Consider the following 56,047-nt stretch of genomic DNA (forward strand, 5'->3'; position numbering starts at 1 on the left):
GGACATACGGATAATATGCCAATAAAAAATTCTGAATTCCAATCAAACTGGCATTTAAGCGTCATGAGAGCGGTAAACTTTATGGGACTCCTGGTTGAAAACCCTAAGCTTGACGCAAAAGTGTTCAGTGCCAAGGGCTATGGTGAGTATAAACCGGTGGCTTCCAACAAAACTGCGGAAGGCCGAAGCAAAAACCGGCGCGTTGAAGTTCTCATCTTGCCGAGAGGCGCTGCGGAAACAAATGAACAATAGAAAAAAAGGAAGCCTTATGATAGATCAGGCTTCCTTTTTTTACTTATTATGAAACTGTTTTGCGTTTAATCCTACTCTTTTTAACATCTCTGTACACATCTCTACCTCTTCTTCGCTTAATACGCTGATCATTTCATCAATTTCCGCAGCGTGATCAGGAAAAATATCATTCAAAAGACCGGTGCCTTTTTCAGTGATTTGTGCAAATGTCACTCGTCTGTCTGTAGGAGACGCTTTCCGAATGAGAAGTTCTTTTTGCTCCAGCTTATCTACAACGTATGTGATGCTCCCGCTAGCCAAGAGAATTTTATCCCCTATCTGCTGCAGCGGCTGATCGCCTTTATGGTACAACAGCTCAAGCACAGCAAATTCAGTCGGATTCAGTCCATGATTATGAATATGCTTATTCATATGATCGTTAATAGACCGATACGCGCGCGACAGCACGATAAATAACTTCAGTGATTTTTCTGTCATGTCTCAATCATCCTTTTAGAAACCGTTACAGAGAAACATTAATAAACAAAGACGGAAATGTCAATAAAAATCTTTCCAATATTTCTCTTCTTTTTTATCATGTAAGCCGCCCAACATCTTTTTCTAATTTTTTTGGTTATTTTTTCTTATTAAAGAAGAAGAAACAATGATATAATACCTCTAATCAGGTGTAAGTTGGAGCGATGCAAATTGAAAATACTAAAAGGCGCCTGCGGGAGAATCAAACTTTATTTGATACTGGTCGTGATTCCGGCACTCGTCATCAGCTTTTTCGTATATGAAAAAGAAAAAGATACAATAGCTATACAACATAAGCAAGAAGCAAGTGTTATGCTGAACCTTCACCGCAACAAAATTAATTATTTAATCGGAGAAACAAAGGCGAGAATGACCTCCTTGTCCATCGCCATCGACAGACCGGTTGATATAAAAAAAATGCAGTCGATTTTGGAAAAAGCCTTTGATTCAGAGCCGAGATTTTCCGGTCTCTATCTTCTTAATACCAAAGGAGACGTCACTGCAAGTTCAACAGAATTAAAAACAAAAGTAAACCTGGCAGACAGATCTTTTTTTACAAAAGCGAAGGAAACCAAAAAGACAGTCATTTCAGATAGTTATTCGAGCAGAATTACAGGCCAGCCAATTTTTACAATTTGTGTCCCTGTTTTGGACTCAAAACGAAATGTGACAGATTATCTTGTCGCAGCGATTCAAATTGATTATTTGAAAAATATCATTAACTTGCTGAGCCCTGATGTTTATATTGAAGTAGTGAACCAAGATGGGAAAATGATATTTACGAGCGGACAAGCCTCTCATGCAAAAGATCAGAAACCAGTCAGCGGATTTCTGGATGATATCAGCTGGAATATGAAAGTATATCCGAAGCCGGTCACAATAGAAGAACTGACGAAAAGCCTTGTTCTGCCACTATCATGTACTATTGTTTTGCTGAATATCCTTTTTATTCTCGTGCTGTATTATTTGCTGAAACGCCAGACTCAGCTGGAGCGCTCAGAAAATGAGGCGCAAAAATTAGAGCTGATCGGGACGCTCGCTGCCAGCACAGCTCATGAAATCCGCAATCCGCTCACCGGCATAAGCGGCTTTATTCAGCTGCTGCAAAAGAAATATAAAGGTGAAGAAGATCAGCTGTACTTCTCCATTATTGAACAAGAGATAAAGCGCATTAACCAAATTGTGAGTGAGTTTCTCGTTCTCGGAAAACCGACAGCTGAAAAATGGGAGCTGAACTCGCTTCAGGATATTATCGGTGAAATTATGCCGATTATCTATTCTGAGGGCAACCTATACAATGTTGAAGTCGAATTACAGTATTTAACCGGGCAGCCCTTACTTGTTAAATGTACAAAAGATCATATTAAACAAGTGATTTTAAATGTAGCAAAAAATGGCCTCGAATCAATGCCTGAGGGAGGAAAACTGACGATCACCTTGGGTGCTTCGGATCAAAAGGCCATTATCAAAGTTGTGGATAACGGTGAAGGGATTTCTCAGGAAATGCTGGATCATATCTTCCTTCCCTTTGTTACTTCTAAAGAAAAAGGAACCGGTCTCGGCCTTGTCGTATGTAAACGGATCGTGCTGATGTACGGAGGCTCCATTCATATCGAAAGTGAAGTGCGAAGAGGTACAGAGGTGACGATCATCCTCCCTGTATCCGCTTCATAGCCCCCCTGACTGTGTCAGGAGGGCTTTTTATCTTCGTGACCGGGCATTGCCACTTGACTTGCTCGCCGTTCTGCCAGAAAAGAGTATTTTAATGAAGCGCAGCAGCATTTTCAGAAGCAAAAAAAACATAAAGAATACCAAAAAACCCTTTAAACCCTCAGTAGCATCTAAAAACTCCATATTCCCTCTCCCCGTCACTTTTTGCTGAATTTCAATCGCGAATACGATGACAATGATGACTGTAACGGTATAGATAAAGGACAATGCTGTCATGCTCCATTTAGAAAGCCAAGTAAACACAGCGTGAGTGACGCCGAAAAAGAAAATGCCAAAAATGCCAATCACCCAAAAGTGCATTTCTTTGTCGGTTAAATGAATGCCGAACATTCCGCATAATGAAATAAAAGCATCATGAAATTGATTGATCATTTCAGTAATGATAATCGCCAGTTCTTTCATCAGTTCCCTCTTTCATATGAATTTTTCCAGAAAAAAAGAGCGCTTCTGAAAAGCTCTCTCTTTATATATGCATCTGATAGCGCCGCTATTTATTTGCATCATATGCAGGCATGACATCTCTGCGGGGCCACAAGCCTAATTTCTTTACAAGGCCTTGAATCCCTTGAGAATGTTCGTTTTCTAGCATAAGCTGCTGATATTCATTCATTAAACAGTCCAGCTCCTGACTGTGCCTGATCGTGTCATGGCCCGTAAATCCCTGTTTTCTAGCGGCATCTATCATTAACTTTCTTTTTTCATCAATAGACACCAACAATCTTTCTTGTTCAGAAGAACCGCCCATTCACTTCACCCCTCGCCGCTAAGAAATAGGAAACAAGTTTGATTGGGTTATTGTGCATTATTACAGATTATACTTTATTTGTAAACATATTTTCATTAAATAAGTTAAATTTTCAGGTATAATAGATTTATTGATAGGATTAGAAGAACAATACCCAGAGGAAGAATATCTTAAACACGCCGCTAGGCAGGAGGTATGCCACATGAAGAAAAAGAAAGCATTGATGCTCGGAGCGGCAGGCGGAAAAGCGATTTTAAAAAGGAAAAACCGAAAAAAATGTATCCAGCATATTGCTGTTTTTTTTCAAATGCTTCGTGATTGGAGAAACGGCGACTACCCCCATTCACAGGTTAAAACGCTTTTACTACTAACTGCTGCCATCTTGTATATCGTCATGCCGCTCGATATCATTCCAGACGTTATCTTCGGTCTTGGGATCATAGACGATGCAGCTGTTTTAGGTTTGATTTGGACACTGATTAAAAAAGAAATGTCACGATATGAAAAATGGCGTTTGCAATGAAAAAGCCCCGTTCGATTTGAAAGGGGCTTTCAGATTGTTGACAACATCCTAAAACGGTTTGAGTTTTAGGATGTTGTCCTCTTTTCCTGCTTATTGATTCACGCTGTCCTTTTCATAAATCGGAACCCAGCCTTCGGTTGTCACAAAGATTCTCACCGCGACAACTTTTCGGTCCTCCTGAAGCGTGAAGTAATGGCGGATATTTTCAGGCACTGAGATTAAATCTCCGGGGTTTAAACGGACATCAAAAAACGTGCCGTCTTTGCCTTGAATGACAAAAATCCCATGGCCGCTTACGATAAAACGAACCTCATCGTCTGTGTGGTGATGCTCTCTTTTAAAGTTCTCAAGCAGTTCATCAAGTTTCGGATTGCTGTCTGACAATGAAATAACATCCTGTGCTTTGTAGCCGCGGCGGTTTGAAATATCTTTAATTTCAGTTTCAAAGGCATCAAGGATTTGCTGTTTTTCTTCTTCTGTCAGATCATATTTCTCTGAAAGCTGTTCTGGGAGCTTACTGATATCCCATTGCTCATAGATGACCTCTTGACTGTCCAGAAAGCTTGCTACTTCCTCTTGATTTTCAATCGTTGTATTTGCCTCATCATGAATACGAATTGTTGCCATTTCAGTTCCTCCTTTTATTTAACCAGCTGATGCTGAATTGTGTTCAATTTCAAATGGTAGCTGAACAAAAATTCATATGCTTCAAGCACTCTTTTTGCTTCAAAAGCTGTTCGGCCCCAAGCTGTAATACCGTGATTTCGGATTAGAACAGCTCCTGAATCTTCTGAAACCTCTTCCGCAAACAGTGCCGCGAGCGTCGGAATATGAGCTGGATTTTCAATGATCGGAATGGTCACTTCTGCATTCTCTTCCCACAGTCCGAGCGCTTTTATGATTTCCTGGCCTCTGAATGTGATTTTCTTTTGGTCTCCGTATAGCTCTGAGATGACATTATTGTTTATCGTATGGACGTGCAGGCAGCATCCGGCATTTGTTTTATTGTACAAATGTGTATGCAAAAGCGTTTCCGCTGACGGTTTCAGAGAATGCCCGCTTTCGGCAGGCTCTCCGTTTTGATCCACCAGCAGAAAATCTTCATCCGTCTCTTTGCGTTTATCTTTTCCGCTTGCGGTTACGAGAAAGGTTAAAGGCTCATCAGAAACCTTAATAGACAGATTGCCGCTAGTCGCCGGAAACCAGTCTCTTTCGGCCAATTCCCGTTTTACTTCAGCGAGCTCTCGCCAGCGTTCTTGTTTTGCAGCCATTCCTGTACCTCCGTTACGTTCTCAATATCTTTTCTAATCTCATAAAAATCTTGATACGGGAGATGATTCAGATTCCGCTCCCGGCATTCGTTTAATAAATAATCCCTTGCAAAACAAAGGTTAGACAGCTTTGCCGCCTCCACATCTGTAACCGAATCACCGATCATGATGAGATATTGGTCCGGTTCAGAAAGTTCATGTATCACAGACGGTTTGCAGCACCCGCATTGATTGCTGCATGATCCCTTGCAAGAATGAGGCCAGTCAATATGAATATAGTCGCTGTCAAATGAAGCATGGTTGCAATAAATACGTTCTTTCTCCACAATGCCTTCAAGCAAAGGATACACAAAAAAGTCCATTCCTCCGCTTACGACATAAAACGGAAGCTCGTGTTCATTGATAAACGTTACAAATTCCCGAAAGCCTTCCCTGATTTTTGCATCTTCCAATACAAATCTTGTAATCTCTTCTTTTAAACTGCTAGGCAGAAGGCCGAACATCCGCCCGACACCTTCCTTGATCGACAGCGTTTTGGAAAGTACTCCGTCTTTTAATGCCGTCCACTCCGGGGGAGCGAATGTTTTCATGATGCTTATAATGTTGTCGTTCCTCGTGATGGTTCCGTCAAAATCACAAATGATTAAAGGTTTTCGAGTCGTCATACGGCTTCAACCTTTCCCCATTTATCAAGCGCAAGCTTTAGGTCCTTGCATTGTTCGGCTTTTTCATCAATCGGCTGGGCTTCTAAGACCGCATCAATAATGGCTCTGAACGCTTTGCCCCCGCCTTGGGCACCGTTCGGATGTCCGTGTACGCCTCCACCGGCGTTAATAATATGATCTATACCGAAATCCCGCATTAAAAGCGGAACCATACCGGGATGAATGCCTGCTGACGGAACGGCAAATGTTTGGTTAAAGGCATCCTCTCTTACACATTCTTCATGAATCGCCAGCGCATGTTTTTTCGGAAGCGCAACCGAGCCGTACGGCGACGGAAAGAGACTGAAGTCAGCACCGCAATACCGGTTTAATTTTCCGAGCAAAAGAGCGTGAGAAAAGCCATAAAACGGAGAAGACGTGAACGCCCCGCTGACCGCTGGATGCGCCATAATCGGGATGGCAATTTCGGGATCTTCCGCAAGGCTTTGCATGACGTCCAAGCCGTAAGCGAAAACATTAAACAAAAGCGCATCCGCTCCCAATTCGGCGGCGCGTCTCGCTTTATCTTTCAGATCAGCCGTACGTCCAGTCAAATTGACCGCGTACAGCGTTTTATGCCCGGTTTGTTCATACGTTTCTTTCAATATTTGCTTTCCCTCTGTAATTCTTGTTTCAAAAGGCGCCGGACCTGTCTCAAAGAAAATTTCATCGTCCTTGATCAAATCAACTCCGCCAAGCGCCTGCTGTCTGAGCTGTTCTTTAATATCACGCAGGTCCCTTCCGATAACCCCTTTAAATATACTCATTAACAGCGGTCTCTCAAATTCTCCCAGCAGCTTCCGGATGCCGTATACGCCAAACTTCGGTCCCGGCAGCGTGCGCTTAAATGCTTCAGAGAAGTGAAGATCCAGTAATTTAATTTTTCCATCCAGCGACAGCTTGCCAAACACTGTTGTCAGCAAAGCCGGAATATCCTGAGAGAAATTGATGTCAGGATAGGCAATTGTGATCACCGCTTGTTTTCCTGATGCAGGAGTTCCCTCTCTTTCCTCGACCTGTATCACCCGCCCCTTGTGCTTTTGCATTTGCTCCTGTTTCACCAAGGGCAAATCCGTCCAAGAGCCAACTGTCAATCCTGTTGCGATTTGTTCTGCTTTTTTCTCTGTATCGGCTCCCGGTTCGGTCAGGAGATATGTTGCCAATAACTCACTCATGCCAGAGCTCCTTTCATTTTCATCCATATAAAAAAACCTCTTCAAACAGCAATCGCGTCTAAAGAGGTTTCGTTTCTCGTCCGAATCTTATCTCTCAGCCGCCAGCTGCAAGAATTAGCACCGTGCTTTACAAGTCGGTTGCCGGGCTTCATCGGGCTCGTCCCTCTGCCTGCTCTTGATAAGAAAATATAGATTTTATAAATTATTTCGAATTATCCCATCGTTATCAGGTCTTGTCAATGCTTTTTTGGGTAAACAGGTTCAGTTTCCCAATTCGATAAGCGGCTTCCTTCAGTCTTTCTTCACTTGTCAGCAGCCCGACTCGGACGTAGCCCTCGCCATATTCACCGAAGCCGTTTCCGGCTGCAACCGCCACATTCGCTTTTTCCAGCAAAAGGTTTGAGAACTGCTCGGAAGTATAGCCTTCAGGCACAGGCAGCCATGCAAAAAATGAACCTGCCGGAGCAGTCACATCCCAGCCGATTTTCCGGCATGACGCGATCCAAACGTTTCGCCTGCTTTCATATCGGGCATTTTGCTCCGCCACACACGTCTGATCAGCTAACAGTGCCGCCGCTGCAGCCTCCTGAGTCGCTCTGAAAAGACTGACAAACATGTGGTCTTGATACAGATTGATCGCTTCAATGACCGAAGCGTTTCCAACGGCAAAGCCGACCCGCCACCCTGCCATATTGTACGTTTTTGACAGCGTGTAAATTTCAATGCCAATATCCTTGGCACCTTCAGTCTGCAAAAAACTTAAAGGCTTTCCGCCGTCAAATCCTACAGCGCCGTAAGCAAAATCGTGAACGACACAGACCCCGTTTTCTTTCGCAAAACTCACGGTTTCTTCAAAGAAGTCAGGGGTAGCAACAGCTCCGGTCGGATTATTCGGATAATTCAAATACATTAATTTCGCCTGTTCCCTCACTTCAGCGGTGATGCTGCTGTAATCAGGAAGAAACGCTCTGCCCTCTACGAGCGGCATCATTTCCATCTTCGCTTTCGCGAGTGCCACACCTGACCAGTAATCAGGATAGCCCGGATCCGGAACTAAAATCGTATCTCCGGGATTCAGCAAGCATTGCGGGAGCTCAACCAGACCGGCTTTCCCGCCGAATAATACAGCGACTTCAGTTTCCGGGTCAAGATCAATGCCGTATTCTCTTTTATAAAATGCTGCCGCTGCTGATTTCAGACTGTATGAGCCGCGAAAAGACGAGTATTTATGATTTTCAGGATCAGCAACAGCCCGTTTCATTTCCTCGACGATATGTTCCGGAGTCGGCTGATCCGGATTTCCCTGTCCGAGATTGATGACGTCGTGTCCTTCTGCGAGCTTTCGGTTCACTTGCTGCACCAAAGAAGCGAAGAATTGTTGAGGCAGCTCCTTCAATACATCAGATTGTTCAAATTTCATCTATTCTCACCTTCTAAAAAAATCTTGAAATGATAGTCCATCATCATATATGGTTAAATAAAAAAAGTAAAGAAAAATGTGGAGTGATAAAAAGATGAAATGGACGATATCTTGTCTTCAATTTGATATTTCATACGGAAAACCTTCAGAAAATATAAAAAAGGCTGAATTCTTCATCGAAAAAGAAAGCAAACATGCTGATGTTCTTGTTCTTCCTGAACTATGGACAACCGGATATGACCTGGCCAACCTTGATGAGCTCGCTGATGAAGACGGACGTTCTGCTCAGAGCTGGCTGAAGAATACGGCAAAAAAACATGGCGTTCATATTATCGCCGGATCGGTTGCTGTCAGAAAGGATTCTGATGTTTATAATACAATGTACATCGCGGATAAGGAAGGACAAATCATTAAAGAGTACAGGAAAGCCCATCTTTTTCAGCTGATGGACGAGCATGTGTATTTATCAGCCGGCTCCGAAGACGGATACTTTGAGCTTGATGGCGTCAAAAGCTCAGGATTGATCTGTTACGATATCCGTTTTCCGGAGTGGATCAGAAAACATACGACAAAAGGTGCCAACGTGTTGTTTATTTCTGCGGAATGGCCTCTTCCCCGCCTTGATCATTGGAAAAGCCTGCTTATTGCGCGGGCCATTGAAAATCAATGCTTTATCGCTGCCTGCAATTGCACCGGTTCAAATCCAAATAATGAATTTGCCGGGCATAGCCTGATTATTGATCCGTGGGGGCGCGTCCTAGCTGAAGGCGGCCGGGAAGAAGGCGTTGTCCGAGCGGAAATCGACCTACAGGAAAGCGTTAAGGTGCGGGAAAACATTCCTGTTTTCGATGATATCAGAAAAGATTTATATTAAAAAATAGATTGACAACTTACTAAAACACCTGTTACTATGTTCATCAACTGATAAATTAGAATTGTTCAACAAATCAATATATTCTCTTATCGAGAGTTGGGCGAGGGATTTGGCCTTTTGACCCCAACAGCAACCGACCGTAATTCCATTGTGAAATGGGGCGCATCTTTTTCGCGCCGAGACGCTCGTCTCATAAGGCACGGTGCTAATTCCTTCAGATCTGATCTGAGAGATAAGAGAGGCGGACATATATGTTAAGCCTCCTTCTCTCTGAGAAGGAGGCTTTTTTACGGCCATTCAGCTGAAAACATATCAAGAGATTACATAATTGGAGGTTATGACAATGGCAGTCACAAAAACACCTTTATACGAAACGTTAAATGAAAGCTCCGCTGTGGCACTTGCGGTGAAGCTTGGCTTATTTCCAAGCAAAAGCACGCTGACATGCCAGGAGATCGGAGACGGCAACTTAAATTACGTTTTTCATATTTATGATCAAAAACATGACAGAGCTTTGGTGATTAAACAGGCGGTTCCTTATGCAAAAGTTGTCGGAGAAAGCTGGCCGCTGACAATCGATCGAGCCAGAATCGAAAGCAGCGCTCTCATCCGCCAAGGAGAGCATGTCCCTCATCTGGTTCCAAGAGTGTTTTATTCCGATACAGAAATGGCAGTTACTGTCATGGAGGATCTTTCTCACTTAAAAATCGCAAGAAAAGGACTCATTGAGGGCGAAAACTATCCGCGCCTTTCACAGCACATCGGTGAATTTTTAGGAAAGACCCTTTTCTATTCTTCAGATTACGCGCTTGAACCTAAGGTGAAAAAACAGCTTGTTAAGCAGTTTACAAACCCGGAGCTGTGCGACATTACGGAAAGACTTGTTTTTACAGATCCTTTTTTTGACCATGACACAAATGATTTTGAAGAAGAGCTTCGTCCTTTTGTCGAAAAGCTCTGGAATAATGACAACGTCAAAATCGAAGCCGCTAAACTGAAAAAGTGTTTTTTAACATCAGCAGAAACGCTGATTCACGGTGATTTGCACACAGGAAGCATTTTCGCCAGCGAACTTGAAACAAAGGTGATTGATCCTGAATTTGCTTTTTACGGACCGATCGGATTTGATATAGGCCAATTTATCTCCAACTTATTTTTGAACGCACTCGGCCGTGACGGTGATGACAGAAAGCCATTATATCACCATGTCGAGCAGGTCTGGGAAGCATTTCAAGAGACATTCACTGAAGCCTGGGAGAGGGACAGTCTGGATGTTTACGCCAACATCGACGGTTACCTTACTGACACCCTCAGTCATATTTTTGAAGAGGCGATCGGATTCGCAGGCTGCGAGCTGATACGCCGCGCGATTGGCCTTGCCCATGTTGCTGATCTGGAAACGATCGTGCCGTTTGATAAACGAATCGGCAGAAAACGTCTGGCGCTCGAAACCGGCACAGCCTTTATCGAAAAGCGTTCGGAATTCAAAACGATCACAGATGTTATTGAATTATTTAAGTTACTTGTAAAGGAATGATCTATTTATGCCCCATTCATTTGCTGTTCCGCGTTCTGTTGAATGGAAAGAAACAGCCATTACCATTTTAAATCAGCAAAAGCTTCCTGATGTGACGGAATATGTGGAGCTGACGACGAAAGAGGATGTATTTAACGCCATTGTCACGCTCAAAGTAAGAGGCGCTCCCGCCATCGGCATTACGGCTGCCTTTGGACTTGCGCTTGCTGCAAAAGACATTGAAACAGGTGATGTCACGGAATTCCGCCGCAGACTGTGTGACATCAAACAGTATTTAAACAGCTCACGGCCTACCGCCATTAATTTATCTTGGGCGCTTGAGAGACTAAGCCATTCGATCCAAAACGCCATCTCCGTAAATGAAGCAAAAACAAACCTTGTCCATGAAGCGATTCAAATTCAGGTCGAGGATGAGGAAACGTGCCGGATGATCGGTCAAAACGCCCTGCAGCTTTTCAAAAAAGGAGACCGGATTATGACGATCTGCAATGCCGGTTCTATCGCGACAAGCCGCTATGGAACGGCACTCGCTCCATTTTACTTGGCCAAACAAAAGGATTTGGGACTGCATATTTACGCTTGTGAAACAAGGCCCGTCCTTCAAGGTTCACGACTTACTGCGTGGGAGCTGATGCAGGGGGGCATTGATGTCACTTTGATCACAGACAGCATGGCCGCCCACACGATGAAGGAAAAACAAATTTCCGCCGTCATCGTCGGAGCCGATCGAATTGCAAAGAACGGTGATACGGCAAATAAAATTGGAACATACGGTCTCGCGATTTTAGCAAACGCCTTTGATATACCGTTTTTTGTCGCTGCACCATTATCTACATTTGATACGAAAGTGAAAAGCGGCGCTGATATTCCGATAGAGGAACGGGATCCTGAGGAAGTGAGGCAAATTTCCGGAGTGCGGACCGCTCCATCTGATGTGCCTGTCTTTAACCCCGCTTTTGACATTACACCGCATCATCTCATTTCGGGAATCATCACAGAAAAAGGGATTATGAGCGATAACTATGAAGAAGAAATTGAACTTCTGTTTCAAGGAGAAAAGGTTCACTAAAAAACCGCTGGGCTTTGCTCATTATGGGCCAAGTCAACGGTTTTTTTGTTTGTTTTGATTGATATGAATGATTTCATCTTTTTGAGCGCTTGATAAGATATGCAGTTTCACAAACAGTTCGGCAAAAGCGGCAATTTTTTCAGAGCGGCTCAGCTTCAATGGCTTTGTCCTCCTTTTTCATCAGACCAACTTTTTTAACCTAATAAAATGATATGTCGGGCCGCAAAAAAAGGGAACGTGCCATACGTTTTATTTTTCTTTGTAGGAAATTTGCTCGATGTTCAGCAAAAATGCTTTGATATCGGTTTTGCTCCCGGCGTATCCTGTTAACGCGCTGTTTTTGCCGATCACTCTGTGGCATGGGACAAAAATCGGCAGGTCGTTTCGTTTATTAGCCTGTCCGACGGCGCGCACCGCTTTCGGACTGCCGACCGCAGCGGCAATGTCAGCATAGCTTCTCGATTCTCCGTATGGTATCATCGCCAGCGCCTCCCATACTTTTTGCTGAAAAGGAGTGCCCTTTTGGCTCAGCGGCAGTGAGAATGTCTTCCTTTCGCCGGCAAAATATTCATGAAGCTGTTTTTTCGCTTCCGCCAAACAAGGCGTTTCCTTGCGCTCTATATGCTGAACGGTTTCTTTCCAATCGATCCAATCTTCCTGACTGAGAAATAGGCGGGTGATATGGCCATCCGCCTCGGCAATCATAAATTCCCCGAGCGGCGTTTCCGCTGTCGTATAGTAGTTCACTCTTCAATCCCTCTTTCTTGAGCATTCTGTCTGATGGGAAGCGTAAGGTGGAAAACCGTGCCCTTCCCTTCTTCACTTTCTACCATGATCTCGCCTTGATGTTCTTCAATAATTTTATAGCTTACCATAAGCCCAAGTCCAGTTCCCCGTTCCTTTGTCGTATAAAACGGTTCACCAAGGCGTTTTAATTTATCTTCTGTCATTCCGACTCCCTCGTCTTTTAAGGAGATGAGAACATGATCTTGATCCAATGTCCTTATCGTCACAAAAATGTTTCCACCGTCGGGCATCACTTCGATGGCATTTTTTAATATATTGATAAATACTTGTTTCAGCTGATTCGGTTCACAGTAGATTGGAGGAATGTCGTCAATTAAATCAAGATGCATTTGCACGTTGCTGAGATTGGCTTGCGCGTTCAGAAGGTCTATGGTGTCTCTCATAATTTGGGTGATATGTTTTTCTTCATACATAATGGCCTGGGGCTTGGCTAAAATCAAGAATTCGGTGATGATGGATTCGATGCGCTTTAGTTCTGAGGTGATCACGTTGAAGTAAAGGGTGTAGTCTTCCTCCACACTTCCTTTCAGGAGCTGAATAAAGCCTTTAAGTGCTGTCATCGGATTTCTGATTTCATGAGCGATGCCGGCAGCGAGTTCGCCGACAACATGAAGGGTATCCGACTTGCGCAGGCGTTCCTCCAGCTCTTTTCGCTCCGTTACGTCTTTAAAGATAGCCAGGTTCATATTTTGAATGATATTTCGTTTAAATGAGAATTCCAGTTTTCTATTGTCGCTGCTGCTCAGCAAAAACGGAATTTCGTTGTCCATTTCATCAAAATTAATCTGCCTTGCCGGTGATGCAAGATTTTCTATTTCATACGAAGAAATAATATCTAACAGACTATGCTTTTTTATCTCTTCATAAGACAGGCCTAAAATATGGCTTGCTAACGGGTTGGCGTCGATGATCCTGTATTGATTGTCGAACAATACATTGCCGTCCATTGAGCCGTTGAACACTTTTCTGAATTTAAGCTCGCTTTCCCGAAGCTCCTTTTCCATCCGCTTTCTGTCGCTGACATTTCTTAAAATCGTCAAATGCTGGTTTTCAAGTATGGTCCGCTTTGAAGTAAATTCGAGTTCTTTGAACTGCCCGTTCCCCATTTGAAACAGCATCTCTTCTCTGATCTCTCCGTATTTTGCGTATTTCCTCTTCGTTATGCTGTATTTCCGTTGCGAGTCAACGAGAAAATCACACAGCTTTCGTTTCAACAGCAAGCTCATCGGCAGCTCAAAGATTTTACAGGCGGACTGATTCGCCTTCACGATTCTTCCGTCATTTGACCAGATGATAATGGCGTCCATCGCATTTTCAAATATTTCTCTGAAGCGCTCCTCGCTTTTAAAGAGCTGCAGCTCCATAGACCGCTTCTCTGTAATGTCCCTCATAATGGACATATAAAAACCGCTGATGATGTTTGATGTAATCGTGAATTCAAATAGCTTTTGGACTCCTGAACGAAGCTTGACGGGCAGCTCCCCCTTCGCTTTCCCCTTGCGGTTGAGCGTCTTCCAAATATTATCGAAATCTTTACGTGAGCCGCTGTCTATGAATTTGTACAACGATAAATGAGACAGCTCATTTTGATTGATTTCAAAACTTTTACAGAAGGACAAATTCGCATCAATAAAACCGCCATCTTTATCAAACAGAACGATTCCGTCAACAGCTCTGTCAAACAAGTCCTTAAAAAGCTGTTCATTCATAGAGAATTCCCGCTCTAGAATCTTCTTGGAGGATATGTCTCTCATGACAACAAAAAAGAAATCCTCGCCAATCCCTCTTTTGGCCAGAAACTCTATGTATTTAGTCGCTCCGCCATCAAGCCTGACCGGCACCTCCTTCCATAGGAAACCTTTCTTAAAAAACTTCTTTACAGCAAGATTCAGTTCATCCTTTGGGATAGAAAACAAAAAATCCAAAACGGAGCGAGTCTTCAAATCCTCCGAATCAACTTGAAGCATCCTTTCTGTGGCTTCATTCGCCTGAACGATTCTCAATTCATTATCACATATAAAAATAGCATCGAGCGTATTGTTGACAATCACTTGATGCTGATCTAACTCCTTTTTCAGCCGTGCATTTTCTTCTTTGATTCGCTTCAGTTCTTCCCGCAGCTCTGATTTTGTCTGGACATCAAGAGTTCCCATGCGTGTACACTCCTTCTTCAAAACCTATCCCTCAATATTTCTACAAAATGCAGGAACTTCCTTCATTTGCCCTATAAATTTCAGAAAATTTCAGCGCGGTTACATAACGAAGACATTTTCTACGATCCTTACCTCCACTTTACATCGACCTAACAATCAGCTGTTTTTCAATTCATTTTTCTTCTTTTATTTTAAAATATAAACCACCAGGGAATAATCTCTTAATGACTGATTAAAGAGAAGGTGATGCTGCTTTGAGTAAATCGCGGGACAGTTATTTTGATAATGCTAAATTCTTATTGATATTCCTTGTTGTATTCGGCCATATTCTTCGTTCTTTTATTCATGATAACAACTTTATGCTCTACCTTTACAAGTTCATTTACACATTCCACATGCCTGCCTTTATTCTTGTTTCCGGTTATTTTGCGAAAGGCTTTAAACGCGCAGGATATGTGAAAAAGCTGGCGGTCAAGCTGATTATTCCGTATTTGATTTTCCAAATCATCTATTCCGTCTTTTATTACATGATGCAAGACGAAAGCATGGCAAATGTGAATCCGATTGATCCGCAATGGTCGTTATGGTTTCTCGTAAGCTTATTTTTTTGGAACCTGCTGCTTTATCCTTTTTCAAAGCTTTCAAAGCTGTGGGCGCTGTTTGTCAGCTGCGGTATTGCCGTGCTGATCGGTTATCTAGACTTTGTCAGCAGCACGCTGAGCTTGTCACGGACATTTGTATTCTTACCGATGTTCCTTGTCGGGTTTTATCTGAATAAACACCATTTTGATTTATTGAGATCAAAACGGGGCAAACAAATTGCACTCGGGGTGCTTGCCGCCGTATTCGTCATCTGCTGGGGCATCGACTTTGACTATTCTTTTCTATTCGGCTCTAAACCGTATTCTTCATTTGGAGACGTTACCTTGGCAAGCGGGCTTTCCCGAATCGGCTGGTATGTACTCGCCTTTGCGGCAACCTTCAGCTTTTTAGCGCTCGTTCCGCAAAAACGGTTTTTCTTTACGAAATGGGGAACCCGGACATTTTACGTGTATTTGCTCCACGGGTTTATTATTAAAACGCTGAGACAGGTCGGGCTTGAGGATGGGCTTACTGACTATCAAAACTTAGTGATTCTCTTACTCTTAACAGCAGCCCTGACATCAGTACTCTCAAGCAATTTTGTTAAGACAGTTGCTCAGCCCTTCATTGAGCTGAGAATGACCAGCTTATCGCAATTTGTCAGAGGAACCGGCAAAAATGCTTATTTAAAATAGAAAAGCACCTCTTAAGCGGACGCCGCCTAAGAGGTCTTTTTTATTTTCGTTTGTTCTCTTTTTTCTTTTCAGGCTTTGTGATTTCTAGCGTTTCGATGATCTTCCCGGCATTGTAATCCCCTAATTCACTTGAGAATTCTTCCTCCAGCACCTTCTTATTCATTGGCTTTTTATGATTTTGCATCTCTCTGCTATGGCGGTTTTTCTTCAAAATCACATGCCTCCTTGCCGGCCCTGTTTGGAATTGCGGTTGGCACCCCTAAAATTCGAGTTGTCATGATACTGTGTCTTATATGAATTTGGGTCCATGCTCTCGGTAGGTGTATTGTTATTTTTAATGGCCTCATCCACTTCGGCTTTGCGCTTCATACGAATCCTCCTCGCCTGTTTTTCAGACATTTGATTTCGCTAAAGATGCAGGAGCGTTAAACCGCACCTGTAGATGTTAGGTTCTCCAACTCAAACGGCGGCACACATCTTTTTTTTGGCAATCAAAAAACACCGCAAAACACGCGGTGTTTTTCTATCCAATAATCACTCTTTCCTTCGGATAATGATAATTCGCTTCAATTTCCTTCCTTCCGATCAGATACAGGAAGGTCAGGATGCCGATTCGCCCGATAAACATGACAATCATAATGACGCATTTTCCAACGCTGCTTAAATCAGCAGTAATTCCAAGTGACAGACCGGTTGTACCGAATGCCGAGCAGACTTCAAACAAAATCTCAAGCAGGGAATGCTCTTCAGTAATCGTAAGAATGAGTGTCGCGCCAAAAACGAGCAGAATCGCCATCATTGTGACAACAAGCGACTTCATGAGATCAGCAGGATGCAGCTCCCGTTTGAATACCTTTACGGATTTATTGCCGCGGGCAAAATGAAACAGCGCCAGAAGGTTCAGGGCGAAAGTCGTTGTCCGTATGCCTCCCCCTACTGAACTTGGCGACGCACCGATAAACATTAGCGCACTCATAAATAGCAGGGTCGGGTCAGACAGCTGGCTTATATCAATCGTGGCAAGCCCTCCGCTCCTTGTTGTGGTTGATTGAAATAGAGAAAGGAATAAAATATCATGCCACGATTGACCTGCAAACAAATGATTTGCTTCAAGAACATAAATCCCTATCGAACCAAACAAAACAAGTGCGCCAAACATTGTTGTTGTAATTTTTGTAAATAAACTAAACGGATATCTCCGGTTTTTGGAAAACAAAAAATCTTTCACTTCCACTAGAACAGGGAAACCGATGGCTCCGAAAATAATCAATAACAGTGTAATAAATTGCACAAAATAATCATGCCGATATGGTATCAGAGAGCTGCCTGTTATATCAAAACCGGCATTTGTGGTTGCACTGACACTCGCAAAAAAACCATGCAAGTAAGCATCTTGAATGGAATCGTAGTAGGTTAAAAAATATGTCCCAAGGATGATGGCGCCAAAGAGCTCAATCCATAATATGAGAAAGAGAATCTGTTTCATGAGATTGACGATCCCAGAAAATTGTGATTGATTTTGATCGACCATCATTAATTTCCGTTCTTTTAACCCTATTCTTTTGCCCATTAGCAGCCAAACAGAAGTGCCTAATGTCATAATGCCAATACCGCCAAACTGCAGAACAAACGCAAGAATAACAATTCCTGTTGTACTAAATGTATCAGCGGTATTCACAACAGAAAGCCCGGTTACGCTCACGGCGCTGACTGCTGTAAACAGAGCATCGATAAAAGACCATTCTGCTCCTTGTTTATGGGCCACTGGGAGACTCAATAAAATAACTGCAACCGTCACCGCAAGAAAATAATACACCGCGATCAGCTGGGCCGGTGACAATGCCTGTATCAATTTTCCAAACTTTAATTTCATGTAAAATCCTTCTGCCTCTCTTTTTAAGTACGGTAATTATTCTAAAGATATTGGAAACATTTTTAAAGGCTTTTACGCAACATTTTCTTAACTTGCTTATTTTTTTATGATTTTAGTCAAAGGATAAATAAAAAACCTCTGAGAGATTCTCTCAGAGGAATAATGTGTTTGTATTATTTAGCTTCTAACCGTCTGATTCGCTCATCTAAATCAGGGTGAGTAGAGAAAAGCGAAGAGCGCTTCTTGCCATTAATCTTTAATGTTTGGACAGCTGTCTGATCTTCTTCCATAATGCGGGAAGAGTAGCTCTTAAGTGTTCGTAGCGCATGGATCATCTTATCCTTGCCGGCAAGATCGGCTCCTCCCCTGTCAGCGTGGAATTCACGATGGCGCGAGTACGCAAACACAACCAGGCTGCCGAGAATGGAAAAGACAATTTGAAAGACAATCACTGCAATAAAATGAACGATCGGCGCAAGGTCTTCCTTGACAAAACGGCTCGCAATCCATGCTGCGATACGCGATAAAAAGACGACAAAGGTATTGACGATTCCTTGTAAAAGCGTCATCGTTACCATATCACCATTAGCGATATGCGCGACCTCGTGGGCAAGCACACCTTCAACCGCGGCATCATCCATTTGTTCCAGCAGCCCTGACGACACTGCCACAAGAGAACGGCGTTTTGACGGTCCAGTCGCAAACGCGTTCACTTCAGGCGAACGGTAAATTCCGACCTCAGGCATTTTCGTTAAACCGGCAGAACGGCTTAGTCGGTGAACACGATCAATCAATTGCTGTTCCTCGTAACTGAGCGTTTGTTTTTTCGGACTCAGCACTTTGACGCCCATCATGGTCTTTGCCATCCATCTGGACATCGCAAGAGACGTAAAGGAACCGACAAAACCAACGACTAAACTGAACACAAGGAGCGCAATTGGATCGATACCTCCATCAGCGGTAAAGTACGTCCCGACTCCGGTAACCGAGCTTAAAACAGATAAAACGATCCCGATTGTTGTAAGCACCAAGATATTTGTTAAAATAAACAAAAAAATTCTTTTCGCCATAATAACCTCCGTTATTTTAAGTTCAAAAGAACTTGTATATTTAAATTATAAAACATCTGTTTGAAAATGCAAGGAATTAGACGTATGATGTTAATGTATTCCTGACGCTTCCATTTGAATTCATACATAGACTTTATATTCGCGTCAAATTGTTTTGAAGAGGTGAACAATGAACATTTTCAAACTCACTCGAACCGATATGGTGCGGCTGCTCTATTCTCTAAAAGGACAAGGAGAAATAAGCCCGCTCGACATTGTCGTCCAATCAGCGAACATGTCAGCAGATAAAGCTGCCAATCATCTTGAAATTCCTGAATTTCTTACAAGATATGAACGAAAAAAACAAAAAAAAGAATACGGTCTCTCTACAAACGAAATCGTAGAACTCGGCAACCTATGCGAGCTGACTTCGTTAAAGTCAACCGCAATCCAAAACTGGGTAAAGCGTGATTTCAAAGATCTGATCGGACATCCTGAGCTGGGCAAAAAATATTCGGTTGAACAGGCAGTCATACTTTTAATTGTACGTGATTTAAAATCCATTTATGACTTTGAACATATACGGGCTATTTTAAGAGTGGCGTTTAACACCATCTCAGACAGAACTGATGATGTCATCAGTCCGATTTCTTACTATGAAAGCTGCGCATATGTGCTTGATGCCGTTCATCACCAGGACACACCTTCTATGAAGGAATCAAATCTGCAGGAGATCGTCGAACAGGAAACAGATCGTCTCCGCTATCGTTTTGAAGAATTGAATGACAGCCAATGGCTTAAAATCAGACAGATTATTGCCATAACAGTTCTCTCCATTTTGACATTCCATATTCAGGCAACCGCACATAAAATGACAGCTGACATTCTATAGACTGCGGCGCCCCCGGCTTAAAAACCGGGGGTTTTCTTATTCTCCACAACAATTGCCAGCATAAATAAACCCCGTACATTTCAAACTAACTACGCGTTAAGAATTCTTTATAGAAAAAGGAGATGAAAAAGATGGCGAGCAGAAATAAACTCGTTGTTCCAGGGGCGGAGCAGGCACTAGACCAATTTAAACTCGAAGTGGCTCAAGAATTCGGTGTAAACCTTGGTTCTGATACAGTCGCACGCGCTAACGGCTCTGTAGGCGGGGAAATGACAAAACGGCTGGTACAGCAGGCACAATCACAGTTAAATGGCACAACTAAATAAATTCAGGTCTTTATTCGCCGGGGTCACTCGGCGAATCTTCAGTTTGAGCTGAATTATTTTCACTGCTGTAACCGTTTGGATTACGGCGGTCAGAAGCATTATCCCCGTTTGACGAAGAACGATTCTTGCCTTGTTCACCGTTATTCTTGTCCCTGTGGTATTGACTTTGATCCTTTCCAGCGCTGTTTCCTTCATTTCCTTTATCTTGAGGATCTTGTATTGGGGTTTGCTGATCCCCATCTTTTTCAGCGTTTTCATCTGATTCCTTTACATTTTTATCTTTGTCACCATCGTTAGTTTGGTCATCCGTTGTATCTTTTTTCTGTTCTCCGGAATCCGTATCACCCAGCTGTTCATTATTTCCTTGCTGGCTGTCCTGGCCGTCAGGTTGATCTTTTTTTTCATCCTCATTTTCGGCACTGTTTTGATTCTCTTCCCCGGATGGTTTGCTGGGGTCCTCTTTTGCATCTTTATTGTGATTCTTTTCGTTTGATTTGATGTAGCTGCCTGTTGAAACGCCTTCCTTCTTCGCTTTTTCCCTTGTTTGCATATCTGACTCAAGAGATTCCATGCGGTATGTCGTTTTATATTTTTCCGTCACATCATTCAGCTGTTTTTTCACAGCTTTTTTATATGTATTGTCTTCCGTATTTTCATAAACAGTGGAAATCAATATTTCTTTCGATTCCTTTACATATCCATGTTCACTGCAGTCGGTAATAATATTATCAATCACCTTTTTAAAATCAGTCTTCTCCCAATTATCTATATCATTGACGACCTTCTTTCCCTCATCGTTTAGAGGCGTCAGTTCAATCACTTCGTAATCGCTGTTTAACGCCATTTCAAAGCTTGGATTGATATCAATTGTCATATACGCATAGGCCTTATTATTTGAAAAAACGGGGAGAACTATAAAAATAAAAAGCATAATAGCAGTCATCGCAAAGATCCCCATTTTGAAAGGGCGCAGTTTTAAAAAATCAAAAAAGCTGGCCCTTCTGCCCACGCGTGTTTCACTCGGAAGCATGATTTCTTCTCCGATTTCATAGCTGCGGCGATCATTTTTAGCTTTTAAAAATTGTCCGTCAGGGGTCAGCAACGTGACGAATTTTCTATTCTTCTCTACTATAATCCCTCTTCTCATGAGTGCAGCACCCCTTTAAGATAATCTTTTAAATAAATATAATCACCCGTAATGATAATACACATCGCAATAATATATTTTCTGTTTCTCTCAATCGTTTTTCGGCTTACAGAGACCAGCTGTTCCAGCTGTTTCACCGGAAGCTGTTTCTTTGTATACAGGATAGCGGCCAATTCTTCATGTTCAACAAGGGTAATCGCCACCTTTATGGCGTTTTGCCTTGCGTCCGCATGTTTTGGAGAGTTTTCAAGCAGCTCTTTAAACGATAAACCATAATCTTTTAGCTGCTTTTGAAAATAGAGGATTTCCTCCCGCCTCTGCTCCTGTTCAATCTGACGGCGGTATTCATCAATGGAAAGCTCGGCTTCGATCAGGCTTTGTGATGACTCCTGATCGTCTCCTTCCTGTAAATCGATATTGATATTCTGTGCGCTTCTTGCTTCTTTTCTGATGTAATCAATGACTTTTCTTTTTATAATAAGCTCAGCAAATGCGAGCAGCGAATTTCCTTTTTCAGATGAGTATTTTTCAATAGCTTCATTAAATGCGATGAGTCCGATGCTGAACTCATCGTCTTTTTCATCTATATATCGTTTACAAACGGATGAAACCGTCTTTGCGATAAATGGCTTATATTGCTGTATTAATTCATTCTGCAGATCTTTATTGCCTTTTTGTATACTTTCAACCGTTTTTTCAAGCGTTTGCTTCTTTTTTCCCAATTTAAACAAAAGGCTAAGCACTGGTTTCACCTCAGTTCCTCCCTATAACTACTCATTAATGATAGCTAATTTGATAGGGATTCGCAAAGGAGAAAAAGAAATATTGATTTCCAATGTCTCAATTATGACAAACCATTCTGACGTACTATACATGATTTCGTGCCTTTCTAGAGAATTAAGGGGGTTTTATCAGTGTTTTTTGTAACAAAGCTGTTATAAAAATGTTATTTTATTTCGTCTATGAAAACGTTTTAAACATGAAAAGACTCTGCTTTTTAAGCAGAGTCTCAGATTACGCCCTTTCCCGGCTGCTGTTATTTTGTTCGTTTTGTGTGCCCTCCGGCTGTTTTTTACCTGACATGAACCAGCCGGAAACCGCGATTGCCGCTAAGACACCCCAGAATATCAGCTTCCATGTTCCAGAATGGATAAAATGCTCAGAAACAATCGCTATGTCGTGATGGGCAAGTGTATATAAAGCAAGCTTCACTCCGACCCAGCCGACAATCACAAAGGCTGCTGTTTCTAGGCTTGGACGTTCCTTTAATAACTTAACAAACATTGAAGCCGCAAACCGCATGATCACCAGGCCGATGATACCTCCGGCCAAAATGACGGCAAATTGCCCTCCGTCAAGTCCGCCGATCTGCGGAAGCGGTGTTGCAGGAAGCGTAACCGCCAGCGCTACTGCCGCTAATATGGAATCAACCGCAAACGCGATATCTGCCAATTCAACTTTTAAAACAGTCGGCCAAAAACCGCTTTGCTTCGTCTCTTTATGCGTGTCTTCTTTTTTAAACACATATCTTTTCAATAAGTGGCTTATTGAGATATACAGCAAGTAGATCGCGCCAATTGCTTGAACCTGCCATACGTTGACCAAAAAAGAAATGGCGAATAAAGAGCCAAATCGCAGAACAAAAGCCCCTGCCAACCCATAAAATAAAGCCTTTTTTCTTTTTTCCTCCGGCAAATGTTTTACCATTACCGCCATCACTAACGCGTTATCGGCGGCTAAAATACCTTCCAGCCCGATCAAAACGAGAAGAACCCAACCATACTCCAATAATAATGCTGCATCCATAAATGATACCCTCCCAAAAAAGTTGTTTTCTTTCTCTTCATCCGATCTTATGGCGGCCGGACCATGCAAAAAAGACCTTTGCCGTCATAAGGCAAAGGTCTTGCTAGACATGAATTCAGGCATGCCAACAAAGCCGATGGATCTCACAATCCATGGAATGACGACTTTGTTTCCGGAAAACAAATCCGGACGCTACTCCCCTTTGGGATTTCAAGAAATATAATATTATACGTCAATGATATGTGCAGCGAGATCATTTGTCAACGCTTATTTTTTAAAAATGCAGATAAATGTTCTGAGTGCGTGCGTTTTTTCCTCTTTTTGATCAGCAAGAAGACCACGAACAGCGCCAAAATCGCTATCCCGATCGGAAGCATATATTGATCGAGAATAGTGCCGACTTCCTTCCAATTTTCACCGAGCTTCACACCGAGATACACATATACAAATGTAATGGGCAGCATGGCGATGAACGTATAAATCGAAAACACCCAAACGTTCATTTTTGCAATTCCGCACGGTATGGAGATCAATGTGCGGATGCCTGGCAAGAAACGGCCGCTGAAAGCCACAAATCCCCCATGCTTTTCAAAAAATTCATCCGACTTATCGAGAGCTTCAGGCTTAATGAAGAGGTACCTCCCGAAACGTTCAAGAAACGGCCTCCCTCCGTATCGGCCTATCCAATACAGCGTGAGCGGGCCGGCAACTCCCCCAAGCGATCCCGCCAAAACAGCGCCGGCAAGCGTCATATCACCTTTAGATACCCAATAACCCGCAAGCGGCAGGACGATTTCAGCAGGAATAAACTCAATACAGAGCGCTAGAAATATTCCAAAATAAGATAGGCTTTTAAATGCTTCTATCCAAGACATAATCAGTTCTTCGATATCCATCACTTCCCTTTTTTCATCTTTATGTATCATGCATTTTGTTTTTTTTCAGAAAACGTCAACATGATTTTAACACATATTTCACGGTCAGCTGAACTAAAAATAGATCTCTTGCAATTTCTATGGTCGCAAAGGCTGAAATTCTGCGGTTAAGCAGCCGATAATAATGAGAGTCAACAAGACTGGAACACACGGGGGGAATCTCCATTTGGAAATACACGTATCGTATAATATAACACTCATATGTTTATCAATTCTAATTGCCTGTGCCGCAGCGTATATTTCCCTTGAACTGTCAAGGAAAGTCACCATTCATACAGGCTTAAAAAGTAAGATTTGGCTGATCTGCGGCTCACTTATTATGGGATTCGGGATTTGGTCAATGCATTTTGTCGGGATGATGGCCGTCGATATCAAGATGCCGATGCAATATGAATTCATGCCTTTAATGGCGTCGATTGGCGCAGCTGTTTCCGGATCATTTGTGTCCCTCTATTTTGTCAGCCGGCACATTCTTACATATTACAGACTGCTTAGCGGGTCAGTTGTGCTTGGCGCGTCTATTGCATCTATGCATTATATCGGAATGTCTGCCATTTCCCGGGTAATGATTATGTACGAACCGCTTCTTTTTACAGCATCCATTCTCATTGCGATTGCGGCATCTTTCATCTCATTAAAAATATTCTTTGACTTGGCCATGAAAAAACATTCTGATCACCTTATGTTCTATAAAGTCATCAGTTCGATTGTAATGGGAATTGGCATTTCAGGCATGCACTATACAGGGTTGCTTGCGGCAACTTTCCGTTTGGATACGGACCCGCCCGGAAGCCATATGGAAATCCATACATTTAATTGGTCGATTTTTGTTGCGTTAATTATTTTCTGCATTCAAACGCTATTATTATTCAGTTCCCATGCCGATCGAAAGTTTATTAAACAGAGCGAACGCATAAAGGATAACGAACAGAGGTTTCAGTCTTTAATCGTCCATAATATTGATGCGATCTTTATTTTGTCATTGGAAGGAAAGATTATATCTTCCAATCATGCTGGTGAGGACATGATCAGCAAATTTGGCTTTAGTATGCACGATTGGAGAAATTACACATCACAGAAGCTTGAACGCCTTTTTGAGCAGGTCAAAAAAGATAAACAAGCCATCAACAGCGATAGCGAACTGATCACTGAAAAAGGCCAGTTTCACTTAAATATTACGCTCATACCCGTTGAAGTCAATCAAGAGCTGGACAGCATTTATGTCATTTGCAAAGATATGACAAAGCAGTACAGGGCAGAAAAAGAAATCCATCGAATGGCTCATTATGATTCGCTTACAGATTTACCTAACAGACGGCATGCCATTTCGCACTTAACAGAGGTGCTGAATCGCGAGCATACCTTGAATTATAACACCGTTGTTTTCTTTCTGGACTTAAACCGTTTTAAAGTGATTAACGATGCATTAGGACATAATGTCGGAGATCAGCTGCTTCAGATGACAGCTAAACGTCTATCGTCTGTTGTGCCTGATAATGGGTTTATCGCTCGTCTTGGCGGTGATGAATTTATTATTATCTTGACTAACGCCAATACCGGAACAGGCGAAGCGGATATTTTAGCAAGAAAAATTATCCAAAAATTCAAAAAACCATTTAAAATTCAAGATCAAACGCTTATTACATCTGTCAGTATTGGGATTGCGATATCACCAAAAGATGGGACGGACGGTCTTGAATTGATGAAAAAAGCCGATATGGCAATGTATGCCGCTAAAGAGCGAAACAAAAGCAAATACAGATTCTATTCTTTTGCAATCGGTAACAAAGAAACAGTCAAGCTTAACCAAGAGATGGAGCTCAGAGAGGCAATAGAAAACGATCGATTTATCTTGTATTATCAGCCGCAATTTAGTGCAAAAAATCAAAAAATGACGGGTGCAGAAGCGCTGATACGGCTTGTCACACCTGACGGGCAGCTGCGTCCGCCCGGAGAATTCATCAGTGTTGCTGAAGAAACGGGTCTCATTATTGATATCGGAAAGTGGATTATAGATGAAGCATGCAAGCAGGCATGGGCTTGGTATGACAAAGGTTTTGATCTTTCTGTCGCCATTAATATTTCCGCCAGACAGTTTCAATCCGAAGAACTGATTCCCCTAATCAAGGAGGCGCTTGTTAAATACCAGCTTCCTCCTCGGCTTCTGGAAGTGGAAGTAACAGAAAGCATGACAATGGAAAATCTCGATCACTCCAAGAAGGTATTGTCGTCTTTAACGGAATTAGGAATCAGAATCAGCATTGACGATTTCGGAACGGGACACAGCTCCCTTAGCTATTTAAAGGACTTTCCGATTCACAGGCTGAAAATCGACAAATCGTTTATCGACGATATTCAGACACACCCAAAATCAGAGCAAATTACCGGGGCCATTATTGCCATGGGCCACCAGCTGTCTTTGCAGGTGATTGCTGAAGGCGTGGAAAATTCAGCCCAAAAACAGCTTCTTTACGAAAAAGGCTGTGACCATTTACAGGGCTTCTTTTTCAGCAGGCCTATACCGCCGGAACAACTTGAACAACTCATTCTTGAACAGCCGCCGCATTAACAGCGACGGCTGTTTTTTTACCCATAAGTTACTACACATGAAACGTTCTCCTCCTCTTCACACTAAAAGAAAAAAGGGGTTTATTGATATGCATACAATGTGGAAGGGATCGATCAGTTTCGGATTAGTAAACATCCCAATCAAGCTATATGCGGCCACAGAAGATAAAGACATTAAACTGCGCAGCCTCCATAAAGAGGATCACGCGCCTATCAAATACGAAAAAATTTGCACGAATTGCGAAAAAACACTCGGTCCTGATGAAATTGTGAAAGGATATGAATATGTAAAAGGAAAATATGTAGTGCTCACGGATGAAGATCTAAAAAGCTTAAAGCAGGAGCATGAGGAAAAAGCGGTTGAGATTGTTGATTTTGTTCAGCTTCAGGACATTGACCCGATTTATTTTAACCGCTCCTACTTTGTCGGACCCGGAGATAACGGCACGAAAGCCTATACTCTTCTGCGTGAAGCGCTGCGCTCAACCGGAAAGATCGGCATCGCCAATATGACAATCAGGTCGAAGCAGCAGCTAGCCATTCTCCGCGTTTATGAAAATTGTATCGTGATGGAGTCTATCCATTATCCGGATGAGGTCAGAAGCGCTGTCCATGTCCCGGGTGTACCGGATCAATCGAATGTAAACGATAAGGAACTGCAAACGGCAATCACATTAATAGATGAGCTGACAGCTGAGTTTGAGCCGGAGAAATATGAGGACACGTACCGGCACGCATTGCTGCAAAGAGTTAATGATAAGCTCGAGAATAAGGAAACAGCCGTCACACCTGATAAAGTGCCTCCTCGTGAAGATGTCATTGATCTGGTCAGCGCCCTGCAAGCAAGCATCGACAGAACAAGAAAGCCGAACCGGGAAAAACCGGCAGCCGAACCAGCACAAGCCGCTGAACCGAAAGGAGCCGGAGATAAAAAACGAAAAACGACTAGAAAAAAAGCCTCCGGCACGTCATAGCCCATGACGTTCACCATGCAGCCCGTCCTTACTTCTTCACCGCCAATCGGAGCAGAATGGCGCTACGAAGTAAAATATGACGGGTACCGCTGTATCCTCCGCATCCATTTGGCAGGTGTGACCTTAACTAGCAGAAATGGCTTGGAGCTTACCAGCACCTTCCCTGAAATCACACAATTCGCCAAAACCGCCTTTCAGCACATAGAAAAAGATCTTCCGCTGACACTTGATGGTGAGATTGTATGTTTGGTGAACCCTTGTCGTTCAGATTTTGAGCACATTCAAGTGCGGGGGCGTTTGAAAAGACCAGATAAAATCCAGGAATCGGCCAACGCGCGGCCGTGCTGCTTTCTCGCCTTTGATTTGTTAGAGCGACGCGGAGAAGATGTATCGTCACTTTCGTACCTGGATCGAAAAAAATTGCTGTACGACCTTATGGCTATGCCAAAACTTCCTGCATCTCCAAACCCTTATGCTAAGGAAACCATTCAGTATATCCCCTCCTTTGACTATTTTGATACGATTTGGGAGATGGTTACGAAATATGATGGAGAAGGAATTGTAGCGAAGAAAACAAACAGCAAATGGCTTGAAAAGAAGCGGTCATCCGATTGGCTTAAATATAAAAACTTTAAACAAGCTTATGTTTGTATAACAGGGTTCAACCCCAACAATGGATTTCTGACAGTATCTGTGTTAAAGAACGGCGTGATGACACCGATTGCCTCTGTCTCACACGGAATGCGCGATGAAGAAAAAAATGCCGTACGCAAAATTATGGAACAGCACGGACATCAAACACCATCAGGCGAATATACGCTCGAACCATCGATATGTGCAGCCGTTCAATACTTAACGATTCTCCAAGGCACATTGAGAGAGGTATCGTTTGTCGGTTTTGAATTCCATATGGATTGGACCGAATGCACGTATGCGCAAGTCATCCGCCACTCCAAACCGGTCCATCCGAAGCTGCAGTTCACAAGTCTGGATAAAATCATTTTTGAAAAGAATAAAAAAACAAAAGAAGATTTTATTCAGTACATGATTGAAGTCAGTGACTACCTGTTTCCCTTTTTGAAAAACCGTGCTGTCACAGTCATCCGCTATCCGCATGGATCAAGAAGCGAATCATTTTTCCAAAAAAATAAGCCGGACTATGCGCCGGATTTTATTCAATCTTTCTTTGACGGAAGCCATGAACATATCGTCTGCGAGGATATGTCTACATTGTTATGGCTCGCCAACCAGCTTGCTTTGGAGTTTCATGTTCCTTTTCAAACCATTAAAAGCAGGCGGCCGGCTGAGATTGTCATTGATTTGGACCCGCCTTCACGAGAGGACTTTCTCATGGCCGTGCAGGCTGCAAATGAACTGAAACGGCTGTTTGACTCCTTCGGCATCACATCGTACCCGAAGCTGTCCGGAAACAAGGGCATCCAGCTTTATATCCCCTTGTCCCCTGAGGCATTTACGTATGAAGAAACACGCCAATTTACACAGCTGGTCGCAGAGTACTGCACCAATGCATTTCCAGAGCTATTTACCACAGAACGCCTGATCAAAAACAGGCACGGCAAATTGTATCTTGATTATTTGCAGCATGCAGAAGGAAAAACGATTATCTGTCCTTATTCGACAAGGGGGAACGAGCTTGGCACTGTCGCGGCACCGCTCTATTGGCACGAGGTACAAACATCCTTAACACCCGCTATGTTTACAATTGATACCGTCGTCGACCGGATAAAGAAGCAGGGCTGCCCATTTTTCGATTTTTACCGCAGCCCGCAAGACGAACCTCTTAGCGCCATTTTACATCAGTTGAACGGAAAGAGCTGACGAAATAAGTCAGCTCTTTCCATTCAACTGTACTTTTTTTCTAACCGCTCTTTTTCCTGGCGCTGGAGCGGGCTCAGCGGCTCATTATACAAATCGATATCAATCGCATATTTCGGCCGGCTTTTCACTTCTGAAAAAATGGTTCCGATATACTCCCCGATGATCCCGATTCCCATTAATTGCAGACCGCCCAAAAACCAAATGGAAATGATGAGCGACGCCCAGCCTGCATTTGTATGGCCGAGCAGCTTTTGAATAAATGCACCGATTCCCGCCACAGCGCTGACGAAAAATAAAACAAAACCTAAAAGCGTAAAAAAGCGAATCGGCGCGACACTGAATGATGTAATCCCGTTAAAAGCGAATGATAGCATTTTTTTCAGCGGATATTTCGTTTTGCCGGCAAAACGTTCCTTTCGGTCATACAAGACTTCGGCGGATTTAAAGCCGATCATGGGAACAATTCCTCTTAAAAACAGATTCGCTTCCGGATAGCGCGCAAGCTCTTCAAGCGATCTTTTATTCATTAGTCGAAAATCAGCATGATTATAAATTAATTTAATCCCAAGCTTATTCATGAGCCGATAAAATCCTAAAGCGGTCGTTCGCTTGAAAAAGGTATCGGTTTTTCTGCTGCGGCGGACGCCGTAAACGATCTCGCAGCCCTCATGATACTTCAATATAAAATCCCGGATAACAGAAATGTCGTCCTGTAGATCAGCATCAATTGAAATGACACAGTCTGATTTGTTCTTCGCTTTATGGAGTCCGGCTAAAAGCGCTTTTTGGTGTCCGACATTGCAGGCTAATTTTAAGCCGGCAACCTTCTTGTTTCTTATGCTTTCCATGGCAATCAAGGCCCAAGTGCGGTCTTTGCTGCCATCATCGACAAACAGAATTTTACTGTCTTCAGCGATTAATGTTTCTTCAATCAAGCCGTCTACAACCTCTGTCAGCTGATGGCAGGTCTCTTGAAACACTTCTTCTTCATTGAAACACGGAACGACGATGGTTAACACTGGCTGTGGCTGTTTCAATCGTTATCCTCCTTATCTTGTTTCATATAAATAAATGCGCCAGGCCGAATCTATATGGTCAAACGTCTTCACAAGCACGAGATGGTTTTGATCAGCATTCATGATCGGAACTGAAGAAAAAATGTAACGACCGCCCATTTTTTTAAATACATCTGTATTTAATTGAAGATTGTTGATCGTTTTCTTCGAGTTCTTTTTAAAATCATATCGTTTCCCGAGCTCATCGACGAAAAGGTAGCAACGGCTGCCCCATTCATCAAAATACTGTTTCAGCCGAGCGTTTTTTTCCAGCTCTTTTGCAATGATTTTTCTAAATTCATATTTATATGAAAGCGGGTACAGGTTGTTATACGTATCTAACGTGTAAAACCCGTTATATTGGGCGATAGACGGATGCAGTCCGATGCTTGCCACCCTGTACGAATCTTGCGGACGCCCGATATACTCCTTAATCTCCTTGAATTGCTCAGATGCATAAAACTCCCGGAATGTCGGCGCATTGTAGTGAACGCCATACGTATACTCTTCATTAAAAGGCGCCAAAACCATCAGCTGTGCAGCGACTGCGGCGTATACAAGCCATTTCCCCCCTCTCCCCATCCGCCATATGAGATATAGAGCTATCGCAAAGCTTACATATATGACAAGCGGCCGGAGGAAATGGAAACGCGCAAAATTAAATTCAGCTAAAAAAGCAAATTTCTGCTTTGGCACAGCCCATATTTTGTTGAACCAAAACGCATACCATAAAGATAGTCCGTAATTAAGCGCAAATAAAAACAGATAAACATTTTCTAGCTTTGTCCGGTTTCGCTTGAACAGCACAGCCGCAAATATAAGCAGCAGGATCGGGAGGATGACAACGGTGTGAACGGTCATCACATGATTATGACCATAGACAAAGTTTTTTACGGATAGACGAAGTGAGTGCCATACGTCATGCCGTGATGAGATAAATTCTATCCGATGCATCGGCGCGTGGGAGAACAGCATTGAATACACAAGCCGATATTCAACGAAAAGGTAAATACTTGTCATAAATGCAATACTGCCTAAAAACATCAAATTCCATCTTCTTTGTGTGATGGCATCATACAGCCAAAAGCACGCCATTCCTGCCAAGAAAAAGAAGAAACCTAAGACAAAGCTTGAATATAAAGGAAGCAAACCGAGCGTCAGCCACTCTCTCCATGAGATATCCCCTTTTCGGATATTCAAAAAAGCCCACAGTGCCAAAGGATATCCAAGCGTACTCAGCATTCCCGAAGGCCAGAAAGGTGTTAAAGCAAATGCCAGCGATACGCCAATTCGGATGAAAGCCGCTTTTGGCTCTGGAATCACATGTTTCTTCAGCAGCACATACATTCCCAAAAAAGCGACAACCCTTGTAATCGTCTGGCTTATTGCATAGGCGGTCATGGAAGAAAAGAAAGCGTGCAGCCAAACAATCCCGCTCCACTCAGTGCCAAAGGCATCTCTCGGCAGCCCGTTAATAATTTGCGGAATGGCTGCGTCAACCTTGCCGATGATTTCTCCGCTATCCGCCAAAACCTTGTACCAAGCGATATTGGAATCTAAATTATCGTGGACGCGAATATGGGCATCTTCCTTTAAAATAAAAAGCGGGGATACATACAGCAAAAGGAGAAATAATGCGATCCAGAGATAATATGTTTCTTTTTTGTGTTGTCTCAACAATCGTAACATCGCTTACACATCCATCTGTTATTCTGACTCCATATCCGGCATGTTCTGCCTCATGTGTCAAAATTTATTATCCCTTTTCCCTTCCAAAACATTCATCAGAAGATAATCGTTTTTAACTTGTCTCTTACCCATTAATTCCCGCTATCTTTAAGGCATGATCACTTACTATACTGATAGGAGGGAGGGGATATATTTTGTTTACAATCTTACTTTCATTAGCCATACTCGTATCTGTGCCATTTATATATAAAGCGAACCGCAATACAAAAGATGTGAAGGTCAACACCATTTCAATTGATCAAAAAGACGGCCTTCCAGCTAGAAAAAAATTGAATATCCTTCATTTATCAGATTTTCACTTAGAAAACATTTCTGTTTCACCTGAAGAGCTATATCGTTTAACAAAAAATCAGCCTGTGGACATCATTGCGCTCACCGGAGATTTTCTAGATCGGAAACGTAATATTCCGAAGCTGGCAGGTTACTTAAACGCATTGCAAAAGTTGAAACCTGCATATGGAATGTACGCGGTGTTCGGTAACCATGATTATGTATTAAAAGATAAGGACTTTCTGAGATTGAAGCGTGTTTTAGAGGAAAACGGCTGTATCACGCTGCAAAATGAACATGTTCAAATTGAGACGGCTGCGGGGCCTGTCAATATTATCGGCATTGATGATTACAGTACGAGCCGCAGTAATATCGCCGGCTCTTATCAAGATCTAGAAAACGGCTATCAGCTCGTATTAACACATGACCCAAACATTATTCTGGATATGAAAGATGTTCATTTTGATTACCTGCTCTCAGGCCATTTTCACGGCGGGCAAATCCACTGGCCAAAACCGTATCACTTGGTGAAAATGGGCAAGCTCGTGCGCATGAACATGATTAAAGGGCTTCATTATCACCACGATAAACCGTTTTATATCAGCGAAGGTTTAGGACAAACCGGTGTAAATATCCGTGTCGGAAGCCGCCCTGAAGTGACATTTCATCAGATATAAACTAAAAAAGACTGTGCTGACCCCAGACATCAGTCTTTTTTTTGATAGGTTTTCTGAAGTTTTTCTTTCGAAATAAACAAATAGGATGTATTCGGTAAATGCCGCAAGCACACCGGCTTTGAAGTAAGATATAAAATCGGCATATGGGTGATCTTTTTAAAACATCTGTAGAAAGGATTGACCGGGGTGACCACATCAAAGCCGAGCCTTTCCACACCTTTGTCAAGCATTGTAATGCCCACAATCCCTTTGATTTTTTCACTTTTTTTATGCTTGTTGATGTAATCCAAAAGGATCGGCATCGATTGATATACTTTTTGATATATAATGATTCCCTTTCTGACTGCGCTCTCAATGCTTTGCAGATCCCTGACAAGCTTAATGTTGTGCAGATGGATTTTAACGAGCACATCATTTTTCCTGATATGCGTTCCGTCGCTCAGCACGACATGATGTCCTTTGTACTTCGTCAGCCTGACTCGAAAGACGCTTTTTCGATCCTTGTCAATCAAGGTCAGTCTTGAAAAAAAGAAATAAATCGGGTCAATCACTCTCCAAATGGAAAGGAAACAGGTTTTCATCTCTTCACCTTCCTTATGATCAAAAACACCCTTATATTTTGTGAACGTTCTCCCCAAAATATAGTTACCATATTTTTTAAGGAGGACCATCATGAAAAACATTCTTATTTTTCCTTTTTTAAGCATTTCCACAGGGCATCACCATGTGGCGAATGCCCTTCAGGCTGAACTGGAGTCTCAAGGACTCGCATCTGAGAAAATTGATATCTTTTCACACGCATACAAACGATTAGAAAAACTGTCCTCCGAGGCTTATTTGAAATGGATTCAATATTTCCCGAAAACGTACAACGGCATTTACAGGCTCCTCGCCTGCGGACGATATCAAAATGACAAACGCTATCCCATGTACGAATGGCTGTTCACACAACAAATGAGGCACATCCTCAAAGAAAAACAGCCTGATATCGCCTTCTGCACACATGCGCTGCCTTCCTATCTGCTGAACCGGCTAAAGCCGGAATATCCGAATATGACGGTTGTAAATGTATATACTGATTTTTTTGTGAATCAATTATGGGGACGTGAGAACATTGATTACCATTTTGCTCCGATTGCTGATATAAAGAAGCAGCTTATGTCTGAAGGAATCGATCCGAAAAGCATATACATGACCGGCATTCCCCTTCATCGGATGTTTGAAGTGGATTCTGCAGATACCTGTCAGCATCATCCGCCATATACCATCATCATCACAGGCGGCAGTATGGGGGTCGGGGGTATAATAAAATGGGTGCGGGATCTGTCGCCAGGCGGAAATATCTTATACAAAATATTATGCGGCCGGAACGAAAAGCTCTACTGCTATGTCAAAAGTTTACGCCATCCTTTTATTGAGGCGATTCCCTACCTTCACAGCAAAGCAGAGATGAACCGTTTATACGAACAGGCGTCAGGTATTATGACAAAACCAGGAGGCGTGACTATCAGCGAATGCTTACAGAAACGGCTTCCGGTATTTATTTATCATGCGCTGCCGGGCCAGGAGGAAATGAATTTGAACCTTCTAAAGGAACGGAAACTTGTCACAGATATGAGAAATTGGGGTATGCAGAAAGCAGAGGAGCGTATGGCGGCATTTTTCCAATCGAATAAACAGATGAAAGAATATGAAAAGCATGTCAATGGATATCTTGCCGAAATCTCTGATCGAAAGGTTGAAGATGTATTAAAAAGGATCATATCAAACAAAAAAACACTCCCTGAAACAGAGAGTGTAGAATATTAACGAAACAGCAAATGCTGGCTGTGAATGCCTGCTTTCTTCAGCAGGACGATCAGCTGATCCTGTTCATCAGGCGAAAGGCCTGAAAACGCTCTCGCAATACGCAGTGCATGAATCGGATAAATTTTATCCAAATACTCATTGCCCTTGTCAGTTAAATGCGCGTAAACGGAGCGTTTATCTTTCGGGTCCTGCTCCCTTACTAAAAACCCGTTTCTTTCTAATTTGTCAATGACATATGTGACGTTTCCGCTCACTAGCAGAAGTCTCGACCCAATTTGCTGTAATTTTTGCGGGCCTCTTGTGTAGAGGAGCTCCAATACAGCAAATTCAGTGGGATTAAAGCCATGCTCTTTGCTGTCACGGATACTATGTTCAGACACACTTTTGAAAGCCCTTGCAAAAACTCTGTACAAATTCATCGCACGCTCAACTTCTTCTTCGTTAAACGATAATCTCATCATATCTACCTCGTATATAGGATTTTTATAAAAAAATAATGAAAACCCTTACATATAATAAGAGTTCAGTCCCTTACTATATGTATTCGCTATCATTCGAGAAATTCCTTCTGAAAGCAAAAATATCCTTATACATTATCTTGTATAAGGATATCTTTTGTCATTTGGAATGCTTCGAAAGAAATATGCGTATTCCTTCCGCAGTTCAGAAATCGTCATTTTGTTCATGACTTCTTTATTATAAACTCCTATTTGAAAGAGTTTTTCAGAATAATGGCTTCGTTCTTTTTCTAAAGCGGATTTCAATAAATTACTCATGGCGTCCTCCTTTATTATGAGGTATCCTATACACAAGATACTCTATTTAAATGAACGTGGTATGAATCTAATGTAAAGAATTTATAATTACGAAGATTTTCGGTAATGTCCGTTTTGAACCGATCTTAATAATTGAAAAGCATGTTCTCCGGCGAGTTGCATAAACGTCTCCAGCATTTCATCACGCTTGATATCCAACTCTATAATTTCTTTTGCCAGTGAGACCGCTTTTTCTTCCTCCATGATTATCCTTCCTCCTCAGTTAATCGTTATATAAAGGATAAAACGCACTTGTGTGTTACGCATTATTCTTGTTAATTTTTCTTCCGTATTTTTTCAAAAATCTTCTATTTGATGTTAGAAAATATGACAAGCGTCAGGTTTTTTCTCTTTGTTTTTTGTATAATATTATCAAAAGACATCCAGGGGTGGAAAAATGGCCACAGAAGATCATTCTTATAAAGACAAAAAAGTGATTTCAATCGGGATTGTGAGTGAATTGACAGGATTGTCCGTAAGACAGATCAGGTATTATGAGGAACGAAAACTCATTTATCCGCAACGTTCTTCAAGGGGAACAAGAAAATATTCTTTTGCCGATGTGGAACGGCTGATGGATATCGCCAATAAGCGTGAAGACGGCGTACAGACGGCAGAGATTTTAAAAGATATGCGAAAAAAAGAGCAAATGTTAAAAAACGATCCGCAAGTGCGGAAAAAAATGCTGGAGGGGCAGCTTAATGCGCACTTTCGGTACAAAAACCGTTAAATGATAAAAGTCCGACTCGCAATTGAGACGGACTTTTATCATTTATAATGAGTGTATGAATGCAGTGGCAATGCCAAAGTAAATTAATAAAGACAAAATATCGTTTAACGTTGTGATCAGCGGCCCTGAAGCGATCGCCGGGTCTACTTTCAGCTTGTGCAAAATAATAGGGATAATTGTTCCTGACATTGTGCCGATAATTAAAGTGAAGAATAGTGAAGAAGCGACAACAAATCCCAGCAGCGCGTTTCCCTGCCATAAGATGGAGACAATCGCAATCAGCACAGAACAAACCGCTCCGATATAAATACTTGTTCTGAACTCCCGAAAGATCAGGCGTACAATCGTTTTTTTGTTCAATTCTTCTTTAGACAACCCTCTGATGACAACCGCGAGGGATTGTGTTCCCGTATTTCCTGTCATCCCTGACACCATCGGCATGAAAAATGCCAGCGCGACAACCTGCTGCAGCGCATCTTCAAAATAACTGATAATGCTTCCTGAAATCAGCCCGATAAACAAGAGCAAAATCAGCCATGGCAGGCGTCGGTATGCCGCCACATAAGACTTTGTGTCAAAGGTGATGTCTTTACCGGAAGCGGCAAATTTTTCGTAATCTTCATCAGCTTCCCGAATGACGACGTCGATAATATCATCGACTGTTACAATGCCGACAAGAACATTGTTTTCTTCCACAACCGGGATCGCCAAGAAATCGTAACGTTCAATCAGACGGGCAACTTCTTCCTGATCCTGAAGAGCGTCTGCTGATATGACGCGGGTAAACATTAAATCCTGCACCTTTTCTTCAGGTTCGCCCAAAATCAAATCACGGTAGGATAGCACGCCCACCAGCTGTTTGCTTTCATTGATGACATATAAGTAGTTGATCGATTCAGCTATTTCAGCAAAGCTTTTTAATTTGACGACCGCGTCTTTTACCGTGTAATGCTGAGGAATCCACACAAACCGGTTTGTCATCATGCGTCCCGCTGAGTCGGCCGGATAGTTCATCAAAAGCTGTACAGCTTTTGACTCTGACGCTTCCATGCTGGACAAAAGCTGTTCCTTCAGTTCTTCATCCATTTCTTCAAGCAATTGCGCGAGGTCATCGTTGTCCATTTTGTTCATCGCAAGTGTTGCTTTTGTTTTTCCGACTTTATTTAAGACGGCAAGCTGAAATTCGCGCTCCAGCTCCCCGATCATATCCGTGATATCATCTACAGTTAAATAAGATAAATAGCGGGCGCGGTGTTTTTCCGGCATTTCTTTGAAAATAAATGCCATATCATAGGGCTGAAGCTCATCAATAACGCTTCTGAAATCCTTAATCTTCCCGTCTCGCAATAAAATAATGATGCGTAAAATGAGTTCGTCATAGGTCATGTTTTGAACCATAAGGACTCGTACCTCCTCTACGGAGACGTGCCGGCCTCGCCTGAAGGTGCGGCAGATCGTCTCCTCACCGTATAATCAATTGTCTTGCTGTCATAGTATATGGGTACTTCTTCAGATTGACTCGAATGGGGAGAATCCATACTCCGCACCTCCTTTGATAAGATTCGTTTTAAAGGCATAAAAAAAGCCTTCGGGATTGAAGGAGAAAGAAACACGGCAAAAAAAAGCGTGCGGGCGCCTTCAATCGTAGAGCTTTAGCACTGTATGGCATAGGAGCAATCATCCAGCTGCATTAAAAATCACCTTATGTCGATGATTTCTGTTGACCCATTGGCGTCTTTGGACATTTTTGGGCAGCAGCGTATCTCCATACAGGAGCCTCACCTAACGAAGTTCATAATTGAATTGACACACTGAGATTACAGAAAAAAACAAGCTGTGTCAACTCAAAAAAGTAATTAATGCGCTTTCATCACAATAACGGAACAAAACAAGGGCCTAAGCCCTTATTCTGTTGTTTGCGTTTCATCATCTTCCGAGAGCAAATGATATGTTTCATGAAGAAATAAAGCATATTCTCCTTCTTTTGTCGGATGAGGGACATATTCAGCCTGATTGATGTATTGCTCCTCTTTCTTTTCCATGTGTTTCGCCTCCTTTTCTATTTAGATTGTCCAAACGAAGGCTTCTTATCATGAAAAAACCCCCCGCTGATATGCGGGGGTTCAGATTGTTGACAAAACCCTTGAAGTCCAGGAAGGGCAAGGATTGGAGCACAGCGAATGTAGAAATTCGTAAGCACCAACGCGCAGGACTGACAACGAATGCCAGAGTTTGTCGACACGCTGAAAACCCCGCTCTAGCGGGGTTTTGATTAGTCGTCTATCTCCTGCTTGATGATACGTCCATCCTTTGCGGAAATGTCAAATTCCGCCTCAGTGCCTTGTTTCGTTTTGATTTCAATTTCATAGATGTAAGCACCATCGTCTTCATCAAGCTTGCTTTCTGTTACGGTTCCATTCGTTTGCTTTAAGGCCATTTCTTCAGCTTCTTCTTTTGTTATAGCGACTTGTTCTGCTTTCTCCTTTAACGGGTCATTAAGCGCTTGTCTTGTCTTAGTATCTACATATACGTCGTAGTCTTCACCGTCTTTTTCGATCTCTACTTCATAGACTTCTTTGCCGTTGTAAATATCTCTGTCGATGTCTTCCACTGTGCCGTCAACAACCGTTTTGGCAATTGATTCTGCTTCCTGTTCAGTGAGTGTACCAGTCTTGGAAGCGGCAGTCTGTGTGTTATCATTGTTTTCTTTCGCAAACGCGTTGTAGCTGAATCCGCCAGCCGCTAAACATCCTGCTAAAAGACCAACCATCCATCGTTTCTTAAGCATTATGTAATTCCTCCTTTGTTTTTGTATGAGTACAGTTTACACACTCAATATGAAAGGAAAACGAGAAAAAGATAAGAATTTGATGAGAAAACGTCAGTCTTCATACACAATGTTCGCAACTTTTCCGGTGTAGGCATTGATTTTCACTGTCGCTTCTTTATCATCCGGAAGATCAACATCCACTTCAAAGATGAGAGTGCCCCCACTTTCTTCGAGATCTGCGTCATCCGCCGTCCCGCCCGTTTCTCTCTCTGCAATGGTTTTCGCTTCGTTTTCCGTAATCGGTGTTTTGGGTTGGTCTTTACTGCTGATTTGGTCAGCAGACACAACTGCTTTTGCCTGCATGTCTACCTTCACTTCGTATGTTTTTCCGTCTTTTTTTTGAATGGTATATGTGGCAACACGATTTTGATGTGTTTGTTTTTTGACGGTTCCCGGGACCCGCTCAAGTGCGAGTTGCTCGGCTTCTTTTTCTGCCATGACAAATGGATTCATCGCTTTAACTCTGTTCATCGAAAGAATGTCAGCCGATTTTGCATCAGCTTTTATAAAATAAGTTCCCTTTGGATTTTCAAGGGTCATATCATATGTTTTTTTATCCTTTGATTGTGTTACATTCGTGATCTCGCCTTTATAAGAGGCTTCGACTTTTTTTACGACAACCTCCTTTGACATTACATCTTCATGGGTTTGCCGAATGATAAGAACCGCACAGATGATGATGGCTAAAATCGCCGCTGCAGCAGATATTGCTTTGATTGTTTTGTTCATCAGCCTCCCCCATTCTGTTCTCTGAATTCCATGGTGACAGCTGTTCCTTGTTCCGGCGTACTTTTTACAGACAGCTCAAGGCCGTGCTCATCGGCGATTTGCTTGGCAATGGAAAGGCCTAAACCCGTTCCGCCTGTTTTTCTGTTTCGAGCCTCATCCGCTCGGTAGAACCGTTCGAACAGGTGCGGGATATGCTCCTCAGGTATTCCGATGCCTTCATCCCTTACTGACAAAAACGGCAGCCCATTCCTCGTTCCGACTGTCATCACAATGGCTTTTTCACTATATTTAATGGCATTATCGAGCAAAATGGTCAGCAGCTGCTTGATGCGTTCCTCATCAGCTATTACAAACAGGCTCTCCTTATCTGTTTCAAGAAAAATGTCACGCTGATAGACAGGTTGGAGCGTTTGCATGACAGTGCGCGACACTTCAACCAGATCGATTGTTTTCAGATCAAGCTCAAGGCCTTCGTGGCTTTTGGCCAACGTCAGAAGCTGATTGGTCAGTTTTTTCATATGCAGCGCTTCTGAATAAATGGCTTCTATCGATTCCTCAAGCACTTCCGGCTTTTTTGCTCCCCATCGCTTCATCAGGCTGCTGTAGCTTTCTATAATCGTGAGCGGGGTTTTCAATTCGTGTGAAGCATCTTGAACGAATTGCTGCTGTTTATCGTAATGCTCTTTCAGCATCATCGCCATCTCATTAAACGTCAGCCCCATCTGATATAACTCGTCGTGGGACTGTCCTTCCAAGGAAATCGTTTTGATTGCTTTCTCCCGCTGTATGTCTTTCATCGTCATCATTAATCGCCTGATTGGATTGATGATCCGGCGGGCGAGCAAGCTTCCCGCAAAAAAAGAAGCGATACAGACAGCAGCACTCGCAGCGATTAAGATGATTTTCAGCAGAAACAGACTCTCTTCTGTGTTCTCCAGCCTTTCAACCAGCTGAAGAGATACCACTTGTCCATCGGTCCAAATAACCGGAACAGCAGCTTCAGCAAACAGTTTGCCGTCATGTTTCCTTACATCTGCAGTTTCACCACTACGAAAAGCGAGAGGGAATTCTTTATACGCTTTTTCTTTTGTCATGGTCATAACAGCTTTTTGATCTCCATTCACAACACGGACCATGCCGTTTGCCGGAAGATAGGCCTGCAGCATGTCCTGCAAAGCCACTCCTTCTGTTTCAGCAGTATGCAGTGCTTCGGCGATGTTACTGGTCTCATCTGCAAGCCGGGCCGCATCCTTTGATGTCAGGGCGGATGAAAAAATGAGATAGACCGCGGTATGGACCAGAATTAATAACAGTAACAGCGATAGTGATGTGTATAGATGAATCTTGGTCTTTAGCTTCATTTTTTACCCCTTAATGGCATAGCCAACCCCTCGAATCGTATGGATCAGCTGTTTTTCGTAAGGATAATCCAACTTTTTTCTGATGTATCTGATGTAGACGTCCACGACATTTGTATCACCAATATAATCAAATCCCCATACTGAGCTTAAAATCTGCTCCCGTGTCAGCACTTGCTGCGGATGCTTCAGCATATAGACGAGCAAATCAAATTCCCGCGGCGTTAATTCCACCTCTTTGTCTCCGCGTCTCACTTCACGTGTTTTTTCATTCACCCGTAAGTCGTCATAAGTAAGAAAGGTGTCAATATCTTTTGTTTTTGTCCCTTTTTGGCGCAGTGCCGCCCTGATTCTGGCAAGTAATTCTTCAATTTCAAACGGCTTTGTGACATAGTCATTGGCACCGATGTCCAGTCCAGTTACCTTATCAGGCACACTGTCGCGCGCCGTTAATAAAATGACCGGTGTTTGCGAATCCGTTTTTCTCAAGCGGCGCAGCACCTCCAGGCCGCTAAGTCCCGGAAGCATAACATCAAGAAGCACCAAGGTATACCCGCCTTCCGCTGCCGCATTCAGCCCTTCCGTGCCATTGTGTTTCATGGTAACGCTGTAACCTTCATACTCCAATTCAAGCTGAAGCACTCTGGCGATTTTTTCTTCATCTTCCACAATTAATATGTGTCCTTTTTCCAAATCCGCTCATCCCTCTCCTGACTCGATATGAAAAAAATGATTTCTTGGTTTACAAAATGATTCTTATCATCTATTATGATGTCAACATAAAAAATTGTATACGGAAAGCACTAGGGGTGCTGTTTTGGCTGAGATAAAGCGCGGGAGTAACGCGCTTTGATCCCTTATGACCCGATCTGGATAATACCAGCGTGGGGAAGTGCAGGTTGACCGAATGGTGTATTTTTTGTGCGCTTAATCGATCTCTTACTGCATATTCCCTTAGAATATGCAGTTTTTTATTTTACCAAAAAACAAGAGGTGAAAGAAATGGAGCAAATATGCGGTACAAGCAGAATCGCCGGTTTTCGGTTCTCTTTATATCCGATGACAGATGATTTTATCAATGTGATCAAGTCTGCACTGAAAAAAACCGACACATCTAAGGTTTGGACGAAAACCGACCATATCAGCACAATCTTACGAGGATCGGCTGATCATGTATTCGATGCAGCCAAAGCCATTTATCTTTACGCGGCAAACAGCGAAAAACACATCGTCATGAACGGCACGTTTTCCATCGGATGCCCGGGTGACACACAAGGAGATACATATCTTTCCGCAGACGATAATCGTGTCAATGAAGATGCTGTCCGGAGCTTGAACGCGGAAGCGCCGTGCCAATTTGCCCTTTATCCGATGAATGAGCCGGATTATATGGGCTTGATCATGGAAGCTGTCGACATTGCGAAAGCAGAAGGCACCTTCGTACAAGGTGTCCATTACGCGAGTGAGCTTGACGGGGATGCGCATGACGTATTCAGGACATTGGAAGCCGTTTTCCGTATGGCTGGAAAGCAAACAAAGCACGTAACCATGACTGTTAATGTTTCGGCTAACAGTCCATCTAGAAAAAACAGAAAGCAGGGATAAAATGAAAAGCTGGAAAGTAAAAGAAATTGTCATTATGTCCGTTATCAGTATTGTTTTTGCCGTGGTTTATTTATTATTTACGCATTTTGGAAACGTACTTGCAGGTATGTTCGGTCCAATCGCTTATGAACCTATTTTCGGTATTTGGTTTATCGTTTCCATCATCGCCGCGTACATTATTCGAAAACCTGGAGCGGCGCTAGTTTCTGAAGTCATAGCCGCTCTCGTTGAATGCCTGCTGGGAAATCCATCTGGCCCGATGGTCATCGTCGTCGGCATCGTTCAAGGTCTCGGGGCTGAAGCTGTATTTCTCGCGACGCGCTGGAAAGCATATTCTCTGCCTGTACTTATGCTGGCAGGAATGGGATCTTCAGTAGCCAGCTTTATCTATAATCTATTTGTTTCTGGCTATATTGCCTATTCACCAGGTTATCTTCTCATTTTGTTTATCATCCGTCTTGCTTCCGGCGCACTTCTTGCGGGACTTCTCGGGAAGGCTGTCAGCGACTCTCTCGCTTATACGGGCGTGCTAAACGGAATGGCACTCGGAAAGGAACTGAAAAAGAAACGGAAACGGGTATCAGAACATGCAAGCCTTTGATAAGCTTCTCACGGTTGACAGGCTCAGCTTCTCTTATGAAGAAGACGAGAACCCGGTTTTTCAAAATATTTCGTTTGAGCTTCAAAAAGGAGAATGCGCTTTGTTGCTAGGACCGAGCGGATGCGGAAAAAGCTCGCTCGCCCTTTGTTTAAACGGTCTCTACCCGGAGGCTTGCGACGGCACACAGTCGGGGCATGTATTTTTACTTGAAAAGCCGGTCACAGACCCTGGAGCCTCCGAAATGGCAGCCCAGTATGCCGGGGTCGTCTTTCAGGACCCCGATCAGCAGTTTTGCATGCTGACGGTGGAGGACGAAATCGCTTTCGGGCTGGAAAATCTGCAGATTCCGAAAGAAGAGATGACGGAGAAGATCGATGCCGTTTTAGAAAAATTACGTATTGCTCATTTAAAAGAAAAAACAATATCCACTCTGTCAGGAGGACAAAAGCAGAAAGTTGCGCTCGCCTGTATTTTAGCGATGGAGCCTGAGCTCATTATGTTAGACGAGCCGACTTCTCTTCTAGATCCTTATTCAGCGCGGGAGTTTGTTCATATGATGAAAGATCTTCAGCGTGATAAAGGTTTCAGCCTCCTTGTCATTGAGCATCAGCTTGATGACTGGACGCCTTGGATTGAAAGAACGATCGTGCTGGACAAAGCAGGAAAAAAAGCGCTGGATGGCCGAACGCAAGATCTATTCCAGCACGAAGCAGAAACCCTAAAGCAAATGGGCATCGCGATTCCAAAAGTATCTGATCTGCAGAAAAAATGCAGTATGCCGTTTACTTTATCAAAGGAAACGCTGTTCAAAAAGCCTTTTCCTGCCGAGTATGCAGAAAAGAAAGAAACTCCTTCTGGGAAGAGTGTGCTGGAAGTCAGCGGCCTTTCATTCGCAAGAGGACATCAGACGATTTTCAAAGACCTTAGCTTTTCATTGCACGAAGGCTCTTTGACGGCGCTTGTCGGCCCTAACGGCACTGGTAAATCGACGCTTTTATCTGTTCTCGCACGTCTTATGAAGCCGCAAAGCGGCAAGATTCTTCTATATGATCAGCCGCTGCAGTCATATAAAGAAAAAGAACTGCGAAAACGTTTGGGATTTGTTTTTCAAAACCCGGAGCATCAGTTCGTCACCAATACGGTGTATGACGAGCTGATGTTCGGTCAAAAAGTAAATGCTGAAACTAAGGAAAAAGCGCACCATCTGCTGGATCGTTTCAGTCTTGCGCATTTGGCTGATCATCATCCGTTTGCGATCAGCCAAGGACAAAAACGGCGCCTGAGTGTTGCTACTATGCTCATGCATGATGTAAAGGTTTTATTATTAGACGAACCAACCTTTGGCCAGGACGCCCACACGGCGGCTGAATGCATGGATATGATTCGGCGTATTAAGAAAGAAGGAACCGCTGTCCTTATGATTACGCACGATATGGAGCTTGTCTCTTCGTATGCCGACAGCGTGCTTGTTCTCCATGATACGAATCTAGTTTTTGACGGATCTCCAGCGCAGTTATTTTCTCAGGAAAAAGGGCTTGTCCAAAAAGCCAAGCTCACCCTCCCCCTTCTATATGAATGGATGGTCTACCAAGAGGAGGTGCGTGATGAAGCAGCCGTTACATCTCATTAATCCGGCAGTGAAAGCCGCGGCGGTTTTTTTGTGTGTCGTCATGCTGTCGTTTATTTACAATCCTTACACTCCTGCGTGTTTTTATATCATCATCGTTTCAGGTGTCCTATTGGCGGCGAGAATCCCTTTAAAAAAATGGTTTTTGTTTACGATTCCGTTTTTGATTTTGGCATTCGGATGCGTATGGACAGCCGCTGTTTTTGGCAAGGTTCCGACAACTCCGGATAATTTCTTGTTTCAAGCAGGCCCTATCTCAATCAACAGTGATAATGTCTCTGTCGGCATTTCTCTCGGGTTTCGTATTTTGTGCTTTTCCGCATTATCGATGATGTTTGTCTTTACGACCGATCCGATTTTATTTATGCTGAGCCTTGTCCAGCAATGCAAGCTCTCACCAAAGCTCGCATATGGGGTCATTGCAGGCTTTCGTTTTCTTCCGCTGCTAAAAGAAGAAATCCAGCTGATCCAGCAGGCTCATAAAATCAGAGGAGGAGCGGCGGAGAGCGGCTTCATTGAGAAAATCAGCGCGCTAAAGCGGTATATCATCCCGCTGTTGGCAAGCGCCATCAGAAAAGCGGAACGGACAGCGCTTGCGATGGAATCAAAAGGTTTTACAGGAAGCAGAAACCGGACATATTACCGGACACTGACCGTAAACAGCCGCGATTGGGTGTTCTTTTGCCTCGTTCTCTTGTTATTCGCAGGATCTTTTTTCATATCCTTATGTTTTGCCTTATAATAAAATCCGCTATCGACGATAGCGGATTTTTTCTTATTGATGATAGTTTAATGCCTGGGCAAGATTGGTTTTAATTGTAATATTCGAAAAATCAATCCCCAGCTGTACAGCGGTTTGCGCGATTTCAGGCCTGATTCCTGACAGGGTTGACCTTACACCGATTAAAGTGAGCGCCTCAATCAATTTAAAGATTTGGTGCGCCACCATCGTATCAACCACCACCACACCTGATAGATCGATTAACAGATGCTCCACGCGTCTTTTTGCACAAGCTTGAAGCGTGTTTTCTAAAATGAACTTTGCACGTTCAGTGTCAATGTCACCGACAAGCGGCAGCAGAGCTGTTGATTTGCTCAGGGTAATGATAGGCGAGCTTAATTCCAATATCATTTCTCTCTGGGCGTTTAATTGCTGTTTGGCATTCGCTTCAGCGTGATCGACGAATGTATAAATGGTAAAATCAAAAACTTTTACAATCAAATCGGCCCATTTTTGTTTCTCTCCCGGTTCAAACGCCGACTCATTTTCTTCTGCGAACTTCTCAAAATATGTCGTATATAATCTCCGGTTTCTCATAAACTCCCGAATCACATACTGAACCGGAGTGTCGAGATGCTTTTGATCGTTCGTCAGCTCAATGACCCACACTTGAAATTCTTCGAGAAATTGTTTTTCCGGTAAAACATACATGTCATTCAGATGCCGGTAAAATTCTCTGTCCTGTTCTTTCAATTCTTCTGTTACAGATGCATTATGTAAGGCATAAATCGAATTCGGATCGCTTTCTTCCATCGTTTCAATCCATTCATCAGCCATTTGTTCCACATGCTCTGAAAAAAACGCATATAATTTTTCATTCAGTTTCATCACACTGCTCCTTTCCCCAGACACTATTATAACTTGACTGACAGCTGAATCCCAGTCATACACGCTGATACCATCCAGTATTTTGAAAATTAATAATTCTTTGGGTTGTACTTTATTTTTTCAAAATGCTTCAAATGGCTCTGTCCGAGCGTCTGCTTTTTTCATATAATATGATGCAACACCCTTGAATCCACTTGCAAGCATAAAAAAGGAGGGCTTTTTTATGAATGGTGAAATCCGCTTGATCCCGTTTGTGACAAATGAGCAGATCATGGATGTAAACGAGCTTCCTGAGGGCATTAAAGTAATTAAAGCGCCAGAAATGTGGGCAAAAGGGGTAAAAGGCAAAAATGTAAAAATCGCTGTATTGGACACGGGCTGCGATACAAGCCACCCTGATTTAAAAAATCAAATCACCGGCGGAAAGAACTTCACGGATGATGACGGCGGCAAGGAAGATGTGATTTCCGACTACAACGGACACGGCACACATGTCGCCGGAACGATTGCAGCTAACGATTCAAACGGCGGCATTGCCGGGGTCGCGCCTGAGGCAAGCCTATTGATTGTGAAAGTTCTTGGCGGTGCAAACGGCAGCGGCCAATATGAATGGATTATTAACGGCATTAACTACGCTGTGGAACAGAAAGCCGATATCATCTCGATGTCCCTTGGCGGACCGAACGATGTGCCGGAGCTTGAAGAAGCGGTGAAAAACGCCGTCAAAAACGGAGTGCTTGTCGTTTGCGCAGCGGGAAATGAAGGAGACGGAAACGAACGAACAGAAGAGCTTTCCTACCCTGCGGCTTATAATGAAGTGATCGCGGTTGGATCTGTTTCCGTAGCGCGTGAATTATCAGAATTTTCTAACGCTAATAAAGAGATTGATCTTGTGGCACCGGGAGAAAATATATTATCCACCCTTCCTAACAAGAAGTACGGTAAGCTTACCGGCACTTCAATGGCTGCCCCTCATGTCAGCGGAGCGCTTGCTTTAATCAAAAGCTATGAAGAAGAATCATTTCAACGAAAGCTTTCTGAAACTGAAGTTTATGCACAGCTGGTCCGCAGAACACTCCCTCTCGATATTGCAAAAACGCTGGCAGGTAATGGATTCCTGTATTTAACCGCACCTGATGAGCTGGCAGAAAGAGCAGAGCAATCACATTTGATGACCCTATAAAATTATTTTTCTTATATAACATAAACCACATAGAGTAAATAAAATTTCAAATTCTATGTTGACAACAAATTTGAATTACTGTTAAGATTACCAACAAATGATTCAACTTTTCAAAAAATTAATAACATTTTCTCTTATCGAGAGTTGGGCGAGGGATTGGCCTTTTGACCCCAACAGCAACCGACCGTAATTCCATTGTGAAATGGGGCGCACTGCTTTTCGCGCCGAGACTGCTGTCTCATAAGGCACGGTGCTAATTCCATCAGATTGTGTCTGAGAGATGAGAGAGGCAGTGTTTTACGCAGAAAAGCCTCTTTCTCTCATGGGAAAGAGGCTTTTTGTTGTGAGAAAACCTCTTAGCAGCCTGTATCCGCGGGTTAACGAGAGTGTTTTACATATAAAGGAGGAGAAACAATGACAACCATCAAAACATCGAATTTAGGATTTCCAAGAATCGGACTGAACAGAGAATGGAAAAAAGCGCTTGAAGCGTATTGGAAAGGCAGCACTGATAAAGATACGTTTTTAAAGCAAATCGACGACCTCTTTTTATCCGCAGTAAAAACACAAATCGACCAGCAGATTGATGTTGTGCCTGTTTCTGATTTCACACAGTATGACCATGTACTCGACACAGCAATCAGCTTCAACTGGATTCCAAAACGATTCAGACATTTGACTGACGCTACCGATACATACTTCGCTATCGCCCGCGGAATAAAAGACGCCGTATCTAGTGAAATGACAAAATGGTTTAATACAAATTACCATTACATCGTTCCTGAATATGACGAAAGCATTGAATTCCGCCTAACAAGAAACAAACAGCTCACAGATTACCGCCGGATCAAACAGGAATACGGCGTTGAAACAAAACCTGTGATTGTCGGCCCTTATACGTTCGTTACGCTTGCTAAAGGCTATGAACCGTCTGAAGCAAAAGCGATCCAAAAACGTCTTGTGCCGTTATATGTACAGCTTTTGAAAGAACTTGAAGAAGAAGGCGTAAAATGGGTTCAAATCGATGAGCCGGCGCTTGTTACAGCCTCTAGCGAAGATGTCCGCGGCGCAAAAGAATTATTTGAAAACATCACAAGTGAACTTTCATCCTTGAATGTGCTGTTGCAAACGTATTTTGATTCTGTTGATGCTTACGAAGAGCTGATCTCTTACCCAGTACAGGGAATTGGCCTTGATTTCGTTCACGATAAAGGCAGAAACCTGGAACAGCTGAAAACACACGGCTTTCCAGCAGACAAAGTGCTGGCAGCCGGCGTTATCGACGGACGCAACATTTGGAAAGCGGATCTCGAAGAACGTCTCGATGCCGTTCTTGATATTCTCAGCATTGCAAAAGTGGATGAACTGTGGATTCAGCCTTCCAGCAGCCTGCTGCACGTTCCGGTAGCGAAGCACCCTGACGAGCATTTGGAAAAGGATCTGCTGAACGGATTATCATACGCAAAAGAAAAACTAGCCGAGCTGACAGCTTTGAAAGAAGGCTTAGTATCAGGAAAAGCGGCGATCAGCGAACACATTCAGCAGGCTAAAACGGATATTCAGGCGCTCAAACAGTTTGCAACAGGCGCGAATTCCGAACAGAAGAAAGAGCTTGAGCAATTAACCGATAAAGACTTCAAACGCCCGATTCTGTTTGAAGAACGTTTAGCCCTGCAAAATGAATCTCTCGGCCTTCCGCTTTTGCCGACGACTACGATCGGAAGCTTCCCGCAGTCTGCTGAAGTGCGGAGCGCACGCCAAAAATGGCGGAAAAATGAGTGGTCTGATGAACAGTATCAAAACTTTATTAATGAAGAAACAAAACGATGGATTGATATTCAGGAAGAATTGGAACTTGATGTCCTTGTTCACGGTGAATTTGAACGGACAGACATGGTCGAATACTTCGGTGAGAAGCTGGCCGGCTTTGCCTTCACAAAATACGCATGGGTTCAATCATATGGCTCACGCTGTGTCCGCCCGCCAGTCATTTACGGAGATGTTGAATTTATTGAACCGATGACAGTGAAAGACACGTTATATGCACAGTCATTGACATCCAAGCATGTGAAAGGAATGCTGACCGGCCCAGTTACAATCTTAAACTGGTCTTTCCCTCGAAACGACATTTCGAGAAAAGATATCGCCTTCCAAATCGGGCTCGCCCTTCGCAAAGAAGTAAAAGCGCTTGAGGACGCAGGCATTCAAATCATTCAAGTCGATGAGCCAGCGCTGCGAGAAGGCCTTCCATTGAAAACCAGCGATTGGGAAGAGTATTTGACTTGGGCGGCTGAAGCATTCAGATTAACCACTTCTTCCGTGAAAAATGAGACGCAAATTCATACACATATGTGCTATAGCAACTTCGAAGACATCGTCGATACGATCAATGATCTTGATGCCGATGTGATTACAATCGAACACAGCAGAAGCCACGGAGGATTTTTAGATTACTTAAAAGACCATCCGTATTTGAAAGGGCTCGGCCTTGGTGTATATGACATTCACAGCCCTCGGGTGCCGTCTATCGAAGAAATGTACGACATTATCGTGGATGCGCTTGCCGTCTGTCCGACTGACCGCTTCTGGGTAAATCCAGACTGCGGATTGAAAACAAGACAACAGGAAGAAACGGTCGCAGCCTTGAAAAATATGGTTGAGGCAGCGAAGCAGGCAAGAGCTAAACAAACACAGCTTGTATAAGTAGGATAGAAACCATCTGCCTTTGGCAGATGGTTTTTCTATTAGAAAGCGGGAATCGGTTTCCGATGCTCCCCATCCCCTTCTTTTAATATTTTGGCTGCTCCATTTTTATCAAATTCCACAAGACTCAATGATGTATCATGTATGTAAGCAGAATTCCATATGTCATTAATGCGTCTTCTCTTAATGATATTTAACAGCATTAATATAAAAACAGAATGGGTAACCAAAAGAACATTACCGGAAGAATGACTGTCTAAAATCGTTTGGAGAGCCAGCTTTACCCGGCTTTCAAGATCAAAGAATGTTTCACATCCCGGCTGGCGATAAGCTTCGGGATGATGTAAATAAGCATGAAAAAGATCAGGTTCGCTTCTTTCAATATCCTCTTGTTTTTTTCCTTCCCATGAGCCTAGTGACATTTCTCTGAACATATGATCTTTAACCAACGGGGGCCGGCGCGATCCCAGTATAGTTTTTGCTGTCTCTTCTGTCCGCTTGCTCGGGCTGATGTATACCTGATTCAATTCAATATCCTTCAGACGCTTCCCAAGAGCACGGGCATTGTACAGCCCAAGTTCTGTTAAATCAGAATCCATCCAGCCCTGCATCCGTTTTTCTATGTTCCATTGGGTCTGTCCGTGTCTGGCAATATATAAATGCAGCATGATCACCCCTCCACTTTTCTCCTCTTATCTTAGCAAATCCCCCAAATATTTTGTTTATTTTGCACTTTTTTGAGAATGTTCTTTGCACTTCTTTTCGGCTATACTGATAACACTCAATTGACAGGAGGGTTTAGGATGAATCATGAAACGTTCTTAAAACGGGCTGTCGACCTTGCTCGCGAAGGAGTGAACGCAGGAATTGGCGGGCCTTTCGGTGCTGTTATTGTGAAAGACGGAGCCATTATTGCCAAGGGGCAGAACAACGTCACAACAAGCAATGATCCGACTGCCCACGCGGAAGTGACGGCTATTCGAAACGCCTGCAAGGCGCTTGGAACATACCAGCTTGATGACTGCATTTTGTATACGAGCTGCGAGCCATGCCCCATGTGCTTAGGCGCCATCTACTGGGCCCGGCCGAAAGCCGTTTTCTATGCAGCGGAGCATACAGACGCCGCCGAAGCTGGATTTGATGATTCATTCATTTATAAAGAAATTGATAAACCTGCTGAAGAAAGAACAATCCCCTTTTATCAAGTGACTCTGACGGAGCATTTATCCCCGTTTCAGGCATGGCTTGCTTTTGACAATAAAAAAGAATATTAAAGGATCAGGCATGTGCGGCCTGATCCTTTGTTAATTCGCTGAGAAGCCGCTGCGCCCGTGCGCACTTCGGGTTTGCTTTCAGCGCTTTTTGCAAATACAAAACAGCAGTCATATGCTGACGCAATTCAGCATGGCAGACACCGAGCCAGCAGCTTGATCTAAAATCGGCTGCTCCCTTCACCTGTACGTACAGATGATGTTCACTACCGGTTTGCAGGCAAGCCTCAAACGCTGTGATCGCTTCTCTGACTTTTTTAAGCTGGTACATAATGATTCCTTTATAATAGTGAAGGGTGCAGTAATCCGGATAATGCCCCAGCGCTTCATTGATATCCTGTTCCGCTTCTTCGTACCGTTCTGCTTCAATTAATAATTTATACTTTACATAATAGCTAGCTGGCGGCGGAATTTGTTTTTTTCTTTTACATTCATTGATACAATCCATTGCCTCTCGGAAGGCTTTATCAGTTTTGTTTCCTCTGTCATACTCAGCTGCTTTCTGACAAATGAGAGACGGCTCAGCAGAGGATGTCAGCAATTCTGCATTTAATAAACTTATGTTGCGTTGATGCTTTTGCTGTGCCTCCTGCTCTAAATAGCCGTAATGGTGAATGATACATGGCAGCGAGAAAGTGCTGCTTGCTTCTTCTCCCTCAGGTCTCTCGCCGATACTTCCCGTAAATGTTATGTTTCGCTGATTCCGGATCAGCCTGATCTGCCTTTGTTCAAACGCTTCATTTTCAACCCATTGCTTTCCTGTATAATTCACGACCTTCACGCAACCGAGAGGCGGCAGGCTGTCAGTCAGCAGCGAAGGCAATAGGCTGCCCGTTTCCGGGTCTAGTTCTTCGTCGGCATCCAAGATCAATATCCACTCTCCCTTGGCATGCTGTAAACTAATATTTCTCGCTTGTGAAAAGTTCTGTTCCCATATATGATGATACACTTGGGCATGAAAGCTTTTGCAAATGTCTTCCGTCCGATCGCTTGATCCCGTATCAACCACAATGATTTCATCAGCCATATGCTGCACACTCTCTAAACAGCGGGCGATATGGCGTTCTTCATTTTTCACAATCATACAAACGGACAGCGTTGGTCTTTTCATGTACTCACCTTTTCTCTAGTCTGAATTCACCTATACTACATGTATTCACACTTCAAAAAGTTCATGCCCGCCTCGCATGCTTCCGCATAAAAAAACATCCTGAGAATCCTCAGGATGCCGGTCATTATTTTAATTCTAACGTTACCTCAATATTTCCTCTCGTAGCCTTTGAATAAGGACAGAATTCATGAGCAGCATTAACAAGCTCCTGTGCCTTGTCCCGATCCAAATCTTTCGTGTTCACCACAAGTGTGACGCCGATTTTAAACCCGTCGTCGCTCTCATCCTTCATAAGGCTGACCTGACCTTCAATTTCGGAATCAATGGTAATATTTTGCTCTTTGGCCACGTGTTCGAGCGCGCCGCCGAAGCACGCAGCATATCCTGCCGCAAAGAGCTGTTCCGGGTTTGTGCCGGTTTGTCCTTCTTTTTTTGCATTAGGCATGACAATATCAAAATCAAGAACACCGTCATCTGATGTAATATGTCCTGCCCGTCCGCCGCGAGCGGTTGCTTTTGCTGTAAATAGTGCCATCATTCTCATCCTCCTTATTTCGATCTAGTTGTTATATTTCCCATTCTGAACTTTTTAAACATGCTAGGTTTGCCGAGAATAGGAAAAGTAGCGTTTTTCAGATACAATAGAATGGAATGACGGAAAGAGTTGGTGAACAAGATGGAAAATGAATTTGACCATATGAAATTGGAGAATCAGCTTTGTTTTTTGCTATATGCAAGTTCGCGGGAAATGACAAAGCAATACAAGCCGCTGCTTGACAAGCTGAATGTGACGTACCCTCAATATTTGGCCTTGCTATTGTTATGGGAACACGAAACGCTTACTGTCAAAAAAATGGGTGAGCTGCTGTATTTAGATTCGGGGACGCTCACTCCGATGCTAAAGCGAATGGAACAGCAGGATTTGATTACAAGAAAAAGGTCTGAAGAGGATGAGCGGTCCGTGCTGATCAGCCTGACAGAGGACGGAGCGTTATTAAAAGAAAAAGCGGCTGACATTCCGGGAACGATCCTGGGGCTCTCAAAGCAGTCCGGGGAGGAACTGAAACTGTTAAAATCTGCTCTATATACATTGCTGGAAACACTTCATCAAAAAAATTGAGGATGCCTTTTATGAGGCATCCTCTTTTTCGTTTATTTATATTCAGCTACTTCAAGCGTAACATCGATATTTCCGGAAGTTGCTTTTGAATACGGGCAGACGCCGTGCGCTTTTTGCACAAGTGCCTGTAATTCTGATGCACTGATTCCTTTTCCTTTCACCTGAAGCGTCACACCCAGCTTGTAGCCTTGATCCGCTTCATCCTTTAACAGGCTGACATGCGCTGTAACCTCTGTTTGCACTTTCACTCGTTCTGTTCTTGCTACCAGCTGCAGCGCGCTGTCAAAGCAAGCTGCGTAACCTGCTGCAAACAGCTGCTCCGGATTTGTCGCTTTTTCTAATTTATTTGCTCTCGGTGTCCCCGGCATTGCGACATCAAGCTCAAGAACGCGGTCTGATGAAATTACCTTTCCTTCTCTTCCTCCTACCGCTGAAACAGTAGCTGTAAATAATGGCTGGCTCATTTTCCATTCCTCCAATATATATTTTATACAATTAAATTGTACACAATCTAATTTGCGGTGTCAATTTTTCTGCGCACAAAAAAAGCTTATCCCGGTGTGAGATAAGCTTTTTCATTGAACTTTGCTCCCGCTAATCGCGGATTTGTCCTGTTCCTTTAATGACGTATTTAGTAGAAGTCAGTGCAGGAAGCCCCATCGGCCCTCTTGCATGTAGCTTTTGCGTACTGATGCCGATTTCAGCTCCGTAGCCAAATTCAAAGCCGTCGGTAAAACGGGTTGACGCATTATGATAGACCGCAGCAGCGTCGACAGCCGTTTGAAAATAAACCGCATTCTTATCATCTTCAGTTAAAATCGCTTCTGAATGATTGGTGCCGTATTGTTGGATATGCTTCACAGCTTCTTGGACATTGTCAATCGTCTTTATGCTGAGGACAGGCGCTAAAAATTCTGTCTCCCAATCTTCTTCCGACGCTTGTTTGCTTGAAGGATGAAGTTCACACACAAATTCATCACCGCGAATGTCAACTCCCGCTTTTTCCAGTTGGGCAAGCAATTCTTTCCCGTGCTTCTCCGCCCACGCCTTGTGAATCAGCAATGATTCAATTGCATTACACACAGAAGGGCGCTGCGTTTTGGCATTTACAACAACCTTTTCCGCCATTTGCGGTTTGGCTGTCTCGTCAATGAAAATGTGGCAGTTTCCTGCTCCGGTTTCTAACACAGGCACTGTTGATTCTCTCACAACGAGATCGATCAGCTTTTTGCCTCCGCGCGGGATTAATACGTCTAAGCCATCATTTAACGTAAAGAGTTCTTTTGCCGTTTCTCTGCTCGTATCCTCAATCAGCTGTACGGCGTCAATTGGAAGCGGAGACTGCTCAAGCGCTCTGTGAATGACACTGACGAGGGCTTTGTTGCTGTGTATGGCTGAGGAGCTTCCCCGCAGGACAACCGCGTTTCCCGTTTTTAAGCAGAGGGTTGCCGCGTCGACTGTAACGTTCGGTCTCGCTTCATAGATCATTCCGACCACACCAAGCGGAACACGGATTTTTTCGATAAGCAGGCCGTTCTCCTTTTCAATCGTTTCAAGTGATTCACCGACCGGATCTGCCAAATCAATTAAAAGCTCTACTGCATCCGCTATATCACGAATGCGTTTCTCATCCAGTGTCAGGCGATCAATGATATCAGATGTTAAGCCATTGTTCTTTCCGTTCTCAATGTCTTTCGCATTTTCGGCTAAGAGAAAGTCCTTTTCATGTCGG

Annotated in this window: 61 protein-coding genes and 6 riboswitches (2 of these 67 only partly in view); of the genes, 23 read left to right on the top strand and 38 right to left on the bottom strand. The window is 43.2% G+C overall.

The genetic code is table 11. From position 1 onward, the window contains the following. Positions 1-252 carry the 3' portion of a flagellar motor protein MotB gene (gene motB / locus V6D41_RS07375; protein WP_087990987.1) on the top strand. Its footprint begins 534 nt before the window's first position, so 252 of the gene's 786 nt are visible here — the last part of the coding sequence; the start codon falls outside the window, past its left edge; its stop codon occupies positions 250-252. Between the two features lie 39 nt (positions 253-291). Here motB and mhqR read toward each other — a convergent pair whose 3' ends face one another. Continuing rightward, positions 292-729 carry a MarR family transcriptional regulator MhqR gene (gene mhqR / locus V6D41_RS07380; RefSeq protein WP_087990986.1) on the bottom strand — a complete coding sequence of 146 codons (438 nt, stop codon included), beginning with the start codon at positions 727-729 and terminating at the stop codon, positions 292-294. Positions 730-924: 195 nt separating this feature from the next. On the opposite strand from mhqR, the gene kinD reads away from it, so the two are divergent. Further along, positions 925-2,442, top strand: a complete 1,518-nt coding sequence (kinD, locus tag V6D41_RS07385; protein WP_333517744.1) for a sporulation kinase KinD — start codon at positions 925-927, stop codon at positions 2,440-2,442. 27 nt (positions 2,443-2,469) lie between these two features. Here kinD and V6D41_RS07390 read toward each other — a convergent pair whose 3' ends face one another. Both V6D41_RS07390 and spo0E read right to left on the bottom strand, forming a co-directional pair. Continuing rightward, on the bottom strand, positions 2,470-2,901 hold the full coding sequence (locus V6D41_RS07390) for a hypothetical protein (RefSeq protein ID WP_333517745.1): 432 nt from the start codon (positions 2,899-2,901) through the stop codon (positions 2,470-2,472). Positions 2,902-2,986: 85 nt separating this feature from the next. Beyond that, the gene (spo0E, locus tag V6D41_RS07395; protein WP_087990982.1) at positions 2,987-3,244 is read right to left on the bottom strand and encodes an aspartyl-phosphate phosphatase Spo0E; all 258 of its coding nucleotides are present in this window, start codon (positions 3,242-3,244) and stop codon (positions 2,987-2,989) included. A 202-nt stretch (positions 3,245-3,446) separates the two neighbouring features. On the opposite strand from spo0E, the gene V6D41_RS07400 reads away from it, so the two are divergent. Further along, positions 3,447-3,767: a YkvA family protein gene (locus V6D41_RS07400; protein WP_148963766.1), complete on the top strand. Its 321-nt coding sequence runs from the start codon at positions 3,447-3,449 to the stop codon at positions 3,765-3,767. A gap of 90 nt (positions 3,768-3,857) precedes the next feature. Here V6D41_RS07400 and mtnD read toward each other — a convergent pair whose 3' ends face one another. From mtnD to mtnE, 5 genes are all read right to left on the bottom strand, one after another. Then, complete coding sequence (mtnD, locus tag V6D41_RS07405) at positions 3,858-4,394, bottom strand: acireductone dioxygenase (RefSeq protein WP_333517746.1); 537 nt, start codon at positions 4,392-4,394, stop codon at positions 3,858-3,860. Between the two features lie 14 nt (positions 4,395-4,408). Next, positions 4,409-5,038, bottom strand: coding sequence for a methylthioribulose 1-phosphate dehydratase (locus V6D41_RS07410; RefSeq protein WP_087990980.1), 630 nt, complete (start codon positions 5,036-5,038; stop codon positions 4,409-4,411). After that, complete coding sequence (mtnX, locus tag V6D41_RS07415) at positions 4,996-5,703, bottom strand: 2-hydroxy-3-keto-5-methylthiopentenyl-1-phosphate phosphatase (protein ID WP_333517747.1); 708 nt, start codon at positions 5,701-5,703, stop codon at positions 4,996-4,998. Before mtnX ends, V6D41_RS07410 begins: the two co-directional genes overlap by 43 nt. Then, on the bottom strand, positions 5,700-6,917 hold the full coding sequence (mtnW, locus tag V6D41_RS07420; RefSeq protein ID WP_333517748.1) for a 2,3-diketo-5-methylthiopentyl-1-phosphate enolase: 1,218 nt from the start codon (positions 6,915-6,917) through the stop codon (positions 5,700-5,702). The genes mtnX and mtnW overlap by 4 nt, the downstream gene beginning before the upstream one ends. Positions 6,918-7,001: 84 nt before the next feature. Next, positions 7,002-7,102: riboswitch (SAM riboswitch) on the bottom strand. 41 nt (positions 7,103-7,143) lie between these two features. After that, entirely contained in the window at positions 7,144-8,337 is a 1,194-nt protein-coding gene (gene mtnE / locus V6D41_RS07425; RefSeq protein ID WP_333517749.1) for a methionine-glutamine aminotransferase, read from the bottom strand. A gap of 94 nt (positions 8,338-8,431) precedes the next feature. On the opposite strand from mtnE, the gene V6D41_RS07430 reads away from it, so the two are divergent. The 3 genes from V6D41_RS07430 (at position 8,432) to mtnA (ending at position 11,817) form a co-directional block, all read left to right on the top strand. Continuing rightward, complete coding sequence (locus V6D41_RS07430; protein ID WP_087990976.1) at positions 8,432-9,211, top strand: carbon-nitrogen family hydrolase; 780 nt, start codon at positions 8,432-8,434, stop codon at positions 9,209-9,211. Positions 9,212-9,294: 83 nt separating this feature from the next. Next, a riboswitch (SAM riboswitch) is annotated at positions 9,295-9,450 on the top strand. Between the two features lie 104 nt (positions 9,451-9,554). After that, complete coding sequence (gene mtnK, locus V6D41_RS07435) at positions 9,555-10,748, top strand: S-methyl-5-thioribose kinase (RefSeq protein WP_333517750.1); 1,194 nt, start codon at positions 9,555-9,557, stop codon at positions 10,746-10,748. Positions 10,749-10,755: 7 nt separating this feature from the next. Next, the gene (gene mtnA, locus V6D41_RS07440; protein WP_333517751.1) at positions 10,756-11,817 is read left to right on the top strand and encodes an S-methyl-5-thioribose-1-phosphate isomerase; all 1,062 of its coding nucleotides are present in this window, start codon (positions 10,756-10,758) and stop codon (positions 11,815-11,817) included. A gap of 33 nt (positions 11,818-11,850) precedes the next feature. On the opposite strand, the gene V6D41_RS07445 is transcribed toward mtnA, so the two are convergent. The 3 genes from V6D41_RS07445 to kinE all read right to left on the bottom strand — a co-directional run bounded on the left by V6D41_RS07445 (position 11,851) and on the right by kinE (position 14,777). Continuing rightward, a complete protein-coding gene (locus V6D41_RS07445) occupies positions 11,851-11,976 on the bottom strand; it encodes a hypothetical protein (RefSeq protein WP_148963774.1) in 126 nt (41 codons plus the stop codon). Between the two features lie 90 nt (positions 11,977-12,066). Beyond that, entirely contained in the window at positions 12,067-12,564 is a 498-nt protein-coding gene (locus tag V6D41_RS07450; protein ID WP_333517752.1) for a methylated-DNA--[protein]-cysteine S-methyltransferase, read from the bottom strand. Further along, positions 12,561-14,777, bottom strand: coding sequence for a sporulation two-component system sensor histidine kinase KinE (kinE, locus tag V6D41_RS07455; RefSeq protein WP_333517753.1), 2,217 nt, complete (start codon positions 14,775-14,777; stop codon positions 12,561-12,563). Before kinE ends, V6D41_RS07450 begins: the two co-directional genes overlap by 4 nt. Positions 14,778-15,031: 254 nt before the next feature. On the opposite strand from kinE, the gene V6D41_RS07460 reads away from it, so the two are divergent. After that, the gene (locus V6D41_RS07460) at positions 15,032-16,054 is read left to right on the top strand and encodes an acyltransferase family protein (protein ID WP_333517754.1); all 1,023 of its coding nucleotides are present in this window, start codon (positions 15,032-15,034) and stop codon (positions 16,052-16,054) included. A gap of 40 nt (positions 16,055-16,094) precedes the next feature. On the opposite strand, the gene V6D41_RS07465 is transcribed toward V6D41_RS07460, so the two are convergent. The 4 genes from V6D41_RS07465 to htpX form a co-directional block, all read right to left on the bottom strand. Further along, on the bottom strand, positions 16,095-16,265 hold the full coding sequence (locus tag V6D41_RS07465) for a hypothetical protein (RefSeq protein ID WP_087990971.1): 171 nt from the start codon (positions 16,263-16,265) through the stop codon (positions 16,095-16,097). Between the two features lie 2 nt (positions 16,266-16,267). After that, entirely contained in the window at positions 16,268-16,423 is a 156-nt protein-coding gene (locus tag V6D41_RS07470) for a hypothetical protein (protein WP_333517755.1), read from the bottom strand. Between the two features lie 154 nt (positions 16,424-16,577). Next, complete coding sequence (locus V6D41_RS07475) at positions 16,578-17,927, bottom strand: TrkH family potassium uptake protein (RefSeq protein WP_333517756.1); 1,350 nt, start codon at positions 17,925-17,927, stop codon at positions 16,578-16,580. A 173-nt stretch (positions 17,928-18,100) separates the two neighbouring features. Next, positions 18,101-18,997 (bottom strand): protease HtpX, encoded by an 897-nt coding sequence (gene htpX, locus V6D41_RS07480; protein WP_333517757.1) that lies wholly within the window; start codon positions 18,995-18,997, stop codon positions 18,101-18,103. 169 nt (positions 18,998-19,166) lie between these two features. Between htpX and htpK the strand changes: the two genes are divergently transcribed. Together htpK and sspD are read left to right on the top strand one after the other, a co-directional pair. Beyond that, entirely contained in the window at positions 19,167-19,868 is a 702-nt protein-coding gene (gene htpK / locus V6D41_RS07485) for a transcriptional regulator HtpK (RefSeq protein ID WP_333517758.1), read from the top strand. A gap of 131 nt (positions 19,869-19,999) precedes the next feature. Further along, complete coding sequence (gene sspD, locus V6D41_RS07490) at positions 20,000-20,194, top strand: acid-soluble spore protein SspD (protein ID WP_333517759.1); 195 nt, start codon at positions 20,000-20,002, stop codon at positions 20,192-20,194. A gap of 10 nt (positions 20,195-20,204) precedes the next feature. Here sspD and V6D41_RS07495 read toward each other — a convergent pair whose 3' ends face one another. From V6D41_RS07495 to V6D41_RS07510, 4 genes are all read right to left on the bottom strand, one after another. Then, positions 20,205-21,341, bottom strand: coding sequence for an anti-sigma factor domain-containing protein (locus tag V6D41_RS07495; protein ID WP_333517760.1), 1,137 nt, complete (start codon positions 21,339-21,341; stop codon positions 20,205-20,207). Further along, the gene (gene sigI / locus V6D41_RS07500; RefSeq protein WP_087990965.1) at positions 21,338-22,093 is read right to left on the bottom strand and encodes an RNA polymerase sigma factor SigI; all 756 of its coding nucleotides are present in this window, start codon (positions 22,091-22,093) and stop codon (positions 21,338-21,340) included. Before sigI ends, V6D41_RS07495 begins: the two co-directional genes overlap by 4 nt. A 262-nt stretch (positions 22,094-22,355) precedes the next feature. Then, on the bottom strand, positions 22,356-23,147 hold the full coding sequence (locus tag V6D41_RS07505; protein ID WP_202328595.1) for a TerC family protein: 792 nt from the start codon (positions 23,145-23,147) through the stop codon (positions 22,356-22,358). A 105-nt stretch (positions 23,148-23,252) separates the two neighbouring features. Further along, a riboswitch (yybP-ykoY riboswitch) is annotated at positions 23,253-23,360 on the bottom strand. A 47-nt stretch (positions 23,361-23,407) separates the two neighbouring features. Further along, positions 23,408-24,073: a DedA family protein gene (locus tag V6D41_RS07510; protein WP_333517761.1), complete on the bottom strand. Its 666-nt coding sequence runs from the start codon at positions 24,071-24,073 to the stop codon at positions 23,408-23,410. A 175-nt stretch (positions 24,074-24,248) separates the two neighbouring features. Here V6D41_RS07510 and V6D41_RS07515 point away from each other — a divergent pair, with 175 nt between their 5' ends. From V6D41_RS07515 to V6D41_RS07525, 3 genes are all read left to right on the top strand, one after another. Beyond that, the gene (locus tag V6D41_RS07515) at positions 24,249-26,651 is read left to right on the top strand and encodes an EAL domain-containing protein (RefSeq protein WP_333517762.1); all 2,403 of its coding nucleotides are present in this window, start codon (positions 24,249-24,251) and stop codon (positions 26,649-26,651) included. A gap of 88 nt (positions 26,652-26,739) precedes the next feature. Beyond that, positions 26,740-27,624: a non-homologous end joining protein Ku gene (gene ku, locus V6D41_RS07520; protein WP_442893051.1), complete on the top strand. Its 885-nt coding sequence runs from the start codon at positions 26,740-26,742 to the stop codon at positions 27,622-27,624. A gap of 3 nt (positions 27,625-27,627) precedes the next feature. After that, positions 27,628-29,463 carry a DNA ligase D gene (locus tag V6D41_RS07525; protein WP_333517764.1) on the top strand — a complete coding sequence of 612 codons (1,836 nt, stop codon included), beginning with the start codon at positions 27,628-27,630 and terminating at the stop codon, positions 29,461-29,463. Positions 29,464-29,486: 23 nt separating this feature from the next. On the opposite strand, the gene V6D41_RS07530 is transcribed toward V6D41_RS07525, so the two are convergent. Together V6D41_RS07530 and V6D41_RS07535 are read right to left on the bottom strand one after the other, a co-directional pair. After that, a complete protein-coding gene (locus V6D41_RS07530; protein WP_087990960.1) occupies positions 29,487-30,500 on the bottom strand; it encodes a glycosyltransferase family 2 protein in 1,014 nt (337 codons plus the stop codon). A 12-nt stretch (positions 30,501-30,512) separates the two neighbouring features. Beyond that, positions 30,513-32,207 carry a DUF6044 family protein gene (locus tag V6D41_RS07535; protein WP_333517765.1) on the bottom strand — a complete coding sequence of 565 codons (1,695 nt, stop codon included), beginning with the start codon at positions 32,205-32,207 and terminating at the stop codon, positions 30,513-30,515. Positions 32,208-32,401: 194 nt separating this feature from the next. On the opposite strand from V6D41_RS07535, the gene V6D41_RS07540 reads away from it, so the two are divergent. Beyond that, positions 32,402-33,214, top strand: a complete 813-nt coding sequence (locus V6D41_RS07540; RefSeq protein ID WP_333517766.1) for a metallophosphoesterase — start codon at positions 32,402-32,404, stop codon at positions 33,212-33,214. A 29-nt stretch (positions 33,215-33,243) separates the two neighbouring features. On the opposite strand, the gene V6D41_RS07545 is transcribed toward V6D41_RS07540, so the two are convergent. Continuing rightward, on the bottom strand, positions 33,244-33,795 hold the full coding sequence (locus tag V6D41_RS07545) for a YkoP family protein (protein WP_333517767.1): 552 nt from the start codon (positions 33,793-33,795) through the stop codon (positions 33,244-33,246). A 91-nt stretch (positions 33,796-33,886) separates the two neighbouring features. Here V6D41_RS07545 and V6D41_RS07550 point away from each other — a divergent pair, with 91 nt between their 5' ends. After that, positions 33,887-35,023, top strand: coding sequence for an MGDG synthase family glycosyltransferase (locus V6D41_RS07550; RefSeq protein WP_333517768.1), 1,137 nt, complete (start codon positions 33,887-33,889; stop codon positions 35,021-35,023). Here the strand turns inward: V6D41_RS07550 and V6D41_RS07555 are convergent. The 3 genes from V6D41_RS07555 to V6D41_RS07565 all read right to left on the bottom strand — a co-directional run bounded on the left by V6D41_RS07555 (position 35,020) and on the right by V6D41_RS07565 (position 36,042). Continuing rightward, positions 35,020-35,484: a MarR family winged helix-turn-helix transcriptional regulator gene (locus V6D41_RS07555; protein WP_003232536.1), complete on the bottom strand. Its 465-nt coding sequence runs from the start codon at positions 35,482-35,484 to the stop codon at positions 35,020-35,022. The two genes, V6D41_RS07550 and V6D41_RS07555, sit on opposite strands and share 4 nt — an antisense overlap. Before the next feature lie 132 nt (positions 35,485-35,616). Then, on the bottom strand, positions 35,617-35,799 hold the full coding sequence (locus V6D41_RS07560; RefSeq protein ID WP_148963793.1) for a stress protein: 183 nt from the start codon (positions 35,797-35,799) through the stop codon (positions 35,617-35,619). A gap of 87 nt (positions 35,800-35,886) precedes the next feature. Then, positions 35,887-36,042 (bottom strand): hypothetical protein, encoded by a 156-nt coding sequence (locus V6D41_RS07565; RefSeq protein ID WP_087990954.1) that lies wholly within the window; start codon positions 36,040-36,042, stop codon positions 35,887-35,889. Between the two features lie 193 nt (positions 36,043-36,235). On the opposite strand from V6D41_RS07565, the gene tnrA reads away from it, so the two are divergent. Next, on the top strand, positions 36,236-36,568 hold the full coding sequence (tnrA, locus tag V6D41_RS07570; protein WP_003218544.1) for a MerR family transcriptional regulator TnrA: 333 nt from the start codon (positions 36,236-36,238) through the stop codon (positions 36,566-36,568). 42 nt (positions 36,569-36,610) lie between these two features. Here the strand turns inward: tnrA and mgtE are convergent, their stop codons facing one another. From mgtE to ykoG, 7 genes are all read right to left on the bottom strand, one after another. Beyond that, positions 36,611-37,966, bottom strand: a complete 1,356-nt coding sequence (mgtE, locus tag V6D41_RS07575; protein WP_087990953.1) for a magnesium transporter — start codon at positions 37,964-37,966, stop codon at positions 36,611-36,613. A 17-nt stretch (positions 37,967-37,983) separates the two neighbouring features. Next, positions 37,984-38,106 (bottom strand): hypothetical protein, encoded by a 123-nt coding sequence (locus V6D41_RS07580; RefSeq protein ID WP_277986989.1) that lies wholly within the window; start codon positions 38,104-38,106, stop codon positions 37,984-37,986. A gap of 92 nt (positions 38,107-38,198) precedes the next feature. After that, positions 38,199-38,365: riboswitch (M-box (ykoK) riboswitch) on the bottom strand. A gap of 107 nt (positions 38,366-38,472) precedes the next feature. After that, a complete protein-coding gene (locus tag V6D41_RS07585) occupies positions 38,473-38,610 on the bottom strand; it encodes a transcriptional regulator SplA domain-containing protein (RefSeq protein ID WP_003218541.1) in 138 nt (45 codons plus the stop codon). A gap of 230 nt (positions 38,611-38,840) precedes the next feature. Further along, positions 38,841-39,356 carry a PepSY domain-containing protein gene (locus V6D41_RS07590; protein ID WP_333517769.1) on the bottom strand — a complete coding sequence of 172 codons (516 nt, stop codon included), beginning with the start codon at positions 39,354-39,356 and terminating at the stop codon, positions 38,841-38,843. Positions 39,357-39,449: 93 nt separating this feature from the next. Beyond that, on the bottom strand, positions 39,450-40,127 hold the full coding sequence (locus tag V6D41_RS07595; protein WP_333517770.1) for a PepSY domain-containing protein: 678 nt from the start codon (positions 40,125-40,127) through the stop codon (positions 39,450-39,452). Continuing rightward, a complete protein-coding gene (locus tag V6D41_RS07600; protein WP_333517771.1) occupies positions 40,127-41,488 on the bottom strand; it encodes a sensor histidine kinase in 1,362 nt (453 codons plus the stop codon). Before V6D41_RS07600 ends, V6D41_RS07595 begins: the two co-directional genes overlap by 1 nt. 3 nt (positions 41,489-41,491) lie before the next feature. Beyond that, a complete protein-coding gene (ykoG, locus tag V6D41_RS07605) occupies positions 41,492-42,178 on the bottom strand; it encodes a two-component system response regulator YkoG (RefSeq protein ID WP_333517772.1) in 687 nt (228 codons plus the stop codon). Positions 42,179-42,280: 102 nt separating this feature from the next. Further along, a riboswitch (TPP riboswitch) is annotated at positions 42,281-42,393 on the top strand. Between the two features lie 94 nt (positions 42,394-42,487). Between ykoG and V6D41_RS07610 the strand changes: the two genes are divergently transcribed. The 4 genes from V6D41_RS07610 to thiX are packed head-to-tail and all read left to right on the top strand — an operon-like array spanning position 42,488 to position 46,060. Beyond that, entirely contained in the window at positions 42,488-43,090 is a 603-nt protein-coding gene (locus V6D41_RS07610; protein WP_333517773.1) for a Ykof family thiamine-binding protein, read from the top strand. Between the two features lies 1 nt (position 43,091). Continuing rightward, positions 43,092-43,691 (top strand): ECF transporter S component, encoded by a 600-nt coding sequence (locus tag V6D41_RS07615; RefSeq protein WP_148963799.1) that lies wholly within the window; start codon positions 43,092-43,094, stop codon positions 43,689-43,691. Beyond that, a complete protein-coding gene (locus V6D41_RS07620; RefSeq protein WP_333517774.1) occupies positions 43,678-45,321 on the top strand; it encodes an ABC transporter ATP-binding protein in 1,644 nt (547 codons plus the stop codon). The genes V6D41_RS07615 and V6D41_RS07620 overlap by 14 nt, the downstream gene beginning before the upstream one ends. After that, positions 45,296-46,060, top strand: a complete 765-nt coding sequence (gene thiX, locus V6D41_RS07625) for an HMP/thiamine ABC transporter permease ThiX (protein ID WP_333517775.1) — start codon at positions 45,296-45,298, stop codon at positions 46,058-46,060. Before V6D41_RS07620 ends, thiX begins: the two co-directional genes overlap by 26 nt. Positions 46,061-46,093: 33 nt before the next feature. On the opposite strand, the gene rsbRB is transcribed toward thiX, so the two are convergent. Continuing rightward, positions 46,094-46,927: an RsbT co-antagonist RsbRB gene (rsbRB, locus tag V6D41_RS07630; RefSeq protein WP_333517776.1), complete on the bottom strand. Its 834-nt coding sequence runs from the start codon at positions 46,925-46,927 to the stop codon at positions 46,094-46,096. A gap of 223 nt (positions 46,928-47,150) precedes the next feature. Here rsbRB and isp point away from each other — a divergent pair, with 223 nt between their 5' ends. Next, the gene (isp, locus tag V6D41_RS07635; protein WP_333517777.1) at positions 47,151-48,110 is read left to right on the top strand and encodes a serine protease Isp; all 960 of its coding nucleotides are present in this window, start codon (positions 47,151-47,153) and stop codon (positions 48,108-48,110) included. A 131-nt stretch (positions 48,111-48,241) separates the two neighbouring features. After that, positions 48,242-48,397: riboswitch (SAM riboswitch) on the top strand. A gap of 127 nt (positions 48,398-48,524) precedes the next feature. Then, complete coding sequence (gene metE, locus V6D41_RS07640; protein WP_333517778.1) at positions 48,525-50,813, top strand: 5-methyltetrahydropteroyltriglutamate--homocysteine S-methyltransferase; 2,289 nt, start codon at positions 48,525-48,527, stop codon at positions 50,811-50,813. A gap of 41 nt (positions 50,814-50,854) precedes the next feature. Here metE and V6D41_RS07645 read toward each other — a convergent pair whose 3' ends face one another. Then, positions 50,855-51,481, bottom strand: coding sequence for a histidine phosphatase family protein (locus tag V6D41_RS07645; RefSeq protein WP_333517779.1), 627 nt, complete (start codon positions 51,479-51,481; stop codon positions 50,855-50,857). 135 nt (positions 51,482-51,616) lie between these two features. On the opposite strand from V6D41_RS07645, the gene guaD reads away from it, so the two are divergent. Beyond that, a complete protein-coding gene (guaD, locus tag V6D41_RS07650; protein ID WP_333517780.1) occupies positions 51,617-52,087 on the top strand; it encodes a guanine deaminase in 471 nt (156 codons plus the stop codon). A gap of 4 nt (positions 52,088-52,091) precedes the next feature. Here the strand turns inward: guaD and V6D41_RS07655 are convergent, their stop codons facing one another. Further along, entirely contained in the window at positions 52,092-53,195 is a 1,104-nt protein-coding gene (locus V6D41_RS07655; protein ID WP_333517781.1) for a glycosyltransferase family 2 protein, read from the bottom strand. 124 nt (positions 53,196-53,319) lie between these two features. Next, complete coding sequence (locus V6D41_RS07660) at positions 53,320-53,730, bottom strand: organic hydroperoxide resistance protein (protein ID WP_333517782.1); 411 nt, start codon at positions 53,728-53,730, stop codon at positions 53,320-53,322. Between the two features lie 141 nt (positions 53,731-53,871). Here V6D41_RS07660 and ohrR point away from each other — a divergent pair, with 141 nt between their 5' ends. Further along, positions 53,872-54,315 carry an organic hydroperoxide resistance transcriptional regulator OhrR gene (gene ohrR / locus V6D41_RS07665; protein WP_087990939.1) on the top strand — a complete coding sequence of 148 codons (444 nt, stop codon included), beginning with the start codon at positions 53,872-53,874 and terminating at the stop codon, positions 54,313-54,315. A 32-nt stretch (positions 54,316-54,347) separates the two neighbouring features. Here the strand turns inward: ohrR and V6D41_RS07670 are convergent, their stop codons facing one another. Both V6D41_RS07670 and proA read right to left on the bottom strand, forming a co-directional pair. After that, on the bottom strand, positions 54,348-54,779 hold the full coding sequence (locus V6D41_RS07670; protein WP_333517783.1) for an organic hydroperoxide resistance protein: 432 nt from the start codon (positions 54,777-54,779) through the stop codon (positions 54,348-54,350). Positions 54,780-54,909: 130 nt separating this feature from the next. After that, positions 54,910-56,047: the 3' portion of a glutamate-5-semialdehyde dehydrogenase gene (gene proA / locus V6D41_RS07675; protein WP_333517784.1), read on the bottom strand. The gene runs 110 nt beyond the window's last position; only the last 1,138 of its 1,248 coding nucleotides appear in the window; its start codon lies off the right edge, out of view; it ends in the stop codon at positions 54,910-54,912.

The sequence above is a fragment of the Bacillus sp. 0102A genome, assembly GCF_036765155.1.
Lineage (GTDB): Bacteria > Bacillota > Bacilli > Bacillales > Bacillaceae > Bacillus > Bacillus subtilis_G.

What these genes read in the sequence shown, in the direction of transcription:
- spo0E (WP_087990982.1), bottom strand. Translation starts at nt 3,244, where the DNA reads ATGGGCGGTTCTTCTGAACAAGAAAGATTGTTGGTGTCTATTGATGAA.
- V6D41_RS07400 (WP_148963766.1), top strand. Translation starts at nt 3,447, where the DNA reads ATGAAGAAAAAGAAAGCATTGATGCTCGGAGCGGCAGGCGGAAAAGCG.
- mtnA (WP_333517751.1), top strand. Translation starts at nt 10,756, where the DNA reads ATGCCCCATTCATTTGCTGTTCCGCGTTCTGTTGAATGGAAAGAAACA.
- V6D41_RS07525 (WP_333517764.1), top strand. Translation starts at nt 27,628, where the DNA reads ATGACGTTCACCATGCAGCCCGTCCTTACTTCTTCACCGCCAATCGGA.
- guaD (WP_333517780.1), top strand. Translation starts at nt 51,617, where the DNA reads ATGAATCATGAAACGTTCTTAAAACGGGCTGTCGACCTTGCTCGCGAA.
- mtnW (WP_333517748.1), bottom strand. Translation starts at nt 6,917, where the DNA reads ATGAGTGAGTTATTGGCAACATATCTCCTGACCGAACCGGGAGCCGAT.
- V6D41_RS07585 (WP_003218541.1), bottom strand. Translation starts at nt 38,610, where the DNA reads ATGGAAAAGAAAGAGGAGCAATACATCAATCAGGCTGAATATGTCCCT.
- V6D41_RS07505 (WP_202328595.1), bottom strand. Translation starts at nt 23,147, where the DNA reads ATGGATGCAGCATTATTATTGGAGTATGGTTGGGTTCTTCTCGTTTTG.
- metE (WP_333517778.1), top strand. Translation starts at nt 48,525, where the DNA reads ATGACAACCATCAAAACATCGAATTTAGGATTTCCAAGAATCGGACTG.
- htpK (WP_333517758.1), top strand. Translation starts at nt 19,167, where the DNA reads ATGAACATTTTCAAACTCACTCGAACCGATATGGTGCGGCTGCTCTAT.
- V6D41_RS07560 (WP_148963793.1), bottom strand. Translation starts at nt 35,799, where the DNA reads ATGAGTAATTTATTGAAATCCGCTTTAGAAAAAGAACGAAGCCATTAT.
- V6D41_RS07645 (WP_333517779.1), bottom strand. Translation starts at nt 51,481, where the DNA reads ATGCTGCATTTATATATTGCCAGACACGGACAGACCCAATGGAACATA.
- V6D41_RS07470 (WP_333517755.1), bottom strand. Translation starts at nt 16,423, where the DNA reads ATGAAGCGCAAAGCCGAAGTGGATGAGGCCATTAAAAATAACAATACA.
- ohrR (WP_087990939.1), top strand. Translation starts at nt 53,872, where the DNA reads ATGGAAAATGAATTTGACCATATGAAATTGGAGAATCAGCTTTGTTTT.
- rsbRB (WP_333517776.1), bottom strand. Translation starts at nt 46,927, where the DNA reads ATGAAACTGAATGAAAAATTATATGCGTTTTTTTCAGAGCATGTGGAA.
- V6D41_RS07550 (WP_333517768.1), top strand. Translation starts at nt 33,887, where the DNA reads ATGAAAAACATTCTTATTTTTCCTTTTTTAAGCATTTCCACAGGGCAT.
- mtnE (WP_333517749.1), bottom strand. Translation starts at nt 8,337, where the DNA reads ATGAAATTTGAACAATCTGATGTATTGAAGGAGCTGCCTCAACAATTC.
- tnrA (WP_003218544.1), top strand. Translation starts at nt 36,236, where the DNA reads ATGGCCACAGAAGATCATTCTTATAAAGACAAAAAAGTGATTTCAATC.
- V6D41_RS07595 (WP_333517770.1), bottom strand. Translation starts at nt 40,127, where the DNA reads ATGAACAAAACAATCAAAGCAATATCTGCTGCAGCGGCGATTTTAGCC.
- mtnK (WP_333517750.1), top strand. Translation starts at nt 9,555, where the DNA reads ATGGCAGTCACAAAAACACCTTTATACGAAACGTTAAATGAAAGCTCC.
- V6D41_RS07545 (WP_333517767.1), bottom strand. Translation starts at nt 33,795, where the DNA reads ATGAAAACCTGTTTCCTTTCCATTTGGAGAGTGATTGACCCGATTTAT.
- V6D41_RS07410 (WP_087990980.1), bottom strand. Translation starts at nt 5,038, where the DNA reads ATGGCTGCAAAACAAGAACGCTGGCGAGAGCTCGCTGAAGTAAAACGG.
- V6D41_RS07510 (WP_333517761.1), bottom strand. Translation starts at nt 24,073, where the DNA reads ATGATACATAAAGATGAAAAAAGGGAAGTGATGGATATCGAAGAACTG.
- V6D41_RS07655 (WP_333517781.1), bottom strand. Translation starts at nt 53,195, where the DNA reads ATGAAAAGACCAACGCTGTCCGTTTGTATGATTGTGAAAAATGAAGAA.
- mhqR (WP_087990986.1), bottom strand. Translation starts at nt 729, where the DNA reads ATGACAGAAAAATCACTGAAGTTATTTATCGTGCTGTCGCGCGCGTAT.
- V6D41_RS07600 (WP_333517771.1), bottom strand. Translation starts at nt 41,488, where the DNA reads ATGAAGCTAAAGACCAAGATTCATCTATACACATCACTATCGCTGTTA.
- V6D41_RS07590 (WP_333517769.1), bottom strand. Translation starts at nt 39,356, where the DNA reads ATGCTTAAGAAACGATGGATGGTTGGTCTTTTAGCAGGATGTTTAGCG.
- V6D41_RS07430 (WP_087990976.1), top strand. Translation starts at nt 8,432, where the DNA reads ATGAAATGGACGATATCTTGTCTTCAATTTGATATTTCATACGGAAAA.
- V6D41_RS07610 (WP_333517773.1), top strand. Translation starts at nt 42,488, where the DNA reads ATGGAGCAAATATGCGGTACAAGCAGAATCGCCGGTTTTCGGTTCTCT.
- kinE (WP_333517753.1), bottom strand. Translation starts at nt 14,777, where the DNA reads ATGGGAACTCTTGATGTCCAGACAAAATCAGAGCTGCGGGAAGAACTG.
- sspD (WP_333517759.1), top strand. Translation starts at nt 20,000, where the DNA reads ATGGCGAGCAGAAATAAACTCGTTGTTCCAGGGGCGGAGCAGGCACTA.
- htpX (WP_333517757.1), bottom strand. Translation starts at nt 18,997, where the DNA reads ATGGCGAAAAGAATTTTTTTGTTTATTTTAACAAATATCTTGGTGCTT.
- ku (WP_442893051.1), top strand. Translation starts at nt 26,740, where the DNA reads ATGCATACAATGTGGAAGGGATCGATCAGTTTCGGATTAGTAAACATC.
- thiX (WP_333517775.1), top strand. Translation starts at nt 45,296, where the DNA reads ATGAAGCAGCCGTTACATCTCATTAATCCGGCAGTGAAAGCCGCGGCG.
- V6D41_RS07555 (WP_003232536.1), bottom strand. Translation starts at nt 35,484, where the DNA reads ATGATGAGATTATCGTTTAACGAAGAAGAAGTTGAGCGTGCGATGAAT.
- mtnD (WP_333517746.1), bottom strand. Translation starts at nt 4,394, where the DNA reads ATGGCAACAATTCGTATTCATGATGAGGCAAATACAACGATTGAAAAT.
- V6D41_RS07565 (WP_087990954.1), bottom strand. Translation starts at nt 36,042, where the DNA reads ATGGAGGAAGAAAAAGCGGTCTCACTGGCAAAAGAAATTATAGAGTTG.
- V6D41_RS07615 (WP_148963799.1), top strand. Translation starts at nt 43,092, where the DNA reads ATGAAAAGCTGGAAAGTAAAAGAAATTGTCATTATGTCCGTTATCAGT.
- V6D41_RS07495 (WP_333517760.1), bottom strand. Translation starts at nt 21,341, where the DNA reads ATGAGAAGAGGGATTATAGTAGAGAAGAATAGAAAATTCGTCACGTTG.
- V6D41_RS07390 (WP_333517745.1), bottom strand. Translation starts at nt 2,901, where the DNA reads ATGAAAGAACTGGCGATTATCATTACTGAAATGATCAATCAATTTCAT.
- V6D41_RS07475 (WP_333517756.1), bottom strand. Translation starts at nt 17,927, where the DNA reads ATGAAATTAAAGTTTGGAAAATTGATACAGGCATTGTCACCGGCCCAG.
- V6D41_RS07580 (WP_277986989.1), bottom strand. Translation starts at nt 38,106, where the DNA reads ATGGATTCTCCCCATTCGAGTCAATCTGAAGAAGTACCCATATACTAT.
- V6D41_RS07660 (WP_333517782.1), bottom strand. Translation starts at nt 53,730, where the DNA reads ATGGCACTATTTACAGCAAAAGCAACCGCTCGCGGCGGACGGGCAGGA.
- V6D41_RS07535 (WP_333517765.1), bottom strand. Translation starts at nt 32,207, where the DNA reads ATGTTACGATTGTTGAGACAACACAAAAAAGAAACATATTATCTCTGG.
- mtnX (WP_333517747.1), bottom strand. Translation starts at nt 5,703, where the DNA reads ATGACGACTCGAAAACCTTTAATCATTTGTGATTTTGACGGAACCATC.
- V6D41_RS07620 (WP_333517774.1), top strand. Translation starts at nt 43,678, where the DNA reads ATGCAAGCCTTTGATAAGCTTCTCACGGTTGACAGGCTCAGCTTCTCT.
- V6D41_RS07670 (WP_333517783.1), bottom strand. Translation starts at nt 54,779, where the DNA reads ATGAGCCAGCCATTATTTACAGCTACTGTTTCAGCGGTAGGAGGAAGA.
- mgtE (WP_087990953.1), bottom strand. Translation starts at nt 37,966, where the DNA reads ATGGTTCAAAACATGACCTATGACGAACTCATTTTACGCATCATTATT.
- isp (WP_333517777.1), top strand. Translation starts at nt 47,151, where the DNA reads ATGAATGGTGAAATCCGCTTGATCCCGTTTGTGACAAATGAGCAGATC.